This is a genomic window from Streptomyces sp. NPDC002853 (genome assembly GCF_053591915.1).
Genome location: NZ_JBSFUS010000005.1, coordinates 389,861 through 445,029 on the forward strand (window position 1 = coordinate 389,861; position 55,169 = coordinate 445,029).

General features: G+C 72.0%; 54 protein-coding genes (2 of these 54 running past the window's edge). 30 read left to right on the top strand and 24 right to left on the bottom strand.

Annotated elements, in window-relative coordinates:
* The 5 genes in view from ACWD02_RS16370 to ACWD02_RS16390 are tightly spaced (at most 11 nt apart) and all read left to right on the top strand, a layout consistent with a single transcriptional unit that may run on beyond the window.
* Positions 1-719, top strand: the 3' portion of a protein-coding gene (locus ACWD02_RS16370) for an ABC transporter permease (protein ID WP_451210797.1). 235 nt of this gene lie to the left of the window's left edge; only the last 719 of its 954 coding nucleotides appear in the window; its start codon lies off the left edge, out of view; it ends in the stop codon at positions 717-719.
* A complete protein-coding gene (locus tag ACWD02_RS16375) occupies positions 716-1,606 on the top strand; it encodes an ABC transporter permease (RefSeq protein ID WP_451210314.1) in 891 nt (296 codons plus the stop codon). The genes ACWD02_RS16370 and ACWD02_RS16375 overlap by 4 nt, the downstream gene beginning before the upstream one ends.
* Positions 1,603-2,652 carry an ABC transporter ATP-binding protein gene (locus ACWD02_RS16380; protein WP_451210317.1) on the top strand — a complete coding sequence of 350 codons (1,050 nt, stop codon included), beginning with the start codon at positions 1,603-1,605 and terminating at the stop codon, positions 2,650-2,652. The genes ACWD02_RS16375 and ACWD02_RS16380 overlap by 4 nt, the downstream gene beginning before the upstream one ends.
* A complete protein-coding gene (locus tag ACWD02_RS16385; protein ID WP_451210320.1) occupies positions 2,649-3,707 on the top strand; it encodes an ABC transporter ATP-binding protein in 1,059 nt (352 codons plus the stop codon). The genes ACWD02_RS16380 and ACWD02_RS16385 overlap by 4 nt, the downstream gene beginning before the upstream one ends.
* Positions 3,708-3,718: 11 nt before the next feature.
* Positions 3,719-5,575 carry a gamma-glutamyltransferase family protein gene (locus ACWD02_RS16390; protein ID WP_451210323.1) on the top strand — a complete coding sequence of 619 codons (1,857 nt, stop codon included), beginning with the start codon at positions 3,719-3,721 and terminating at the stop codon, positions 5,573-5,575.
* Between the two features lie 80 nt (positions 5,576-5,655).
* Here the strand turns inward: ACWD02_RS16390 and ACWD02_RS16395 are convergent, their stop codons facing one another.
* The 4 genes from ACWD02_RS16395 to ACWD02_RS16410 form a co-directional block, all read right to left on the bottom strand.
* Positions 5,656-5,838 (bottom strand): DUF1272 domain-containing protein, encoded by a 183-nt coding sequence (locus ACWD02_RS16395; RefSeq protein ID WP_451210325.1) that lies wholly within the window; start codon positions 5,836-5,838, stop codon positions 5,656-5,658.
* A 130-nt stretch (positions 5,839-5,968) separates the two neighbouring features.
* Complete coding sequence (locus tag ACWD02_RS16400; RefSeq protein WP_451210328.1) at positions 5,969-7,219, bottom strand: cation:proton antiporter; 1,251 nt, start codon at positions 7,217-7,219, stop codon at positions 5,969-5,971.
* Between the two features lie 4 nt (positions 7,220-7,223).
* Positions 7,224-7,709, bottom strand: a complete 486-nt coding sequence (locus ACWD02_RS16405; protein ID WP_365817790.1) for a cation:proton antiporter regulatory subunit — start codon at positions 7,707-7,709, stop codon at positions 7,224-7,226.
* Positions 7,710-7,817: 108 nt separating this feature from the next.
* A complete protein-coding gene (locus tag ACWD02_RS16410; protein ID WP_451210331.1) occupies positions 7,818-9,359 on the bottom strand; it encodes an ATP-dependent DNA ligase in 1,542 nt (513 codons plus the stop codon).
* A gap of 213 nt (positions 9,360-9,572) precedes the next feature.
* On the opposite strand from ACWD02_RS16410, the gene ACWD02_RS16415 reads away from it, so the two are divergent.
* The gene (locus ACWD02_RS16415) at positions 9,573-9,986 is read left to right on the top strand and encodes an SsgA family sporulation/cell division regulator (protein WP_451210334.1); all 414 of its coding nucleotides are present in this window, start codon (positions 9,573-9,575) and stop codon (positions 9,984-9,986) included.
* 39 nt (positions 9,987-10,025) lie between these two features.
* On the opposite strand, the gene ACWD02_RS16420 is transcribed toward ACWD02_RS16415, so the two are convergent.
* Both ACWD02_RS16420 and ACWD02_RS16425 read right to left on the bottom strand, forming a co-directional pair.
* Entirely contained in the window at positions 10,026-11,213 is a 1,188-nt protein-coding gene (locus ACWD02_RS16420; RefSeq protein ID WP_451210337.1) for a D-alanyl-D-alanine carboxypeptidase family protein, read from the bottom strand.
* Between the two features lie 206 nt (positions 11,214-11,419).
* The gene (locus ACWD02_RS16425) at positions 11,420-12,070 is read right to left on the bottom strand and encodes a TetR/AcrR family transcriptional regulator (RefSeq protein WP_451210338.1); all 651 of its coding nucleotides are present in this window, start codon (positions 12,068-12,070) and stop codon (positions 11,420-11,422) included.
* Positions 12,071-12,214: 144 nt separating this feature from the next.
* Between ACWD02_RS16425 and ACWD02_RS16430 the strand changes: the two genes are divergently transcribed.
* Positions 12,215-12,856, top strand: coding sequence for an SRPBCC family protein (locus tag ACWD02_RS16430; protein ID WP_451210341.1), 642 nt, complete (start codon positions 12,215-12,217; stop codon positions 12,854-12,856).
* A 62-nt stretch (positions 12,857-12,918) separates the two neighbouring features.
* On the opposite strand, the gene ACWD02_RS16435 is transcribed toward ACWD02_RS16430, so the two are convergent.
* Genes ACWD02_RS16435 through ACWD02_RS16445 form a run of 3 tightly spaced genes read right to left on the bottom strand, consistent with a single transcriptional unit; the run spans position 12,919 to position 14,833 of the window.
* Positions 12,919-13,410, bottom strand: a complete 492-nt coding sequence (locus ACWD02_RS16435) for a glutathione peroxidase (RefSeq protein ID WP_451210345.1) — start codon at positions 13,408-13,410, stop codon at positions 12,919-12,921.
* Positions 13,411-13,468: 58 nt separating this feature from the next.
* Positions 13,469-14,032, bottom strand: a complete 564-nt coding sequence (locus tag ACWD02_RS16440; RefSeq protein ID WP_451210347.1) for a hypothetical protein — start codon at positions 14,030-14,032, stop codon at positions 13,469-13,471.
* Between the two features lie 12 nt (positions 14,033-14,044).
* Positions 14,045-14,833 carry an ABC transporter permease gene (locus ACWD02_RS16445; RefSeq protein WP_451210350.1) on the bottom strand — a complete coding sequence of 263 codons (789 nt, stop codon included), beginning with the start codon at positions 14,831-14,833 and terminating at the stop codon, positions 14,045-14,047.
* A 166-nt stretch (positions 14,834-14,999) separates the two neighbouring features.
* Here ACWD02_RS16445 and ACWD02_RS16450 point away from each other — a divergent pair, with 166 nt between their 5' ends.
* The 3 genes from ACWD02_RS16450 to ACWD02_RS16460 all read left to right on the top strand — a co-directional run bounded on the left by ACWD02_RS16450 (position 15,000) and on the right by ACWD02_RS16460 (position 17,552).
* The gene (locus tag ACWD02_RS16450) at positions 15,000-16,085 is read left to right on the top strand and encodes an S-(hydroxymethyl)mycothiol dehydrogenase (RefSeq protein WP_451210352.1); all 1,086 of its coding nucleotides are present in this window, start codon (positions 15,000-15,002) and stop codon (positions 16,083-16,085) included.
* The gene (locus ACWD02_RS16455) at positions 16,085-16,714 is read left to right on the top strand and encodes an MBL fold metallo-hydrolase (protein WP_451210355.1); all 630 of its coding nucleotides are present in this window, start codon (positions 16,085-16,087) and stop codon (positions 16,712-16,714) included. Before ACWD02_RS16450 ends, ACWD02_RS16455 begins: the two co-directional genes overlap by 1 nt.
* Positions 16,715-16,832: 118 nt before the next feature.
* The gene (locus ACWD02_RS16460) at positions 16,833-17,552 is read left to right on the top strand and encodes a DUF2470 domain-containing protein (protein ID WP_451210358.1); all 720 of its coding nucleotides are present in this window, start codon (positions 16,833-16,835) and stop codon (positions 17,550-17,552) included.
* Here the strand turns inward: ACWD02_RS16460 and ACWD02_RS16465 are convergent.
* Positions 17,523-17,813, bottom strand: a complete 291-nt coding sequence (locus ACWD02_RS16465; protein ID WP_451210361.1) for a YkvA family protein — start codon at positions 17,811-17,813, stop codon at positions 17,523-17,525. The genes ACWD02_RS16460 and ACWD02_RS16465 overlap by 30 nt on opposite strands.
* 200 nt (positions 17,814-18,013) lie before the next feature.
* Between ACWD02_RS16465 and ACWD02_RS16470 the strand changes: the two genes are divergently transcribed.
* The gene (locus ACWD02_RS16470) at positions 18,014-19,213 is read left to right on the top strand and encodes an amidohydrolase family protein (protein WP_451210364.1); all 1,200 of its coding nucleotides are present in this window, start codon (positions 18,014-18,016) and stop codon (positions 19,211-19,213) included.
* Positions 19,206-19,817 (top strand): isochorismatase family protein, encoded by a 612-nt coding sequence (locus tag ACWD02_RS16475; protein WP_451210367.1) that lies wholly within the window; start codon positions 19,206-19,208, stop codon positions 19,815-19,817. The genes ACWD02_RS16470 and ACWD02_RS16475 overlap by 8 nt, the downstream gene beginning before the upstream one ends.
* 18 nt (positions 19,818-19,835) lie before the next feature.
* Here the strand turns inward: ACWD02_RS16475 and ACWD02_RS16480 are convergent, their stop codons facing one another.
* From ACWD02_RS16480 to ACWD02_RS16490, 3 genes are all read right to left on the bottom strand, one after another.
* Positions 19,836-20,633: an SDR family NAD(P)-dependent oxidoreductase gene (locus tag ACWD02_RS16480; RefSeq protein WP_451210370.1), complete on the bottom strand. Its 798-nt coding sequence runs from the start codon at positions 20,631-20,633 to the stop codon at positions 19,836-19,838.
* A 17-nt stretch (positions 20,634-20,650) separates the two neighbouring features.
* Positions 20,651-21,325, bottom strand: coding sequence for a TetR/AcrR family transcriptional regulator (locus ACWD02_RS16485; RefSeq protein WP_451210372.1), 675 nt, complete (start codon positions 21,323-21,325; stop codon positions 20,651-20,653).
* 100 nt (positions 21,326-21,425) lie between these two features.
* Positions 21,426-22,619, bottom strand: a complete 1,194-nt coding sequence (locus ACWD02_RS16490; protein ID WP_451210374.1) for a lactonase family protein — start codon at positions 22,617-22,619, stop codon at positions 21,426-21,428.
* A 104-nt stretch (positions 22,620-22,723) separates the two neighbouring features.
* Here ACWD02_RS16490 and ACWD02_RS16495 point away from each other — a divergent pair, with 104 nt between their 5' ends.
* Together ACWD02_RS16495 and ACWD02_RS16500 are read left to right on the top strand one after the other, a co-directional pair.
* Positions 22,724-23,209: a hypothetical protein gene (locus ACWD02_RS16495; RefSeq protein WP_451210377.1), complete on the top strand. Its 486-nt coding sequence runs from the start codon at positions 22,724-22,726 to the stop codon at positions 23,207-23,209.
* Positions 23,210-23,464: 255 nt separating this feature from the next.
* Positions 23,465-23,851: an STAS domain-containing protein gene (locus tag ACWD02_RS16500; protein WP_451210380.1), complete on the top strand. Its 387-nt coding sequence runs from the start codon at positions 23,465-23,467 to the stop codon at positions 23,849-23,851.
* Positions 23,852-23,962: 111 nt separating this feature from the next.
* On the opposite strand, the gene rpmF is transcribed toward ACWD02_RS16500, so the two are convergent.
* Complete coding sequence (gene rpmF / locus ACWD02_RS16505; RefSeq protein WP_451210383.1) at positions 23,963-24,133, bottom strand: 50S ribosomal protein L32; 171 nt, start codon at positions 24,131-24,133, stop codon at positions 23,963-23,965.
* Positions 24,134-24,253: 120 nt separating this feature from the next.
* On the opposite strand from rpmF, the gene ACWD02_RS16510 reads away from it, so the two are divergent.
* The 9 genes from ACWD02_RS16510 to ACWD02_RS16550 all read left to right on the top strand — a co-directional run bounded on the left by ACWD02_RS16510 (position 24,254) and on the right by ACWD02_RS16550 (position 35,339).
* Positions 24,254-25,753, top strand: a complete 1,500-nt coding sequence (locus tag ACWD02_RS16510) for a membrane-associated oxidoreductase (protein ID WP_451210386.1) — start codon at positions 24,254-24,256, stop codon at positions 25,751-25,753.
* A gap of 101 nt (positions 25,754-25,854) precedes the next feature.
* Complete coding sequence (locus ACWD02_RS16515) at positions 25,855-26,949, top strand: substrate-binding domain-containing protein (RefSeq protein WP_451210388.1); 1,095 nt, start codon at positions 25,855-25,857, stop codon at positions 26,947-26,949.
* Between the two features lie 91 nt (positions 26,950-27,040).
* Entirely contained in the window at positions 27,041-28,372 is a 1,332-nt protein-coding gene (locus ACWD02_RS16520; protein ID WP_451210391.1) for an ABC transporter substrate-binding protein, read from the top strand.
* 82 nt (positions 28,373-28,454) lie between these two features.
* Entirely contained in the window at positions 28,455-29,426 is a 972-nt protein-coding gene (locus ACWD02_RS16525; protein ID WP_451210394.1) for a carbohydrate ABC transporter permease, read from the top strand.
* Positions 29,423-30,286 carry a carbohydrate ABC transporter permease gene (locus tag ACWD02_RS16530; RefSeq protein WP_451210397.1) on the top strand — a complete coding sequence of 288 codons (864 nt, stop codon included), beginning with the start codon at positions 29,423-29,425 and terminating at the stop codon, positions 30,284-30,286. Before ACWD02_RS16525 ends, ACWD02_RS16530 begins: the two co-directional genes overlap by 4 nt.
* 100 nt (positions 30,287-30,386) lie before the next feature.
* Complete coding sequence (locus tag ACWD02_RS16535) at positions 30,387-31,367, top strand: hydroxyacid dehydrogenase (protein ID WP_451210800.1); 981 nt, start codon at positions 30,387-30,389, stop codon at positions 31,365-31,367.
* Complete coding sequence (locus ACWD02_RS16540) at positions 31,364-33,262, top strand: DUF2264 domain-containing protein (protein ID WP_451210400.1); 1,899 nt, start codon at positions 31,364-31,366, stop codon at positions 33,260-33,262. The genes ACWD02_RS16535 and ACWD02_RS16540 overlap by 4 nt, the downstream gene beginning before the upstream one ends.
* Before the next feature lie 89 nt (positions 33,263-33,351).
* Positions 33,352-34,140, top strand: a complete 789-nt coding sequence (locus ACWD02_RS16545) for a MerR family transcriptional regulator (RefSeq protein ID WP_451210403.1) — start codon at positions 33,352-33,354, stop codon at positions 34,138-34,140.
* Positions 34,137-35,339, top strand: coding sequence for a glycosyltransferase (locus ACWD02_RS16550; RefSeq protein WP_451210405.1), 1,203 nt, complete (start codon positions 34,137-34,139; stop codon positions 35,337-35,339). Before ACWD02_RS16545 ends, ACWD02_RS16550 begins: the two co-directional genes overlap by 4 nt.
* Here the strand turns inward: ACWD02_RS16550 and ACWD02_RS16555 are convergent.
* Together ACWD02_RS16555 and ACWD02_RS16560 are read right to left on the bottom strand one after the other, a co-directional pair.
* Complete coding sequence (locus ACWD02_RS16555) at positions 35,336-36,988, bottom strand: amidohydrolase (protein ID WP_451210408.1); 1,653 nt, start codon at positions 36,986-36,988, stop codon at positions 35,336-35,338. The genes ACWD02_RS16550 and ACWD02_RS16555 overlap by 4 nt on opposite strands.
* A 62-nt stretch (positions 36,989-37,050) precedes the next feature.
* Positions 37,051-38,514 carry a purine-cytosine permease family protein gene (locus ACWD02_RS16560; RefSeq protein ID WP_451210411.1) on the bottom strand — a complete coding sequence of 488 codons (1,464 nt, stop codon included), beginning with the start codon at positions 38,512-38,514 and terminating at the stop codon, positions 37,051-37,053.
* A gap of 214 nt (positions 38,515-38,728) precedes the next feature.
* Here ACWD02_RS16560 and ACWD02_RS16565 point away from each other — a divergent pair, with 214 nt between their 5' ends.
* Both ACWD02_RS16565 and ACWD02_RS16570 read left to right on the top strand, forming a co-directional pair.
* Positions 38,729-39,298: a TetR/AcrR family transcriptional regulator gene (locus ACWD02_RS16565; RefSeq protein WP_451210803.1), complete on the top strand. Its 570-nt coding sequence runs from the start codon at positions 38,729-38,731 to the stop codon at positions 39,296-39,298.
* 65 nt (positions 39,299-39,363) lie between these two features.
* Positions 39,364-39,645 (top strand): hypothetical protein, encoded by a 282-nt coding sequence (locus ACWD02_RS16570; RefSeq protein ID WP_451210414.1) that lies wholly within the window; start codon positions 39,364-39,366, stop codon positions 39,643-39,645.
* Here the strand turns inward: ACWD02_RS16570 and ACWD02_RS16575 are convergent.
* Positions 39,620-39,889, bottom strand: a complete 270-nt coding sequence (locus ACWD02_RS16575) for a hypothetical protein (protein ID WP_451210417.1) — start codon at positions 39,887-39,889, stop codon at positions 39,620-39,622. The two genes, ACWD02_RS16570 and ACWD02_RS16575, sit on opposite strands and share 26 nt — an antisense overlap.
* A gap of 89 nt (positions 39,890-39,978) precedes the next feature.
* On the bottom strand, positions 39,979-41,463 hold the full coding sequence (locus ACWD02_RS16580) for a cytochrome P450 (RefSeq protein WP_451210419.1): 1,485 nt from the start codon (positions 41,461-41,463) through the stop codon (positions 39,979-39,981).
* A gap of 100 nt (positions 41,464-41,563) precedes the next feature.
* Between ACWD02_RS16580 and ACWD02_RS16585 the strand changes: the two genes are divergently transcribed.
* Complete coding sequence (locus tag ACWD02_RS16585) at positions 41,564-42,175, top strand: TetR/AcrR family transcriptional regulator (RefSeq protein ID WP_451210422.1); 612 nt, start codon at positions 41,564-41,566, stop codon at positions 42,173-42,175.
* A 12-nt stretch (positions 42,176-42,187) separates the two neighbouring features.
* On the opposite strand, the gene ACWD02_RS16590 is transcribed toward ACWD02_RS16585, so the two are convergent.
* The 4 genes from ACWD02_RS16590 to ACWD02_RS16605 form a co-directional block, all read right to left on the bottom strand.
* The gene (locus ACWD02_RS16590) at positions 42,188-42,379 is read right to left on the bottom strand and encodes a DUF5999 family protein (protein ID WP_451210425.1); all 192 of its coding nucleotides are present in this window, start codon (positions 42,377-42,379) and stop codon (positions 42,188-42,190) included.
* Positions 42,380-42,503: 124 nt separating this feature from the next.
* A complete protein-coding gene (locus ACWD02_RS16595; RefSeq protein ID WP_451210428.1) occupies positions 42,504-42,944 on the bottom strand; it encodes a hypothetical protein in 441 nt (146 codons plus the stop codon).
* 13 nt (positions 42,945-42,957) lie between these two features.
* Positions 42,958-43,545, bottom strand: coding sequence for a hypothetical protein (locus ACWD02_RS16600; RefSeq protein ID WP_451210430.1), 588 nt, complete (start codon positions 43,543-43,545; stop codon positions 42,958-42,960).
* Positions 43,546-43,680: 135 nt separating this feature from the next.
* Positions 43,681-44,955, bottom strand: coding sequence for a helix-turn-helix domain-containing protein (locus tag ACWD02_RS16605; protein ID WP_451210432.1), 1,275 nt, complete (start codon positions 44,953-44,955; stop codon positions 43,681-43,683).
* 353 nt (positions 44,956-45,308) lie between these two features.
* Between ACWD02_RS16605 and ACWD02_RS16610 the strand changes: the two genes are divergently transcribed.
* Positions 45,309-46,634, top strand: a complete 1,326-nt coding sequence (locus ACWD02_RS16610; RefSeq protein ID WP_451210435.1) for an AMP-binding protein — start codon at positions 45,309-45,311, stop codon at positions 46,632-46,634.
* Here the strand turns inward: ACWD02_RS16610 and uvrA are convergent.
* Positions 46,605-49,172, bottom strand: coding sequence for an excinuclease ABC subunit UvrA (gene uvrA / locus ACWD02_RS16615; RefSeq protein ID WP_451210437.1), 2,568 nt, complete (start codon positions 49,170-49,172; stop codon positions 46,605-46,607). The two genes, ACWD02_RS16610 and uvrA, sit on opposite strands and share 30 nt — an antisense overlap.
* A 124-nt stretch (positions 49,173-49,296) precedes the next feature.
* Between uvrA and ACWD02_RS16620 the strand changes: the two genes are divergently transcribed.
* A complete protein-coding gene (locus ACWD02_RS16620) occupies positions 49,297-50,070 on the top strand; it encodes a MerR family transcriptional regulator (RefSeq protein WP_451210440.1) in 774 nt (257 codons plus the stop codon).
* Here the strand turns inward: ACWD02_RS16620 and ACWD02_RS16625 are convergent.
* Positions 50,039-51,487, bottom strand: coding sequence for an MFS transporter (locus ACWD02_RS16625; protein ID WP_451210443.1), 1,449 nt, complete (start codon positions 51,485-51,487; stop codon positions 50,039-50,041). The genes ACWD02_RS16620 and ACWD02_RS16625 overlap by 32 nt on opposite strands.
* Positions 51,488-51,757: 270 nt before the next feature.
* On the opposite strand from ACWD02_RS16625, the gene ACWD02_RS16630 reads away from it, so the two are divergent.
* Entirely contained in the window at positions 51,758-53,560 is a 1,803-nt protein-coding gene (locus ACWD02_RS16630; protein ID WP_451210446.1) for a fatty acyl-AMP ligase, read from the top strand.
* On the top strand, positions 53,557-55,169 hold the beginning of the coding sequence (locus tag ACWD02_RS16635; RefSeq protein ID WP_451210448.1) for an acyltransferase domain-containing protein. Its footprint extends 2,461 nt past the window's final position; 1,613 of the gene's 4,074 nt are visible here — the first part of the coding sequence; the start codon lies at positions 53,557-53,559; its stop codon lies beyond the right edge, outside the window. The genes ACWD02_RS16630 and ACWD02_RS16635 overlap by 4 nt, the downstream gene beginning before the upstream one ends.

Consider the following 55,169-nt stretch of genomic DNA (forward strand, 5'->3'; position numbering starts at 1 on the left):
CCTCCTCACGCACCGGCCTCCCCGTCTCCGACGCGATCACCGCGGCCCTGCCCATCACCCTCGAACTGGCGGCGCTCTCCCTGCTGCTGGCGGTCACGGTCGGCATCGGTGCGGGCATCGTCGCCGCCGTGCGACGCGGAAAGCCGGAGGAGTGGCTCGCCAACGCGCTCGCCCTGCTCGGGCTCTCCATCCCCACCTTCTGGCTGGGCATGGTCCTGGTCCTCGGCCTCGCCATCGCCGTGCCGGTCTTCTCGGCCTCCGGATACGTGCCCTTCGGCATCGACCCGCTGGACAATTTGCGCCGCATGGTGCTGCCCGCGATCGTCCTCGGCTCGGGGCTCGCGGCCGTCGTGATGCGCCAGACGCGGGCGGCGATGCTCGACTCGCTCTCCGCCGACTACGTCCGCACCGCGCGGGCCAAGGGCCTGTCCCGGCGCGAGGTCATCGGGGGGCACGCGCTGCGCAACTCCCTGGTCACCGTCGTGACCGTGCTCGGCCTCCAGCTCGGGCACCTCATCTCGGGAGCCGTCGTCACCGAGCAGATCTTCGTCCTGCCCGGCTTCGGCAAGCTCACCATCGACGCCGTCTTCACCCGCGACTACGCGACCCTGCAAGGCGTGGTGCTGTGCACCTCCGCCGCGTACATCTTCATCAACCTGCTGGTCGACGTGGCGTATTCGGTCATCGACCCGCGCATCCGGCTCGGAGGTGCCCGGTGACGACAGCGGTGCTCACACGACTGGGGCAAAAACGTCCGGTCAAAGCGGGCGGCGGCAGCGGCAAGCTGCGCGCCCTGCGCAGGAACCGGCTCGCCATGACCGGCGGCGTCATCGCCGCCGTGTTCGTCCTCGCGGCGCTCTTCGCCCCGCTGGTCGCGCCGTACGACCCCGCGCGCCCCGACTTCGCCAACGCCCTTGCCGCGCCCGGCTGGTCGCACTGGCTCGGCACCGACGACCTCGGCCGCGACCAGCTGTCCCGTGTCGTGTACGGGGCGCGGGCCTCCATGCAGGTGGGCGTGGTCGCGGTGGCGCTCGCGTTCGTCGTCGGGGTGCCGCTCGGCCTGCTCGCGGGCTACTACGGCAAGTTCACCGACAGCGTGGTCTCGCGGCTCACCGACACCATGCTGGCCTTCCCCTTCCTGGTGCTCGCCGTCGGGCTCGCCGCCGTGCTCGGCCCCTCGCTCACCAACGCGACCATCGCCATCGGCATCTCACAGATCCCGGCCGTCATCCGCATCACCCGCGCGGAGACCCTGCGGCTGCGGCACGTCGACTACGTGGCCGCCGCCGTCGCCAACGGAGGCGGCGACGCCACCGTCCTCTTCCGGCACATCCTGCCCAACGCCACCTCGGCGCTGACCGTCCAGGCGACCGTCGGCATCCCCGCCGCGATCATCGGGGAGGCGCTGCTCAGCTTCCTCGGCCTGGGAGTGCAGCCACCCGAGGCGTCGCTCGGCGTGATGCTCTCCGGCGCACAGTCCTTCCTCGCGCCCGCACCGTGGATGGCGGTCTTCCCCGGACTCGCGGTCGTCGCGGCCACCCTGGCGTTCAATCTGCTCGGCGACGGCCTGCGGGACGTCCTGGACCCCCGAGGAGCCACCCGATGAGTCACTCGATGAGTCAGCCGACGACCGAGCCCGTACTGAGCGTGCGCGACCTGTCCGTCTCCTTCCGCTCCGACACCCGCACCGTGCACGCCGTCGACCACCTTTCCTACGACGTCGCCCCGGGCGAAGTGCTCGCGGTGGTCGGTGAGTCGGGATGCGGCAAGTCCGTCACGGCGATGGCCGTGATGGGGCTCCTGCCGCCCACCGCGCACATCGAGGGGTCGATCAGACTCGGCGGCGCCGAGATCGCAGGAGCGAGCGAGAAGGAACTCGGGCGGGTCCGCGGCAAGGACATCGCGATGATCTTCCAGGAGCCGATGACCTCGCTCAACCCGGTCCTGACCATCGGCCGGCAGATAGGCGAGGTGCTCCGCCGCCACCAAGGCCTGTCGAAGAAGGAGGCACGCGCGCGCGGCGTCGACCTCCTCGGCCTGGTGGGCATCCCCGCCCCCGCCCAGCGCGTCGACGAGTATCCGCACCAGCTCAGCGGCGGCATGCGGCAACGCGTCATGATCGCCGTCGCGGTCGCCTGCGACCCGTCCGTCCTGATCGCCGACGAGCCGACCACCGCACTCGACGTCACCGTCCAGGCGGGCATCCTCGAAGTCCTGCAGTCCCTGCGGGAACGGCTCGGCACCGCGATCGTGCTGATCACCCACGACCTGGGCGTGGTGGCCGACACCGCCGACCGCGTCCTGGTCATGTACGCGGGCCGCCCCGTCGAACAGGCCCCGGTGCACGAACTGTTCGCCGAGCCGCGCCACCCGTACACCCGCGGCCTCCTCGGCGCGGTGCTGCGTCCCGGCGGCGAGGGCAAGCGGCGGCTGCCCGAGATCCCCGGCCTCGTGCCGAGCCTCGACGCGCAGCCGGACGCCTGTACCTTCGCCCCGCGCTGCGCGCACGCCGACGACCGGTGCACGACGGGCAGGCCCGGCTTCAAGGCGGTCTCCCGGAACGCCGGTGCCGATGCCGCGCACCGGGCGGCCTGCTGGCACCCGCAGGACGCCGCCGTTGGCACGCCCACCATCCAGGAGGCCGGACAGTGATCCCCCCGCAGACGCGCGAAGACAAGACGGCCCCGGTGCTCGAACTGGTCGACCTGGAGCGGCACTTCGCCTCACCCGGTGGCTTCGTGCGCGCCGCCGACGGCGTCACGCTCACCGTCGGCAAGGGCGAAGTCGTCGGGCTGGTGGGCGAGTCGGGGAGCGGCAAGTCGACCGTGGGGCGCTGTGCCGTACGTCTCGACGAACCCACCGGCGGCACGGTCCGCATCAACGGCACGGACGTCACCCGCCTCTCGCGCCGTGCCCTGCGGCCCCTCCGGAAAGACTTCCACCTCGTCTTCCAGGACCCTTCCTCCTCGCTCGACCCACGCATGACCGTCGGGCAGATCATCACCGAACCCCTGCGCCTGCACGGCATCGCCAAGGGGGACGCGGCACGCGCGCGCGTGGCCGAACTCCTCGGCCAGGTCGGCCTGCGCCCCGAGCACGCCGACCGGCACCCGCACGAACTCTCCGGCGGCCAGCGCCAGCGCATCTCCATCGCCCGCGCGCTCTCCGTCGACCCGGACCTCCTGGTGGCCGACGAACCCACCTCGGCCCTCGACGTCTCCGTGCAGGCCTCGGTCCTCAACCTCCTCGCCGACCTGCAGCGGGACCGCGGCTTCGGCTGCCTGTTCATCACGCACGACCTGGCCGCCGTGGAGTTCCTCGCCGACCGCATCGCGGTTATGTACCTCGGCCAGATCGTCGAACAGGCACCGACCGCCGAACTGTTCGCCGACCCCAAGCACCCTTACACGCAAGCGCTCCTGTCCGCCGCGCCCGTGCCCGACCCGGCGCTCCAGCGCACCCGCGAGCGCATCGTCCTCAGCGGCGAGCTGCCGAGCCCGCTCGCCCCGCCGCCCGGGTGCCGCTTCCACACGCGCTGCCCGCTGGCCGTCGACCGCTGCCGCGTCGAGGTGCCCGAGCTGCGCCTGCTTCCCGGGGACGGCGGGCGCGAGGTCTCCTGCCATTTGGTCGCCGACGACGGCACGGCTCCCGACGCGGCCGCCGCCCCGACCCTCCGTACGATCCCCAGTACCCGCACCGCACGCTAGGAGCAGCACTCGTGTTCACCACTAGGCCGACCCTCCAAGGCACCTTCGGCATGGTGTCCTCCACCCACTGGCTCGCCTCGCAGTCCGCGATGGCCGTCCTGGAGGACGGCGGCAACGCCTACGACGCGGCGGTCGCCGCCGGTTTCGTCCTGCACGTCGTCGAGCCGCACCTCAACGGCCCGGCGGGCGAGGTGCCGATCATCCTGGCCCCCGCCGACGGGGAGGTGCGGGTCCTATGCGGGCAGGGTGTCGCGCCCGCCGGGGCGAGCGTGGACCACTACCGCTCGCTCGGCCTCGAACTGGTGCCGGGCACCGGGCCGCTCGCGGCCGCCGTGCCGGGCGCCTTCGACGCGTGGATGGTGCTCCTGCGCGACCACGGGACCAAGTCCCTGGCCGACGTCCTCACGTACGCCATCGGGTATGCCGAGGACGGCCACGCGCCCGTGGAGCGCGTCGGCGAGACCGTCGAGACGGTGCGTGAACTCTTCGAGACCGAATGGCCGTCGTCGGCCGAGATCTACCTGCCGGGTGGTCGGTCTCCGCGCCCCGGCGAGCTCTTTCGCAACCCGGCGCTCGCGGCGACCTGGCGCCGGGTGATCGCGGAGGCCGGCAACGGCTCGCGCGTCGAGCAGATCGAGGCCGCGCGCACGATCTGGAGCGAGGGGTTCATCGCCGAGGCGCTGATACGGCAGTCCGGCGTCCCCACGATGGACACCAGCGGCTCCCGGCACACCGGAACGCTGACGGCAGCGGATCTCGCCGTATGGGAGGCGACCTACGAGGCCCCGGCGACGTACGACTGGCACGGCTGGACGCTGTGCAAGGCGGGCGGCTGGAGCCAGGGCCCGGCCTTCCTCCAGCAGCTCGCCGTGCTCCCCTCGGCGCTCGCGGACCTGCCCGCCTACGGCTCGGCCGACTACGTCCACCTGCTGATCGAGGGCTGCAAGCTGGCCATGGCCGACCGCGAGGCCTGGTACGGCGACGCGGACGGCGTCGGCACGGTTCCTGTCGGCGACCTGCTGTCCGAGGCGTACAACGAGGAGCGGCGCACGCTCATCGGTGAGAAGGCGTCGCACGACCTGCGCCCCGGCAGCCCCGGCGGGCGCACCCCGCAGATCTCCGCCCACGCGAGTGCCGTGGCCGCGGGCGAGCCCGGCTTCGACGCGCTCGGCCTGCCCGGGGCGGGCGCCGGGGAGCCGACGGTCGCCAAGAGCGGCACGTCACCGGTGCCCGGCGAACCGGCCGTCTCGGCGGACGGCGCCACCCGCGGCGACACCTGCCACCTGGACATCGTCGACCGCTGGGGCAACATGGTCGCGGCCACGCCGAGCGGCGGCTGGCTGCAGTCCAACCCGGTCGTCCCCGAACTGGGCTTCCCGCTCGGCACCCGCCTGCAGATGGCCTGGCTGGAGGAGGGCCTGCCCAACTCCCTGACGCCCGGCCGCCGCCCGCGCACCACCCTGACACCGTCCCTCGCGCTCAAGGACGGCGTACCGGTGATGGCGTTCGGCACGCCCGGCGGGGACCAGCAGGACCAGTGGCAGCTCCACTTCTTCCTGTCGGTGGCGCTGCGCGGCTCAGTGCGGGGAGGACTCGACCTCCAGGGCGCGATCGACGCCCCCAACTGGCACAACGACAGCTTCCCCGGCTCCTTCTACCCGCGCGGGATGCGTCCGGGCAGCGTCACGGTCGAGTCCCGCATGGACGAGGCGGTCATCGAGGAGCTGCGGCGGCGCGGGCACGACGTGACGGTGGGCGAGCCCTGGTCGGAGGGGCGGCTGTGCGCGGTGGCGCGCGACCCGCGGACCGGGGTGCTCTCGGCGGCGGCCAACCCGCGTGGGATGCAGGGGTACGCCGTGGGGCGATGAGACGCCCGACGCGAAAAGGCTCCGGCCGAACTCGGCCGGAGCCTTTCCCAGGGTTGGTCCCCCTCAGCCGTGCGGTGCCGTCAGGCCGATGCGCGAGTGGGGCGGCGCACCAGCTCGCCGCCACAGTTCGGGCAGACATGCCGCATGCCGACGGCGCACGGCTCGCAGAACGTGCACTCGTAGGAGCAGATACGCGCCTGCGCGTCGAGGGGCAGGGCCGCCTTCTCGCAGCGCTCGCAACGGTCCCGCATCTCCAACGCCATCGTTCCTCCTGGACTGGACTCCTCGGAGCCTCATCTTCGGCGGCGGTCCTGGCTAGGGAAGCAGGGTGGACGGCCAATGCTCGACATGATCGGGCCATGGCCGCGCCTTGACGTCCACCCTGCGCCGGAATCAGGAACGGCCGCCCGTGCCCTGTCCGTCGAGCGAGTCCTCCGTGGCCGGGACCGGCTCCCGCTGAGACGGCACGGACACCGTCGCCGTGGCTTTGCGGCTTCGGGAGAAGCGTGCGGCCACCGGCTGCGCGAAGCGTGCGGTCAGCGGGCCGACGATCACCAGGATCAGGACGTACGCCGTGGCCAGCGGGCCGAGCCGGGGCTCGATGCCCGCGGTGACGGCGAGACCCGCGATGACGATGGAGAACTCGCCGCGCGCCACAAGCGCGCCGCCCGCCCGCCACCGTCCCTTGACGGAGATCTTGGCGCGGCGAGCCGCCCAGTACCCCGTGGCGATCTTCGTGCACGCCGTCACGACGGCGAGCACGAGCGCGGGAAGCAGCACCGGCGGGATGCTCGCCGGATCGGTGTGCAGGCCGAAGAAGACGAAGAACACGGCGGCGAACAGGTCCCGCAGCGGCGCCAGGAGACTGTGCGCGCCCTCGGCGACCTCGCCCGACAGCGCGATGCCGACAAGGAAGGCGCCCACGGCGGCGGAGACCTGGAGCTGCTGCGCGATCCCGGCGACCAGGATCGTCAGACCAAGGACGACCAGGAGCAGCTTCTCGGGATCGTCGCTCGACACGAAGCGCGAGATGACGCGGCCGTAGCGCACGGCGAGGAACAGCACCAGACCGGCGGCCCCGAGCGCGATGCCCAGGGTGAGACTGCCCGCGGCCCAGCCGACACCGGCCAACAGGGCGGTGATGATGGGCAGATACACCGCCATCGCCAGGTCTTCGAGGACCAGGATGCTGAGGATGACGGGTGTCTCGCGGTTGCCGAGGCGGCCCAGGTCGTTCAGGACCTTCGCGATGACGCCGGAGGAGGAGATCCACGTGACGCCGGCGAGGACGACGGCGGCCACCGGACCCCAGCCCATCAGGAGCGCGGCGATGGCGCCCGGCACGGCGTTGAGCCCCATGTCGACGAGCCCGGCCGGGTACTGGGTCTTGAGGTTGCTGACCAGGTCGCTCGCGGTGTATTCGAGACCCAGCATGAGCAGCAGCAGGATGACGCCGATCTCGGCGCCGATCGCCACGAACTCCTCACTGGCGCCCAGCGGAAGCAGCCCGCCCTCGCCGAACGCGAGCCCGGCAAGCAGATAGAGGGGGATGGGTGAGAAGCGGAACCGTCCGGCGAATCTGCCGAGAAGGCCGAGCGCGAGAATGATCGCGCCGAATTCGATCAGGAAGACAGCGGAGTGCATCGAATCACTCCCGGCCGAGTATCGCGGCGGCGCTCTCCACACCCTCGCGGGTGCCGATCACGATGAGGGTGTCCCCGCCCGCGAGGCGGAAGTCGGGCGCGGGCGACGGGATCGCCTCGGCCCTGCGCAGCACCGCCACGATGGACGCGCCGGTCTCGGTGCGCATCTGGGTCTCGCCGAGCACCCGCCCGTTCCAGTGCGAGGAGCCGGCCACCTCGATGCGCTCGGCGACCAGACCGAGGTCGGTGGTGTGCAGGAGATTGGGGCTGTGGTGCGAGGGCATCAGCGCGTCGATCAGCGCGTCCGCCTCACCCGAGCTCAGTCGCAGCGAGAGCGCGCACTCGTCGGGGTCGTCGGCACGGTAGGCGCTGAGGGTTCGCGCGCCGTCCCGGTGCGCGACGACCGAGATCTGGCGGTGTTCTCGGGTGGTCAGGTCGTACCGGATGCCGATGCCTGGGAGTGGCGTCTGGCTGAGACGTGAAGCGGACACAGCTCTTCCCCTAGTTGCTGATTGGCTGATGGGCGTCAATACGGCGTTAAGGTCACCCTATAGGCCCGTTCTTTGCCAGAACTTGGTGGTAGAGGTCCCGCTCCGGGTCTAGGGCTGACGTTGTGCCAGTACCGTCTCGACGGAATCGGCTTCCGTAGGCGACTTGTCCTCGCGGTAGCGGACGACGCGGGCGAAGCGGAGCGTGACGCCGGCCGGATAGCGGGTGGACTTCTGCAGCCCGTCGTAGGCGATCTCGACGACGAGCTCCGGCCGTACGGTCACGACGAAGCCGTCGTCGCTGACCGCGATCTCACGCAGCCGCTCGGTCTGCCAGGCGAGCATCACGTCGGTCATGCCCTTGAAGGTCTTCCCGAGCATGGCGAACGTCCCGTCCTCGCGCCGGGCACCCAGGTGCAGGTTGGACAGCTTGCCGGTCCGCCGCCCGTGCCCCCACTCGGCGGCGAGCACGACGAGGTCCAGGGTGTGCACCGGCTTGACCTTCAGCCAGCTCGCACCGCGGCGCCCGGCGATGTACGGGGCGTCGAGGGCCTTGAGCACGACGCCTTCGTGGCCGCGGCGCAGCGTGTCGGCGAAGAACTCCTCCGCGGCACCGATCTCCGCCTCGTCGGCGGGGTCGGCGACGACGGCGCGACGCACCCGCATCGGCTCGGGGACGAGCCGCGCCAGGTGGGTGTGCCGCTCGGCGAACGGCAGGTCGAGCAGATCCCGCCCTTGCGCGTACAGGACGTCGAAGAAGACGGGGGACACGGGCAGCCCCGCGGCGGCGGTGGTGACGTCGAGGCGGGACCCGACCCGCCCGGCGATCTCCTGGAAGGGCCGGGGTCTGCCGTCGCCGTCGAGCGCGATGACCTCGCCGTCGAGAATGAAGGTGTCGCCCGGCAACTCCAGTGCGGCAGCGGTGAGTTCGGGCAGCCGGTCGGTGATGTCGTCCAGGGTGCGGGTGTAGACGCGTACGTCATCTCCGTCCCGGTGCACCTGGACGCGGATTCCGTCCAGCTTCTCCTCGACGGCACACGGCCCGCCCAGCTTGCCGACGCCCTCGGTGACGGACACGGCGCCGTGCGCGAGCATCGGCAGCACGGGTTGCCCGACGCCGAGCCGGAACTCCTCGACCGCGCCGGGCCCCCTCGCGAGGAGGGCTTCGGCGACCGGAGTCACCGCCCCTGCCAGCATCACCGCGCGGCGCACGGCGGCGGGCGGCGCCTCGGTGGCGCGGGCGAGCCCCTCCACGGCGATGGCATCCAGCGCGCCCTGCCGCACTTCGCCGGTCAGCAGTCCGACGAGGAACCGCTGCTCCTCCGCGGTGGCCGCGCCCATCAGCTCCGCCACCAGTCGCTTGCGCTCGGCCTGGGAGCCCTGCCCGGAGACGGCGCCGATGGCGGTCAGGGCCTGGTCAGTGGCCTGCACGGTGAGGCTGGGCTCCACGGCCGCCGCGGGTGCGTCCTTCAGGAGGCTCCACCCGATGCCCAGCCTCCCCTGGGGGAGGCGCCCCGCCAGATAGGGGATGACGATGGGGGCGTCGGCGGGTGTGGCCGAACGGAAGAGATCAGCGAGCAGCGCGATCTTCTGGGACCGGGCGGGAGTGGTGGCCACGGTGGCGGATACGTGTGCGAGGCGGGCTAGGAGCATGCGTTCTCCTTTCCCCGGTCGCCGCCCTTCCTGAAACGCGGTGAAACCAGCCTGTCCGGCGTTCGAGGGTGAACACGGCGGACCTGGCAGGAGTGGCGCAGGTCACACATCTCGGCCCGGTTGTCGCGTAATGAATCACCTCTTCCCGGACTCGAACAGACACGGAAGAACGCAGTGCGAGCAGCGGCAGCTGCGCAGAACAGGAGTCCGATCATGGCCGTCACCCTTGAGCAGCCCGCCCGCGCCCGCCTGATCACCCGCGACGGCCGTGAGCGCGCGCTGCCCGTGACCCTGCGCTATGTGGCTGCCGACCCGCTGGCCGTGCAGATCGTCTTCCCTCCGGAAGCCTCCCTCGACGGCGCGGAAGTCACCTGGATCTTCGCCCGGCAGCTCATGGAGGAGGGGCTTCGGGCACCCGCAGGTGGTGGTGACGTGCACATCTGGCCGTGCGGGCGGGCGCGCACGGTTCTCGAGTTCCACGCGCCGCAGGGTCTTGCCCTGGTGCAGTTCGACAGAGCCGTGCTGCGGCGGTTCCTGCTCCGTACGTACGCCGTCGTGGCGGAGGGACGCGAGACCGAGGGGCTCGGCCTCGAGCAGGATCTCGACCGGTTGCTGGGCGGGGTCTGAGCGGAGGTTGCGCCCCGGGAGCCGCGTGCATGCGTTCGGCTACTGGCGATCTGCCAGGCGGTCCGCTCGCGCCGTGCGCCGCCGCCGGATCCCCAGCGTCGCACCCACCACCAGAGCGGCCGAGCCGGCGGCGAAGAAGAGCATCGTGGTCCACGCCGGGCCGCCCGAGCCGACCGCGTGGGCGGCCGGCTCGGCAGCGGGCGCGGCGCCCTGCGCCGTGCCGCGCTTCTCGCTCTCGGAGACCAGCGAACCCACCGGCCGCACATGGCCTGCCGCCTTGAACCCCCAGTCGAGGAGCGCCCTGGTCTCCTCGTACACCCGGTACCCGCCGCTCGCCTGCGGGTTCATCACCGACACGACGAGGGTGCGGCTGCCGCGCTGCGCCGCGCTGATGAGGGTGTTGCCGGCGTGGCTGGTGTAACCGTTCTTGATGCCGAGCAGGCCGGGATAGCGGCTCACGCCATCAGCCCCGGTGAGCAGCCGGTTGGTGTTCTGGATGGGGTAGGACCAGTTGCCGTGCGGGAACTTGGCGATCGACGTGGAGCAGTACCGGGCGAACTGCGGGTCCGCGAGGCCCGCCCGCCCGAAGACCGCCAGGTCGTACGCCGAGGAGACCTGACCCGCGGCGTCGTACCCGTCGGGCGAGACCACATGGGTGTCGTGCGCGCCCAAGGCGCGGGCCTTCTCGCGCATCTGACGGACGGTCTGCTGCCAGCCGCCGTTGAGCTTGGCCAGCACATGCACGGCGTCGTTGCCGGAGCTGAGGAACACGCCACGCCACAGGTCGGCGACGGTGTAACTGCGCCCCGCCTCCACCCCCACCAGGCTGCTGCCGTCCCCGACCTCGGAGAGCTCGCTCTGGGTGACCCGGTGCCGGGCGACGGCATCGAGGTGGGGCAGGGCCGTCAGGGCGAAGAGCGACTTCAGGGTGGACGCGGGCGGCAGTTGACGGTGCGCGTTGTGGGCGGCGAGCACTTCGCCCGAACGGGCGTCGGCCACCAGCCAGGAGAGCGCGGAGACATCGCTCGGCACGGCCGGGGCCCCGGCGTCGGGCCGCACCTGGACGCCGGGCCGGTCGAGGAGGTTCGAGGAGTACACGGGGCCCGGCTTGGGCGGCGTGGGCTCTTCGCCGGCCGCGGCGACGGGTGTGGACAGGAGGACCAGAGCGGCTGCCGCGAGGGCCGCGGTGCGGACGGATGAGGAGCGCGGGAGGTACCTGATGACCATTCAGTCACCGTACGAGCGCGGTCGGAAGCCCGCAGGTCAGCTTGGTCCTACTGGATGTACGGGGTGGCCGGGGGCAGGGGGATCGGACGCTCGGCGGTGGTGTGCTCGACCCGCGTGGGCCGTACGAAGAAGCCCGAGCCCCAGGGGAGTTGCGCGACCGGTCAGGTCCTGGCCGAGGGCTCGCCGGGGGCGGGCCATCGCCTGGCTCAGGGCTTGGCGAGCAGGTCGTCCAGCTCGGCCGCGAAGAGCTCGGCCGGGTCGAAGCCCATGCCGCTGAAGTGGCCCGAGAGTTCCAGGGACAGGACTCCGTGCATCCGGGTCCAGAAGGACACGGCCCGGTGGAGGGCGGCGGGCGGCGCGGGGTGGCCCTGGGCCCAGTCCCGGTGGTCCCGCAGATGGCTGCCGAACGGTGTCTCGGGGCTGTCCGGCAGGAGCTCCGCGCAGGCGTCGAGCAGGGTTGCCATGATCTCGGACGAGATGCCGGTGATGTCCTCGGGTGCGTGGTAGCCGGGCACGGGGGTGCCGTAGATGAGGAAGTACCGCTGGGGGTGCGCGAGGGCCCAGTCGCGCAGGACGTGCGCGAGGCCGGCCAGGCCGGCGCCGTCGGTGGAGGCCGCGTGCACGGTGTCGGCGAGGCTTCGGTAGGCGTCCCGGATGAGTTCGGTGATCAGTTCGTCGCGGCCGGCGAAGTAGCGGTAGAGCGCGGGGCCGCTCATGCCCATCTGCTTGGCGATGGCATTGAGGGAGAGCGCGGACGCTCCAGCCGTGGCGATCTGCTCCCAGGCGCGTTCCTTGACCTCGGCGCGTACCTGGGTGCGATAGCGCTCGCGCGGAGTGCTCGTCCCGCTCTTCGCCATGGCTCTCCCACCTCTACCCCTGGGCTACAAGCTCAAGATTTCGTTAGAGGTTATCACTCAGCCCGTTGACCGCCTGTTCTCGGTTGCGTTATACCTTCTAACGAACGAACGAGCCTCTAGCTTCCACTTCGCCAGGAGAATGCCATGACCGGATCCCGCAGCTTCGCCGTCCGCGCCGCACTGGTCGCCGTCCCGCTCGCCGTCGCCGGTGTCCTCGGTACGGCAGCGGCCCCCGCCGGAGCCACCCCTCAGCCCGGCCACGGCAAGTCCCTCACCTGCCGGGGAGAGGGCGTCGACCCCGAGGCGCTCGTCCGCCACCGGACCGAGACCGTGATCCACGCGCCGCTGAGCACCGTCTTCAAGCTGCAGACCGACGTGGAGCGCTGGCCGTCGTGGCAGACCCCCGTCACATCGGTGGACCGCCTCGACCACGGCCCCTTGCGCAAGGGCTCGGCATTCCGGTGGACGACCCCGATACCGCCCAACCCGGCGACCCCCGCCACCAGCCTGGACATCACCTCCACCGTCGAACAGCTCAAGCGCAACGCGTGCATCCGCTGGACGGGCCCCGCGATCGGCGAAGGGCTGCGCATCGACGGCGTCCACGTGTGGACCTTCACCAAGGTCAAGGGCGGTGTCCTCGTCCGCACCGAGGAGACCCACACCGGAGAGCAGGTCGAGGCGAACGTCCCCGCCGCGACCGAGATCCTCGGCCAGGGCCTCGAGGCGTGGCTCGGCGCCCTCAAGACCACGGCGGAAGCGCGGGCCGGTCACCACGCCCACTGAACGACGAAGGCGCGGCACACCGGCGACCGCCGGCGTGCCGCGCCCCTTCGGTGCGCGTGACGTTACTTCGGCAGGTTCGCCTCGATCGCGGCGATGACCTCGGGGGCGTCCGGCTCGGTCTGCGGGGCGAACCGGGCCGCCACCTCGCCGTCCGGAGCGATGAGGAACTTCTCGAAGTTCCAGCGGATGTCGCCGGTGTGCCCCTCGGCGTCCGCCGTGTCCACGAGGCGCCCGTACAGCGCGTGCCGGTCGTCGCCGTTCACGTCGACCTTCTCGGTCATCGGGAACGTCACGCCGTACGTGGCCGAACAGAACTCGGCGATCTCCTCGGACGTACCGGGCTCCTGGCCCATGAACTGGTTGCAGGGCACGCCGAGCACCGTGAAGCCACGGCCCGCGTACTTCTCCTGCAGGCGCTCCAGGCCCGCGTACTGCGGGGTGAGCCCACACTTGGAGGCGACATTGACGATCAGGACGGCCTTGCCCTGGTACTGGTCCAGGTTCGCCGGGCCGCCCTGAAGGCTTTCGATCTTTACCGCGTCATAGACAGACATGGTCCGGAGCCTACGCTCCGCCCGCCGCGCGCCCGAGGGGAGACCGGCGCAGGCCCTGCTACGGGCGCGGCTCCGTTCGCTCCGACAACTCGGCGCGCCACTGGCGCGGCCATTCTCCCGAGGGCGGGGGAGCCCCACCGATGCCGAGGTCGCCGCGCGCGCTCTCGTAGAACCGATCGCGTGCGGCGCTGGCGATCTCATGTGCTCGGGCCCAGTCGGTCGACGCGCTGACGCCCTCCCGCACGAGAAGCTCTATGGTCCACACGGCTTCGTGCCACTTCCGGGCCGCCGCGATCGTGGCCGCGTCCCCGACCAGCAGCATCGATTCCCACTCGGCCGCGCGATGGGACTCGGCCTCGGCCAGCTCGGTGAACCCGTGGCTCGGCTCCAGCGGATCGGTCACGTCCGTGTACCCCATGGCCGCACCGATGCGCTGAGCGATCCGCAGCTGCACCTTGAGGGCGTTTCCGTAGCGGATGTACGTCTCGAACCGCTTCTCGTCCCATCGTTCCAGCTTCTGGATCTTCCATCTGCGCCGCTCGGTCAGGCTCTGGGCCGCGTAGGACCCCACGGAGCCCACCACGACACCGATCAGTGCGGGCAGTTGGTCAGCAAGCGACATGGTCCCCCCTCGTCACCCCGAGATTATCGCCGTCCGGTGCAGCCGCCCCCGGGCGACCAGTTCGACCGTCGTGGCCACCGCGATCGTCTGGACCGCCATGAGGGCGATCAGGACGAACAGCTGCACCGCGCCCGCCAGGACCGGTGACGCGCCGCCCAGGAGCATGCCGACGAAGGCTCCGGGCAGGGTGACCAGGCCCACCGTGCGGGTCTGGTCGAGGCCGGGGAGCAGGGCGTCCGAGGCGGCGGGGCGGATCACCTCGAGGCGGGCGTCCCGGTCGAGCATGCCGAGGGCCAGGCCCGCCTCGAACTCGCCCTTGCGGGAGTGGAGTTCGTCCAGGCCGCGGCGACCTCCGAGCACCGTCGCGGTCAGCGCGCCGCCGATCAGGATGCCCGTCACGGGGATCATGGCGATGCCCTTCACCGGCAGCAGACCGGCCAGGGCCAGTGCTGCCACCACCGGGACGACCGGGGCCGCGATCGGCAGCGCCGCCCACCACCAGCTGCCGTTGGAGGTGATGCGGCGCCCCGCCGTGCGCGCGGCGACGGCGAACATCAGGAGCAGGAAGGCGAAGAGCGCCACGATGTGGTGGATCACCCAGCCGATGACCAGGGACACCACGCCGAGCTGCACGGCCGCCCGCACCCCGGCCACCAGGATCTCCCGCGCCCTGCCGTACGTGCCGTCGGGGGAGAGGCGGAAAGCGGCGGCGGCCGCGGCGGCGATGAGCAGCAGGACGAGAAGCACCACGCCGAGCGTCGCGTTGACCGGAAGCAGGGCCTGAGCGGCGAGATCACGCACCCGCCCACCCTAGGGCCCCTCCGGCGGCGCGCCGCGCCGGTGATCGGAACTCGTGTGTCCGGGGTCGTCGCGAACGGGGCCGGTCTGTGAGGATGCGGGAAGAACATGTGCTGCCGGACGAGCAAGTGAGCCGGAAGAAAGACCGGAAGAAAGAAGGGCTGACCTCATGGCGCAGCAGGTACAGGGCGTGATCGCGCGCGCGAAGGGCGAGCCGGTACGGATCGAGACGATCGTCGTGCCGGACCCGGGGCCCGGGGAAGCCGTGGTGCAGGTGCAGGCCTGCGGGGTCTGTCACACCGACCTGCACTACCGCGAGGGCGGCATCAACGACGAGTTCCCCTTCCTTCTCGGCCATGAGGCGGCGGGCGTCGTGGAGTCGGTCGGCGACGGCGTCACGGAGGTCGCGCCCGGCGACTTCGTGATCCTCAACTGGCGTGCGGTGTGCGGCCAGTGCCGCGCATGCCTGCGGGGCCGCCCCCAGTACTGCTTCGACACGCACAACGCCAAGCAGAAGATGACCCTCCTGGACGGCACCGAGCTCTCGCCCGCGCTCGGCATCGGGGCCTTCGCGGAGAAGACCCTCGTCGCCGCGGGGCAGTGCACCAAGGTCGACCCGGCCGCCTCGCCCGCCGCGGCGGGCCTCCTCGGCTGCGGGGTCATGGCCGGTATCGGCGCCGCCATCAACACCGGCAACGTGGGCCGCGGCGACTCGGTCGCCGTCATCGGCTGCGGCGGCGTCGGCAACGCGGCGGTCGTGGGCGCGCGGCTCGCCGGAGCCGCGAAGATCATCGCCGTGGACATCGACGACAAGAAGCTGCAGACCGCGAAGAGCCTCGGCGCCACGCACACCGTCAACTCCCGTTCGGCGGACCCGATCGAGGCGGTCCGCGAGCTGACCGACGGCAATGGAGCCGACGTGGTCATCGAGGCGGTCGGCCGCCCGGAGACGTACGAACAGGCCTTCTACGCACGCGACTTGGCGGGCACGGTCGTCCTGGTCGGCGTGCCGACCCCGGACATGCGCATCGACCTGCCGCTGCTCGATGTCTTCGGGCGCGGCGGCGCGCTCAAGTCGAGCTGGTACGGCGACTGCCTGCCCTCACGCGACTTCCCGATGCTCATCGACCTCTACCGGCAGGGGCGCCTCGACCTGGACGCGTTCGTCACGGAGACGATCGCCCTGGCCGACGTGGAGAAGGCGTTCGAGCGCATGCATCACGGGGACGTCCTGCGTTCGGTGGTGGTCCTCTGATGGCCGCGCGCATCGATCACCTGGTCACCTCGGGCACGTTCTCCCTCGACGGGGGCACCTGGGACGTCGACAACAACGTATGGATCGTGGGGGACGACAGCGAGGTCGTCGTCATCGACGCGGCCCACGACGCGGACGCCATCGCCGCGGCGGTCGGCGAGCGCCGGGTCGTCGCGATCCTGTGCACGCACGCCCACGACGACCACATCGACGCGGCCCCGGCGCTCGCCGCCCGCACCGGCGCGCCGATCCTGCTGCACCCCGCCGACGCGGAGCTGTGGAAGCAGACCCACCCCGACCGCGCCCCCGACGGCGAGCTGTCCGACGGGCAGGAACTCACCGTGGCAGGCGTGCAGTTGAAGGTCCTGCACACCCCGGGCCACTGCCTGGGCGCCGTCAGTCTCCACGCGCCCGCGCTGGGCACGGTCTTCACCGGCGACACGCTCTTCGCGGGCGGCCCCGGAGCCACGGGCCGGTCGTTCAGCGATTTCCCGACGATCGTCGACTCGATCAGGGACCGCCTCCTCACCCTGCCCCCGGAGACGGTGGTGCGGACCGGGCACGGCGACAGCACGACCGTCGGCGCCGAGGCGCCGCACCTGGCGGAGTGGATCGCCCGCGGTCACTGACCGCACCACACGCATCTGTTCGGCCCCGCGCGGTTCGCCGCGCGGGGCCTTTCGCGTACTGGCCCTGCCCCGCGATCTCCGATAAGTTAGGCAAGGCTTACCTAATGGAGGTTGAAGGATGGGTGTCCGTCACGCCAGCACGACCGTGCCCACTGCAGCGGCACGCGCTCGATCACTGCTCACCACCGCCTGGTCCTGCGCGGTGACCACGGAGATCGGCAGGGATGAACTCGTCGGCGCGCACAGCGTCACGCAGGAGGGCATCCTCCTGCTGTCGCCACCCCCGGACAGCGCGCTGGCCACCGCGATGATCTGCGCGCCGCGCGGCGAACCGTCCACGCTCGTCGAGTTCGCCGACGTCGCCCCCGTACCGGTCAGGGACCGGATCCGAGCCCGGCTGTGGCTCTCGGGGTCATTGGTGCCAGACGGGGAGGGGTTCATCTTCGCGCCGACCTGCGCGGTGCTGCACGACTCGGCCGGCGGCCGCGTCGGCATCGACCTCGACGAACTCGCCCTGGCGGCCCCCGACCCGCTGGCCGAGGCGGAGGCGCGGCTGCTCACCCACCTCGCCGACGCGCACGAGGACGCCGTCGAGCAGTTGACCAGGCTCGTGTGCGCGGACAGCCTGCACGGCGTCGTGCGCGTGCGCCCGCTCGCCATCGACCGCTACGCCCTGACGCTGCGCCTGGAGAAGGCCCGCAGCCAGGCGGACGTCCGGCTCGACTTCGACGAGCCCGTCGAAGACCTCTCCCAGGTGACCGAACGCATGCACATCCTGCTCACCAAAGCCCGGCACCTGCGCCGCCCCCTACTGCGCCCCACGCTCCCCGACGCCTGAATTCGCCGATCTCATGGACCGCAGCGCGAGCACGAGCACACCGATGTCGTCCAGAAACACCGGGTCCGGCAGCAGATCGGCCGGCAGGACGAGATAGGCGACCGCCCCCCAGAACACCCACTGGCGCTCGACCGGCAGCCCCGCCGCGCGCAGTGTGCGCCGCGCGCGGACCAGACGTACGAGCAGCGCGATCGCGACCGCGAGTGTCGCGGCCACCAGAATCGCGCCGCCGACAAGGAGGACCGTGACTTCCGTGCTCATCAGACCCTGACCTCCGTCCTGACACTCCCGCGACGTCCTGTGCGGGCACTCGGCCCAGGCTATGGGTACCCGCAGGGCGCCGCGCGAACATCGCGTCCCGCTTTCGCGTGACGGACTCTCCGCCCTCCCGTGAAGGACCATGGAGACTGGCTTCACAGCATCACCGCCAGCTCCTCGAACTCCTTCCCGGAAAGGCAGAGATGAGCCAGATGCGCCAGACGCTGCTCACGGCAGGGCGGGTTCTGACAGGGCCGCGTGGCCAATACGTCACAGACGGCGCCGTACTGACGGAGGGCACCGACATCGTCGCCGCGGGCACCCGGGCCGAGGTCGAGCCCCTGGCCCGCGATGTGCCGCGGCGCTACGCACTGCCCGACGCCACCGTGCTGCCCGGCCTCATCGACGCCCACGTCCACCTGGTCTTCGACGCGAGCAAGGACCCCGTGGCGGTCCTGGACGCGCACAGCGACACCACCCTCATGGCGGCCATGGAGGAGCGGGCGCTGCGGTTCCTGCGCAGCGGCGTCACCACCGTGCGCGATCTGGGTGACCGCGGCCGCCTCACCCTGCGCCTGCGCGAGGAGATCGCCGCGTCACGGGTGCCCGGCCCGCGCATCGTCGCCGCAACGACGCCGCTCACCACCCGAGGCGGCCACTGCTGGTTCCTCGGCGGCGAGGTCGAGGGCGAGAGCGAGATGCGGGCCCTGGTCCGGCGCAACGCCGAGCTCGGCGCGGACGTCATCAAGGTCATGGCCACCGGCGGCGGCCTCACCCAAGGCGGCCCCGCCACCTGGCAGGCGCAGTTCGACGCCCCCGAGCTGCGCGTGATCGTCCGTGAGGCGCACCGGGCGGGACTGCCGGTCGCCGCCCATGGGCACGGCACGGCGGGGATCGTGGCCGCCGTGATGGCGGGCGTCGACACCATCGAGCACTGCACGTGGATGACGCGCAAGGGCCTCGGTCTGCGCGAGGACGTCCTGGACGCCATCGTCGCCAAGGGCATCAGGATCTGCCCCACGATCAGCCCGAACTGGCGGATGCTGCCCATGTTCTTCGGCGCCGAGCGGGCCAAGGCGATGTTCGACCAGGTCCGCACGATGGCGGAGCACGGCGCGCGGCTCATCGCGGGGACGGACGCCGGAGTCCAGCGCGCGGGCTGTGACGGCCTGGCCCAGAGCCTCGGCTTCTACCAGCACGTGGGGATCGAGCCCCACCGCGTCATCGACATGGCGACCACCGAGGCCGCCGACGCCCTGGGCATCGCCGACCACGTCGGACGCCTGGCCGCGGGGTACCGCGCCGACCTGATCGCGGTGCACGGCGATCCGCTCGAGGACGTGGAGGCACTGGGCGACGTACGGCTGATCATGGCCAACGGCAAGATGGTGGACCATGAGTGAGCAACCGGCACATCCCACGCAGCAGAGTCCCACGCGGCCAGCCCCCACGAAGGACGTTCAGGCACTGATCGTCGTCGACCTGCAGACCGCCTTCGTCACCGGCGACGGCGCCGTGCCCGCGGCGGCCCGCGTCCTCGACCGGACGACCGACCTGATCACGCGGGCCCGCGCCGCGGGCGCCCTCGTCGTCCAGCTCCAGAACGACGGAGAGCCCGGAAGCGTCGACGAACCCGGCACCCCCGGCTGGCGGATACACCTCCCGGCGGACACCGACCGGGGCGAGAAGATCCTGCGCAAGACCGTCGACGACGGCTTCGAGGAGACCGGACTCGCCGGCCTGCTCGCCGACGCGGGCGTGCACGACCTCGCCATCTGCGGGGTGCAGTCCGAGATGTGCGTGATGGCGACCGCGCGTACGGCCCTGGAGCTGGACTTCCGTGTCGTCCTGCCGCACGACGCGCACGCGACGTACGACATCCCGGCCGCCGAGGGCATCAGCGACCTGGTCCCGGCGGCGATGGTGTCCCGGGTCGCCGAATGGGCCCTCGGCGACGAGGTCGAGATCGTCGCGAGGGCCCAGGACGTCGGTTTCACCAAGCCGTAGGCGAGGTGGCAGCGGGGATCAGCGGGCGGTGTACGCGCCGTCCACCAGGTGGTAGCTGCCGTGGATGAACGAGGCCCGCTCCGAGAGCAGGAACACGATCAGCTCGGCGACCTCCTCGGAGTGACCGAGGCGGCCCGCCGGGTGCAGGGAGACGAGGGCGTCGTACGCCTCCTTGTCCATGTTCCGCAGGAGCGGCGTCTCGATGAAGCCGGGGCCGACCGCGTTCACGCGGATGCCCTTCGCGGCGTACTCGGCGGCGGCGGTCTTGGTGAGGCCGACGACGCCGTGCTTGGCGGCGACGTAGGCGGGGGAGCCCGCGAAGCCGACGGAGCCGAGGATCGAGGCGACGTTCACGATGGCGCCCGCGCCCGCGGCCTCCAGGACCGGGAGTTCGTAGCGCATCGAGTAGAAGACGCCGTCCAGGTTGGTGCGTACGACGCGGTTGTAGACGTCGATGTCGTACGCGCCGGTCGGCTTGCTCTCCCCGCCGATGCCCGCGTTGTTGACCGCGAGGTCGAGCCCGCCGAACGTGTCCACGGTGAACCGCACGGCGGCCTCGACCGAAGCGGGCTCGGTGACGTCCACGGCCACCGCGGCGGCCTTGACGCCCTCCGCGAGGAGCTGGGCGGCGGCCTTCTCGGCGCCTTCGGCGTCGTGGTCGGCGATGACGACGGTCGCGCCGCCCGCGCCGAGGCGGCGGGCGGTGGCCAGGCCGATGCCGGAAGCGGCGCCCGTGACCAGGGCGGTCCTGCCGGCGAACTCGGTGGCGTAGTCGGTGATGGGGGTGGTCGCTGGAGTGGCGGGGGTGGTGCTCATGGTGCTCTTCGCTTTCCTCATCCGATGTGCGGGGCGGCGAGTGCTGCCTCCCCGGTCAGGACGGCGTAGGCCTGCTCCACATGTGCGGCTAGGTCTGCGTCGTTGTCGTGCCCGCCGCGCGCCCAGCTGCGCAGGGCGGCGGTCAGCACTCCGGCGGCGGCACCGACGACGACGGCCGGGCGCTGGTCCCGGGCGGGGTCGGTGCCGAGCCGGTCGGCGATGATCCGGACGGACTCGTCCTGGGCGTCGACCCGGACGCGTTCGTACGCGGCGAACAGCGCGGGCTCCGTGTCGACGAGCGCGAGCAGCGCCCGCCTCCGGGCCCGGCGGTGCGGGCCGGGGGAGGCCGGGTCGGCGAGCCAGTCCTGCACGGCCGCGCGATAGGCGGCCAGCGGGGGCTCGGCGGCGGGGCGGGTGCGCAGGGCCGCGTTGATGCGGTCGCCGTCGGCGCGGGTGAAGTCGAGCGCCGCCGCCTCCTTGCCGCCGAAGTGGCGGCTGAAGGTGCGGCGCGTGACGTCTGCGCGCTCGGCGACGGCCTCCACGGTGACGGCCGCGAGGCCGTGCTCCAGGATCAGGTCGATGGCCGCGTCGGCGAGCGCCTCCCGGGTCTGCCGGGCCTTGCGCTGCCTGCGGTCCTCGCCGCCCCGGTCCGTGGCCGGGGCTCCTGAGCCGGACTCCGTCGCCTTGTTCATGTCTTCGACTGTACACCTGTGATGTCCCAATGGGACACCTGTCCCGACGGGACTCCACGGGATGCGTGCGAGGCGCGGCTCCCGGCCGGGCGCAGGCGTTCTAGAGCGGCAGTGCGCACACGGCGAGCGGGGCGGCGAACGGAGTGCCGGTCAGCCGCAGCCGGCCGCTCTTTCCCACCTGGAAGACGCTCACGGAGCCCGACTTCTGGTTGGCCGCGAACAGCAGGCGCCCGGACGGCGAGAAGGCGATGTGCCGGGGGAAGTCCCCGCCGACGGGAACCGTGTCGAGCAGCCGCAGCCGGGCGCCGCCCGCTTCGATCGCGTAGCGCGTGAGGCTGTTGTGCCCGCGATTGGCGAGGAAGGCGAAGGTGCCCTCGCGTGTGACGAGCAATTGCGCCGGATAGCTGGTGCCTTCGCCCGTGCCGGTGGACTGCGGACCACCGGGCGTCAGCCGCCCGCTCGCGGGGTCGTACGCGCAGACCACCACGGTGTTGTCGACCTCGTTCGCCAGGTAGGCGAAGCGCCCGGAGGGGTGGAAGGTGAGATGGCGCGGGCCCGCGCCCGGTCGCAGCACGGCGTACGAAACCCGGGTGAGCTTCCCCTTCGTCGTGTCGAGGCGGTAGCTGTGGACGGTGTCGTTGCCCAGGTCGACGGCGAGGACATGCCCGCCGTCCGGACTCGTCACGACCTGGTGGGCGTGCGGCCCTTCCTGTCCGGGCCCGGGAGGCGGGCTGGAGTGGGTGACCACGTCGCTCAACTCACCCAGGGCGCCCGATGGTTGGACCGGGTGGACGGCCACGCTCCCGGAGCCGTAGTTCGCGCTGAGCAGCCAGCGACCGCTCGGGTGCACGGACAGATGGCAGGGCCCGGCGCCACCCGTGTCACGCGCTCCCAGGACCTCGGGACCCGCGGAGGAGAGCGCGACGGCGGTCACGCCACCCTGCTCCCGCTCATTGACGGCGTAGAGGGTTTTGCCCGAGGGGTGGAGGCAGAGGTAGGAGGGGTCGGGTACGCCCGTCAGCGTGCCGGTGGCCGTGATCTCACCCGTCGTCTCGTCGTACTTCGCGAGGCCCAGGCCGTCGCCGCCGTCGGCCTGACTGGTGTAGGTGCCGAGGAACAACTGGCGGTCGCGGCGCGGCGGTCGTACGGGGGAGAGGGAGGACGCGGAGGCGGACGCGGGCGAGGCGACGACAGCGGCGGCAGCGGTGGCGGCGACAGCTCCGATGAACCCGCGCCGTCCCCAGCCGTCCGCCTCGGGCCGACCGCCGGAGTCGGTGTTCACTACTGCCGCCATGTCCGCTCCCAATGTGTCGGTGGTGACGCGTGTGGCAGACAGAGTGATGCCCGCAATCCCCCACGATCAAGAGGGGCAACTTGGGTTGTGTTCCGTGCGGGCCTGTGCTTGAGGCAGTGCTGCCCGACGGGTTCACGCCGTTCTTTCTGCTCGGTCTGATCCTCGGCATGAACCCCGGCAATGCCCCGAGGGCCGACAGCGCGGGGCTCGTTCCGCAGGCCGTCGGCCTTCGCGTCCGCCGCTCGATCAGCGTGATCGTCGACGGAGTCGCCGCCATCCGCCTCGCCCGGTACGGGCTGCTGCCGGCCAGTTTTCTCGACACCGCCGGCAACGTCCTCCGGCTCACCGTCGTCCTGCTGCGCCGCACCCGCTGCGACGGCCTCGCGCTGACGGACGAAACCCCTGGTGGCTCCCACTGGTTCAGCGCCGATGGTGACGTCGCCGGGGCGCTCGCCCACACCACCGGTACCGCCGCTGCCGCCCTCCGCGTCAACACCTTCTACACGCGGCCGATAGTCGGCGCCCTCGACGGCGTGTACCGGGCCCTGCCCGTCGGCATGGTCGTGGCGGCGAGCTCCACGCCTCGCTGACGCGCCGCGCGATCGGTGTCGCGCACAGCGCGTGAAACACGGAGAGTAACTACGGTGAATCGGCCGCGAATATGCGCCGCGGCGTGGCCGGGGATGCCCCTAGGAGGTATGAACTGGCTCTGAGCGGGCAAGATGTAGGTGCCATTCGCGGTGCCGCCCCAGACCCCGGCGGCGTCGGGCGCCGACCTCAGGGTCGCGCCGCTCGCGTTGTCGTTACTCTTCGTATGCGGGGTGTAGGAAATTGGGGGGTGGACCATGGGCACGCCCGACCCGGGATTTGGACTGCACCACCGTGTGGTCGACGAATCGATCGTTCTGACGTTCCGCGGCGAACTGGACGCCTGGGCGGATCAGGAACTCTCGCCGCGCATAGCGGAGTTACTGGACCGGCCGGGCGCTGACGTGGTGGTGGACCTGCGGCAGGTCACGTTTCTGGACGCCGGCGGCCTGCGGCTGCTGGTGCGCATCAAGGGCCGAGCCGTCGCGAAGCGGCGCACTCTGCGCGTGGTTCGCAGCAGCTCGCGCGTCTGGCGGGTGCTGCGCATCACCCGCCTCGACCGCAGCTTCACCGTCCTGGACAGCATGCCCGCCGCCCTGGACGCGCCGGACGACGAAGAGGGAAATCTGGACAGGCCCGCCTAGTTGCAGGCGCGTCTCGCGGGGCTTCTCCGCAACCGCTCTGACCCCCTGCCGGGACGCGATGGCCGCCCCCTCGCCCGGCACGCGGGCGAGGGGACGGCCATCGCGCGGCGGTCAGCCCTCGGGGCGAAGCAGACCGCGCTCGTACGCCTTGGCCAGCCGCTGGGGCACCAGGTAGGCGGAGCCGTCGATGGTGACCGGCACGAGCTGTGGGGTGGTGGCCTTCCACTGGGCGCGGCGGTGACGGGTGTTGCTGCGGGACATCTTCCGCTTGGGTACGGCCATGGTTTCGGGTCCTCTCTCGGCGGTGCGGCACCGAGGCTATATGAAAATGGGTCCCATTTCGAATTAAGCCGAGTCTGTCGTGGTTGACAGGCCGGACGCGGCCGCGTCAGCATCCCGGCGATGGAGATCACCGACTTGACCCCGGCGGAGCGCCGCGTCTGGCAGGCGTTCCCGCTCGGCGAGGGCGTCGACTTCCGCGAAAGCCCCGACGACGACCCCCTGGCCGGTGCCTCCTGGGGGCCCGAACGGACCGTACGCGCCGAGGTGTTGCGCGCGCTGCTGCTCGACGGTCCGACCCGGGGCGGCGAGACAGCCGGCATGAAGCTGGCGGGCGCGCGCATCACCGGGCGGCTCGACCTCAGGTACGGAATGGTCGAGCACCCCGTACGCCTGCGGTCCTGCCACTTCGAGGGCACGCCGAACCTGTACGGGGCCCAGGTCCGCGCCCTGGTTTTGAGCGATTCCGTCCTGCCGGGGCTGAGGGCGGCAACCCTGCGGGTGGAGCTGGTCCTGCGGATCACCTGCTGCCGGATCACGGGCCCGGTACGGCTCGCGGGCGCGCAGATAGCCGGGGCGTTCTTCGCCAACGGCGCGGAACTCGGCACCCCGCACGCCCCCGACGAGCCGCCCGCAGCGGGCCCGGCGGTGGCGGGCGAAGCGGTGCTGCAGCTGAACCACGCGGACATCGGCACCGACGTATGGGCCGTGGGCCTGGTGGCCCACGGTCAGATCCGGCTGAACGGCGCCACCGTGGGAGGCCAGGTCAACCTCGACGACGCCGAGCTGAGCGCCCCCGGTGAAGTCGCCCTGCACGCCGAGACCTTGTCGGTCGGCACCGATCTGCGTGCCGTACGGCTGCGGGCCCACGGCACGCTCAACCTGAGCGGCGCCAGGATTCCGCGGCACATCAACCTCGCCTACGCCCGCCTCTCCCACCCCGGCGGATCGGCCCTGCGCGCCAGCAGCTGCGTCGTCGGCGAACTGTGGCTGCGGGAAGCCGCCCCGATCCAGGGCGCCGTGAACCTGCGCCGCTCCCAGTTCGACCTGCTGCACGTCCCTCCCGAGGTGTGGCCGGGCCAGGTGAAGCTCGACGGCCTCGCGTACCAGAGGCTCACCCCGCACCTGCCCGCCGAGCAGCGGCTTCCGCTCCTGGAGCGCGAGGCGGGCGGCTATCTCCCGCAGGGCTACGAGCAGTTGGCGGCCGCGTACCGCACGGCGGGTGACGAGGCCGCCGCCCGCACCGTGCAGCTGGCCAAGCTCCGCCGCCACCGGCGGACCCTGCCCCCGTACGCCAGGGTCTGGGGGCACCTCCAGGACCTGACGGTGGGCTATGGGTTCCGGCCGATGCGCGCGGCCGGATGGCTGCTCGTCCTGCTGCTCACCGGCGCGCTCGCCTTCGCGCTGCACCATCCGCCCGCCCTGAAGTCGGACGAGGCCCCCGACTTCAATGCCGTCTTCTACACCCTCGACCTGCTCATCCCGATCATCGGCTTCGGCCAGGAGCAGGCGTACGCGCCGGAGGGCTGGTACCAGTGGCTCTCGTATCTCCTTGTCGCGACGGGCTGGGTCCTGGTCACCACGGTCGCGGCAGGCATCACCCGCTCGCTCAGCCGCCAGTGACGAACATCGCCGACCTGGACACAGGAGGGGCGACGATCGATATCCTCCAGCGAAACGCTCAAACGAACACCTGACGGGTACGTCGCGAGGGGGCCGGCAGCATGCGGGAGCCGAGGGATGTCAGGCGGCAGCGGATACTCGCGGTCGTGGAGTCGCGTGGTGAGGCGCGGCTGAGTGATCTCGCCGACGACCTGGAGGTCTCGGTGATCACCGTGCGCCGGGACGTCGAGGACCTGGCCCAGGAGGGCAGGCTGCGGCGCGGGCACGGGGTGGCGCGGTCCATCGGCCCCGTGGAGCGCGGCGTGGCGCCCGCCGAACCCGTGGCGAGCGGCGGCGCCGTGGCGCTGATGGTGCCGGAGCGGCACACCTACCTGTACGAGACGATGCACGGTGCCCGAGGTGTCCTGAGCGAGGCCGGCATCCGGGTCGCCCTGCACATCGCCCCGCAGGTGGAGGGCGCCGAACGGCCGCTGGTCGAGCGGGTGTTGGGCGAAGATGTACGGGGTCTGCTCATCGCCCCGCGCTGGCGCACCGAGGCCGAGGAGGAGGCGGACTACGCCTGGCTTGCGGCTTCGGGCGTGCCCACGGTCCTGATGGAGAGGCGCCCGCGCGCGGGCAGTGCGCTGCACGCCATGGACTCGGTCTGCACCGACCACTGGTACGGCATCCACCTCGCCGTCGACCATCTCGTGGGGCTCGGCCACCGGCGTATCGTCCTGGCCGCGCGCGACGACAGTCCGACGGCCCGTGCCCTGCGTGCGGCCTTCGCCGAGATCGCCGCCGCAAGGAGCGAGGTCGAGGACTGGAGCGTCATGCTGAGCGCCGAGGGCGCGGGACCCGGCCGGGCGCGCGAGCCGCTGGACCTCGCGGCGCGGCTGCGCGAGCGCGGGGCGACGGCTGCCGTGCTGCACGGTGACGTCGACGCGCTGATGCTCGTGCAGCAGCTCATGGACCGCGGGGTGCGGGTGCCGCAGGACTGCTCGGTGGTGGCGTACGACGACGTGGTGGCCGCGCTGGGCAGCACTCCGCTGACCGCCGTGTCACCGCCGAAGCACGAGGTGGGGCGTACGGCGGCCGGGCTTTTGCTGCGCAGGCTCGATGAGTTGGCGGGTCCCGGCGCCGGGCCGGCGCAACGCGTGGAGCTGCTGCCGGAGCTCAAGGTCCGCGGATCCGCCACCGGCATCGGGATCGTTTGACCGCTTCAGTTTCTTTTGATCGGTCTATTGACCGGCACCGTTCACGCGATCAGGATTCCCGTGTCCCGAACAAGAGCCGGGGGAGGCACCCATGCCTGGTCGACCGAGCCGCCGGTCCCTGCTCGCCGTGACGGCCGCAGTTCCCATGGCAGGTGCGCTCAGCGCCTGTTCGGGCAGCACTGGCCGTACATCGAGCAGCAAGGGCGGCACCACACGCGTCACGTTCTGGTCCGCACTGCGCGGAAGCCAGGAAGTGGTCGACGCGTTCAACAAGACCCATGACCGCATCCAGGTCGAGTTCCAGCAGATCCCGTCCGGCGCCATGGGCGGATACGCCAAGCTCAGCAACGCCGCCCGGGCCGGCAACGCCCCGGACGTCGCGACCCTCGAATACCCCCAGGTCCCCGGCTTCGCCATCGACGGCGTCGCCCGGGACATCACCTCGCTCGTCAGCGACCGGCTGCGCGCCAAGCTGCTGCCGCAGGCCCTCGGCCTCACCACCTTCGAGAAGCGGATCTACTCCGTGCCGCTCGACGTGGAACCGATGGTGCTGCACTACCGTTCCGACCTGTTCGACCGGCACGGGCTGCAAGTGCCGCGCACCTGGGAGGAGTTCACCGAAACCGCGCGCGCCGTGCGGGACACGTCACGCGACCGGCGCATCGCGCTCTTCCCCACCGACGGTGGGACCCAGTTCGCCGCCTGGGCGTGGCAGGCGGGCGCCCAGTGGTTCGACACCCGTGAGGGCGCCTGGAACGTCTCCCTCACGGACCGCCCCACCCGCGAGGTCGCGGCGTACTGGCAACGCCTCATCGACGAGGAACTGCTCTTCGTCAACGCCTCCGAGAGCAGGCACTACGACTCACAGCTCGCGGAAGGCCTGGTCCTTGCCCGGCTCAGCGGTGCCTGGGACGCGGGCGCGCAGATGAACGCGAGACCGGGCCAGAAGGGCCGATGGGCCATAGCCCCGCTTCCGCAGTGGGACCCCGAGAACCCGGTCGTCGGCACCCACGGCGGCTCCACGTTCGCCGTCACCAAGGACTCCCGGCACCCCGAGGCCGCCATGGAGTTCATCGAATGGCAGGTCTCGCACCCCGACGCCCTGCGCGCCCGGCTCTCCAGCGGCACCAGCAGCCAGTACCCGGCCGTCCCCGACCTGGTCTCCGTGGGCCGCAAGGCCTTCGACCGCTCCTACTACTCGGGCCAGGACATCTACCGCCTCTTCGAGGAGCAGGCCGAGACGATCCGCGACGGCTGGGTCTGGGGGCCGCGGATGACCGCGACCCAGAAGGTGATGCAGGACGGTTTCGCCCGTGCGGGCGGCGGCAAGGGCTCCCTGCTCGACGCCGTGCGCGCGGCGCACGACGGCACCATGCCGGACCTCAGGGCCCTCGGCCTCGCCACCACCGAGCACAGCACATGACCGGCCCGAACGCCCCGGCGCGCGAGCGGCCCACGTACCCCTTCGAGCACCAGAGCACCAGCAGAGAGGCAGGTGACCCCCGATGACCACGACCGCGCCCCCGGCCCGCGCCACGCGCACCCCCGATGCCCCGGCCCCCGCCCGCAGCGCCCGCAGACGAGCGCGACGCCGTGAACACCTGGCGTGCGGCGTCCTGATGACCCCCTTCCTTATCCTGCTGGTGGCCGTCTTCCTGATACCCGTGGGCACCGCGGTCTGGCTGAGCTTTTTCAGCGACGACCAGCCGGGACTCGGCTTCGGCCCGGAACGCACGGTCTTCGTGGGCCTGCGCAGCTACACGGCCGTCCTCACCGACCCGACCTTCCTCGGCAGCCTCGGCCTGGTCGCCCTCTACTGCCTGCTCTACATCCCGCTGATGGTGGCCGGCGCCCTCGGCCTGGCCCTGCTGCTCGACTCGGGCGTCGTACGGCTGCGGGCCTGGGCCCAGTTGGGGCTCTTCCTGCCGCACGCGGTACCGGGCATCATCGCGGCCCTCATCTGGCTCTACCTCTACACGCCCGGTCTCAGCCCGGTCGTCGACGTGCTCTCCAAGGGCGACATCCACATCGACTTCCTCGGCGTGAACACCGTGCTCCCGTCGATCGTGAACATCGCCCTGTGGAGCAACCTCGGCTACAACATGGTCATCTTCTACGCCGCACTGCAGGCCGTGCCCCGCGAAGTCATCGAGGCGGCCGTGGTCGACGGAGCGGGACCGGTACGCACCGCACTGCAGGTCAAGGCGCCCCTGGTGCGCTCCTCGATCGTCATGGTCGCGATGTTCACCCTGATCTGGGCGATGCAGCTGTTCACCGAACCGATGCTGCTCAGCCAGTCGTCGCCGATGATCAACTCGCGCTTCTCGCCCAGCATGTACATCTACGACGCGGCCTTCACCCGCAACAACTACGGCCTGGCAGCCGCTGCTTCGGTGATCCTCCTCCTGTGCACGGTCGCCCTTTCCTACGGCGTCACCCGCTGGACCAACCGCTCCCAGAAGGAGGCCGCACGATGAGCGCCGACACCCTCAGCGCGCACCGCCCCCGCCTCCTGGGCCGCACCGTCGTGAACACCGTGGTCGGCATCGCGGTGCTCTACACGCTGCTGCCCGTCCTGTGGCTGGTGCTCGCCGCGTCCAAGAACCGGGACGCGCTGTTCAGCAGCAACTTCTTCTCGCTCACCGACTTCTCCTTCGTGCAGAACCTGCGTGACCTCTTCGCGATGGACGGCGGGCTCTACGGCCGCTGGTACACCAACAGCCTCCTCTACGCCGTCCTGGGCGCCGCGATCAGCGCGCTGGTGAGCGTGGCCTGCGGCTACGCCTTCGACAAGTACCGCTTCGCGCACAAGGAGAAGCTCTTCGGCCTCGTGCTCGCCGCGGTCATGGTGCCGCAGACGGTGCTCGCGCTGCCGCTCTACCTGATGGCCTCGGCCACGGGTGTGGTCGACACCTTCTGGGCGGTGTTCATCCCGGTCCTGTTCAACCCGTTCGGCGTCTATCTGGGGCGGATCTTCAGCCAGGGATACGTGCCCGACGAGGTGCTCGAAGCGGCCCGGGTGGACGGCGCGGGGGAGCTCACCACGTATGTGCGGGTCTCCCTGCGGATGCTGGGCCCCGGTCTGGTCACGGTGTTCCTCTTCCAGCTCACCGCCATCTGGAACAACTTCTTCCTGCCGATGGTGATGCTCTCGGACGAGAGGCTTTACCCGGTCAGCCTCGGCCTCTACACCTGGAACAGTTCGGCCACCGTCTCGCCCGAGTACTACCCCGTGGTGATCATTGGTTCGCTCCTCGCGGTGCTGCCGCTGATCCTCGCCTTCGTTCTGCTGCAACGCTTCTGGAAGTCGGGTCTGACCGCGGGCTCGGTCAAGTGAGACACGTGGACGTGGTCGAGTGAGCCATGTGATCCACGTGCGCCATGTGAAAGGGAAACTGTTGAAGAACGGCAGCCACCGTCCGCGTACCGCGCTGGCCATGGCCCCGGACGCGGCGAAGGCCGTGCTCGGCCCCGACGCCCTGGCGGCACTCGGCCGCGTCTGCGATCTGGTGCCGGACACCGTCCTGGACGACTTCACGACGGAACGGGCACGCGCCGTGCTGCGAGACGTGGAGGTCCTGGTCACCGGCTGGGGCTGCCCGCCGCTGGACGCCGCCGCGCTCGCGGCGGCGCCCCGGCTGCGGGCCGTCGTCCACACCGCGGGGTCGGTACGCGGCCACATCACACCGGAGTGCTGGGAGCGCGGCATCGAGGTGTCATCGGCGGCCGCGGCCAACGCGCTGCCCGTCGCCGAGTACACCGTCGCCATGATCCTGCTCAGCGGCAAGCGCGTCATGGAGCGGGCGCGGGAGTTCAAGGCCACCCGGCGCCGCGACGAATGGCTCGGTCTGTCGCGCGGCGTGGGCAACTACCGCCGTACGGTCGGCGTACTCTCCGCCTCGATGATCGGCCGCCGCGTCATCGAACTCCTCCGCCCCTACGACCTCCAGGTGCTGCTGCACGACCCGTACGTGACCGACGAGGAAGCCCTGGCGCTCGGTGTACGGCCCGTCGGCATCCGGGAGTTGTTCGCGAGCAGCGATGTCGTCAGCGTGCACACCCCGCTGCTTCCCGCCACCCGCGGCCTGGTCGGCCGTGACCTGATCACCGCGATGCGCCACGAGGCGGTGCTCATCAACACGGCCCGCGGCGCCGTCCTGGACCAGGCCGCCCTCACCGAAGCCGCGCTGGCCGGCCGAGTCCGCGCCGTCCTGGACGTCACGGACCCCGAAGTCCTGCCACACGACCACCCGTTGTGGGAGTGCGACAACGTCATGATCACCCCGCACCTCGCGGGTTCCCAGGGCAACGAGTGGGAGCGCCTCGCCGATCTCGCCGTGGCCGAGGTCGGCCGGTGGGCCGCGGGCGACGGTCTCGCCCATGCCGTACGACGCGAAAGGCTGGCCTACCTCGCATGAGCACCCCCGGACTGCGACACATCGAACTACCCGATGACAACCGGGAGTTGAGCCCTCACACCGGCTACACCCGCGCGCACTGGGAGGCGGCCGCCGACGGTCTCCTGGGCGCCGCCTGGAAGTGGGCGACCCCTCGCGGAGCCCTGCTCGACCTGCCGGGACGGCCCTCCGCGTCCGGCGTACGATCGGACGGCCTGGAAGGCTACGCCCGCACTTTCCTCGCTGCCGCGTTCCGCGTGGCGGGCGCCGAGGGCAAGGACCCGCACGGCTGGCTCGACCGGTACGCGGACGGACTCGCGGCGGGCACCCGCACCCCCGGCCGCGACGACGCCGAGTCGTGGCCGGCGATCCTCGACCACCATGTCCAGGGCCAGCCGATGGTGGAGTCCGCGTCCGTGGCCCTCGGCCTGCGGCTGACCCGCCCCTGGCTGTGGGACCGGCTCGACACCGACGTACAGGACCGGACGGAACAGTGGCTGCGCGGCGCGATACGTCATGTCCCCGCGCCCAACAACTGGTACCTCTTCCCCTACACCGTGGCCGGATTCCTGGAGTCGGTGGGCCGCGGCGACGCGGAGACGGCCAGGGTGCGCAGGCGGGCGCTCGGGCTCCTGGAGAGCTGGTATCGCGGCCAGGGCTGGTACGCCGACGGCGACGGCCGGGCCTTCGACCACTACAACGGCTGGGCCCTGCACCTCTACCCGACCCTGGACGCCCAACTGGCGGCCGATGTAATCGAGTCGGAGCGGCACGGCGCCCGCCTGCGCGAGCACCTGGAGAGCTTCGGACTCCTCTTCGGCGCCGACGGCGCACCCATCCACTTCGGCCGGTCCCTGACCTACCGCTTCGCCGCGGGCGCGTCCGTGGCCCTCGGCGCGCTCACCGGCCACACGCCCTTGAGCCCCGGCACCTCGCGCCGGCTCCTCAGCGGATCACTGCGCTACTTCCTGGACCGCGGCTCCGTCGGCGCCGACGGACTGCTCAGCCTCGGCTGGCACGGCCCGCACGACGCGAGCCTCCAGAGCTACTCCGGCCCCGCCTCACCGTACTGGGCGTCCAAGGCGTTCGTCGGCCTCCTGGCACCGGCCGGCCATCCTCTGTGGACCGCCACCGAGGAACCGGCCCCCAGCGAGAGCCGCGACACCGTCCACGCGCTGCCCGCGCCGGGCCTGCTCGTGCAGAGCACCCGAGCCGACGGGATCGTGCGGCTGCACAACCACGGCAGCGACCACGCGCGCCCGCACGAGGCCGAGATCGCCGCCCACGAGGACCCGCTCTACGCCCGCCAGGCGTACTCCACGCGCACCGGCCCCACGGCGCGTGGCAACATCCCGGACAACCATGTCGCGGTGGAGGTGGCGGGAGTACGCAGCGCCCGCACCCGCATCCATCCGCTCGGCGCAGGACAGGGCGACGGCTGGGGCTGGGCGGCGTCCCGGCACACCCCCGCCTTCGGGAGCGGCGCGCCCATGGTGCCGGGGCTGCGCGTAGAGAGCGTCACGGTGGCCAAGGGGAGGCACGAGCTGCGCGTGCACCGCGTCGTCGGCGCACCGCACGGCGCGCGCCTCACCCACACGGGCTGGGCGACAGGCCCTGAGGAGGCCCTGCTCTCGGCGCTCCACCCCCTGCACGGCTGGACCGGCCAGGATGAACGACGCGCACCCCAGGGCACGGCCTTCACCCGGTGGGCCCGCCTGCCGCGCCTCACGGCCGAAGCGGAGGGCACGGCCGTCTACGCGGCACTGGCCACACTCACCGCGGAGCCGGAGCCCACACCCTTGACGGACGCGGCCACGCTGGTGAGCACGACGGATGACACGGTCGAGGTGCGCTGGACGAACGACGGCTCCACGACCCGCATCGCCTTCGAGCCGCTGTCCGTGGAGCACGGCTGATCGCCGGGCACCGCTGATCGTCGCACCCGGCCGGCTTGACCCTCACCTTGCGTCAGGCCGCAGGCTGTACGCGACGAAAGGCGAGGTCCATGAGTTACACCGTGGGGCAGGTCTCCGGGTTCGCGGGTGTCACCGTCCGTACGCTGCATCACTACGACCGGTCCGGGCTGCTCGTGCCAAGCGAGCGCAGCCCGGGCGGGTACCGCCTGTACGGCGAGGCCGACCTGGCCCGCCTGCAGCAGATTCTCTTCTACCGCGAACTCGGCTTCGCCCGGGGAGAGATCGCCCAGATCCTCGCGGACCCACAGTCCGATGCGCTCGATCTGCTGCGGGCCCGGCACAAGGCGTTGGTGGAGCAGATGGGCAAGTTGAGCCGTCTGGTGGAGGTCGCCGAGCGGGCCATGGAGGTGCAGCAGACCGGCGTGCGGCTCAACCCGCAGGAGCGGTTCGAGGTGTTCGGCGAGATCACCTTCGACCTGAGCTACGCCACCGAGGCCGCCCTCAAGTGGGAGAACACTCCCGGCCACCAGGAGGCGATGAGCAGCGCCGCCTCGCACTCCAAGGAGGACTGGGCCCGGATCACGGGTGAGGCGGCGGCCTGGCGGACCGCACTCGTCAAGGCGTTCGACGAGGGCGAGCCCGCCGAGGGGAAGCGCGCAACGGCCTTGGCCGAGGAACACCGCCAGCACCTCGTCCGCTGGTTCACGCCCTGCCCGCCTGCCATGCACCTGCGGGTCGCCGCCGACTTCGCCGATGACCCCCGCGCCTTCGCCCTCGTCGTCCCGGCTTCCGAGCAGCGGCCGGGCCTCGCCGCGTACCTGCACGCGGCGGTGCGGGCCAACGCGGAACAGAGTGCGAGCGAGGGGGGAGACCGATGAGGATCCTGATGGCAGCTGCCGGGTCGTACGGGGATGTCGCCCCGTACACCGGCCTCGGTGCCCGGTTGCGGGAGGCCGGGCACGTCGTTGCCCTTGCCACGCAGGAGTCCTTCGCGCCGCTCGTGCGGGGGGCCGGGCTCGACTTTCGTCCGCTGCCCGCCGATACAGGCGCCGGCGGTGGTGGACATCGGCAGCTGATGCGCACCGCCGCCGCGTTCGTGCGGAAGCTGGGGGCCGGGCTCGTCGAGGCTGCGGAGCCGGGCGCCGACGTGCTGCTGCTCTCGACGACCACGGCGCCCCTGGGCTGGCAGCTGGCCGAGGCCATGGACCTTCCGTCCATCGGTGTCTACCTGCAACCCACGTACCCCACAAGGGAGTTCGCGCCCGTGATGGGTGGTGGCAGGTCGCTCGGCGGTTTCGGCAACCGGGCGCTAGGCCGTTTCTCCTTGCGGATGGCCGACCGTGTCTACGCCGAAGCGGTCGCGGACCTGCGGGTGCGCCTCTCGCTGCCGCGCGCCACACCGGGTGCCGTCCGGCGGCGCCAGGAAGAGGCCCGGTGGCCGGTCCTGCACGGTTTCAGCACCGCCGTGGTGTCCCGGCCCGCGGATTGGCGCGACGGTCTCGACGTCGTCGGCAACTGGTGGCCGCACCATGACCCGGGTATCCCGCTGCCCGCCCTCTTCGAGCACTTCCTGCGGGCCGGGCCGCCGCCCGTGTTCATCGGGTTCGGGAGCATGGCCGCGGATGACGGCGCGTGGCTCGGCGAGCTGGCGGTCTCCGCGCTGCGCCGGGCCGGGCTGCGCGGCGTCCTTCAGGAGGGGCGGGCGGGGCTGATGGCGCACGGCGACGACATCCTGACCGTCGGCGAGGTGCCGCACGCGTCCCTGTTCCCGCGGATGGCTGCCGTGGTCCATCACGCGGGCGCCGGCACCACGGCGGCGGGGCTGCGGGCCGGGGTGCCCTCGATCCCCGTGCCCGTCATGGCGGACCAGCCCTTCTGGGCGGCGCGGCTCGCCGGTCTCGGCGCGGGCACCGCGCCGGTCCCGTTCAAGGAACTGACGGTGGAGCGCCTCGCCGAGCGGATCGGGCGTGCGGTGGGTGAGCCCACGTACAAGGAAGCCGCCGGTGCCGTTGCCCGCCGGATGGGGGCGGAGGACGGCGCCGGGCAGGTCCTCAAGGCCGTCGAGGCGCTCGGCTAGGCCCGCATCACCTCCCCGCCCACCACCACGACCTCGGCCTTCGTCCCGGGAATGTCCTCGGGACGGACGCGGAGTATGTCCCGGGACAGGACGACGAAGTCCGCCAGCTTGCCCACCGTCAGCGAACCCCGCTCCTGCTCGAGGAAGTTGGCGTACGCGGAACCCATCGTGTAGCCGTGCACGGCGGTCTGCACGTCGAGGGTCTCGTCCGGCTGCCAGGCCTCACCACCGCCGAGGGGGCGTCGGGTGAGCGCGGTGTAGATGCCCGCCATGGGGTCCATCTCGGCGACGTTCCAGTCGCTGGAGAGCGCGAGGACCGCCCCCGCCTCGTGCAGGCTCCGCATCGGCCAGGCCTTGTGCCACCGGTCGGCGCCGATGTTCTCGGCCCAGTCCTGGCCGGGCCCCGCGATCTCGGGGGCGCAGTGGCGCGGCTGCATGCAGGCCACGACGCCGAGTTCGGCGAAGCGCGGGGTGTCGGCGGGGTCGAGGCACTCGACGTGCACGACCTGGTGGCGGGCGTCGCGCGGACCGTTGAGGGAGCGGGCGTGCTCGACGGCGTCGAGGACCGTGCGGATGCCGCGGTCACCGGTGGCGTGCACGAAGCACTGGAAGCCGCGGGCGTCCAGCTTCGCGAGCAGCTCGGCGAACTCGTCCGCGGGGTAGAACGTGTCGCCCCGGTGCTTGCCGCACCCGGAGTAGGGCTCAAGGAGCGCGGCCGTGCGCGGCTCGACGACGTCGTCGATGTAGAGCTTGAGCGGGCCGACCCGCAGCCGGTCGTCCGTGAACCGGCGTGCGGCGTCCGCGAAGTCGTCGAGATCCGCGTCGGACGTGCCGCGCGGATGGAAGAGCGCCGCGACGACGCGTGAGCGCAGCCGCCCCTCCGTGCGGGCGCGGGTGAACAGCTCCAGGTCGTCCAGGGAGTTCTGCGGCTCGACGACCGTGGTGATGCCGTAGCCGATCGCGTCGTCCAGGCTCTTGGCCAGGCGCCCGTACTGCCGGTCGGGCGAGGCCCACGGCAGGCCGAGCTCGCGCAGCGCCCGGTGCCCGTCGCGGGAGAGGCCCCTGATCGCGAAGTCCTTGACGAAACCGGTGGGTTCGCCCGTCCGCGGGTCGGTCTCGGCGCGGCCGAACGGCAGCGACGTACGGTGACGGTCGACGCCCAGCCGGCGCAGAGCGGCCGTGTTGAGCCAGGCGGTGTGGACGTCGTAGCTCAGGACGAAGGCCGGGGTGTCGCCGGTCACGGGGTCGAGATCGGCGGCGCCCGGCATGCGGCCGCCGGGGATGGCGGAATAGTCGAACGCCTCGGCCTCGATCCACTCGGCGTCAGGATTCTCGGTGCGCCAGGCGCGGATGCGGTCGTGGATCTCGTCGAGGGTGCGGGCACCGGCGAGCTGTACGCAGGCGTCGTCGGAGCCGAGGCGCACATGGTTGTGGGCGTCGATGAAACCGGGCAGGACCAGGCGCCCGGCGCCGTCGACGACCCGTGTGCCCGCGCCGGTCCAGGCGTCCGCCTCCGCGTCGGGTCCGAGCCAGGCGATGCGCCCGTCAACAACGGCGAGAGCCTCGGCCGAGGGGAGGTCGGGGTCGACGGTGTGGATGCGGGCGTTGCGCAGGACGAGATCCGCGGGCCTTGGGGTGGTGCTGGTCATGAGGGGTGAACTCCTGGTGCGGAACGGTTGGTTCGGGTTGTACGGGAGGGGTCGAGGGCGCTTCAGGCCGAGACCGGCAGGGACGCGGGGACGCTGCGGCCGGCCAGTGCCCAGTACGTGAGCCCGGCGACGGCCGAGCCGAGCAGGGTGAGGTCACCGCCGCCGAGCGGCGCGACCAGCGGCCCTGTCCACAGTTCCGAGTCGCAGGTCAGCGCGGCGAAGGCCATGCCGGCGACCAGGGCGGCCATCCCGGCGGGGTGGAATCCGGCCCGGTACCAGTAGGTGCCCTCGCGGCCGGTGGTGTGCAGGGCCCCGGTGTCGTACCGGCAGCGCCGCAGCAGCATGTCGGCGAGGAACACTCCGCCCCAGGGTGCGAACACGATGATCAGGAGCGAGAGGAAGCTGAGCAGCGACTCGGTGAAGTCGGTGAGGAACAGCGCGCCGAGCGAGCCGAGCCCCGTCACGACGACGCTGATGACGATGGCCTTGGCGCGGCTCCACGGGATGCCGAGGACCTGCAGGTTGAGGCTGGAGGAGTAGAGCGTGAGGATCGAGTTGGTGACCGAGCCGCCGAGGACGAGCAGCAGGAAGACCGGCTGGAACCAGCCCGGAAGCAGCCTCTCCACCCCCGCGACCGCGTCCGTCATGTCCGCCTGCGTGGCGGCCGCGGCGCCCGCGACACCGAGCGCCACGGAGGAGACCAGACCGCCGAGCGCGCCGGCGACGGTGATCGACCGCAGTGAGGTGTCCCGGGGCAGGTAGCGGGTGTAGTCGGCGGGCATCGGCAGATACGAGAACGGCCCCGCGAGCATCACCACGAACGCGAGCGTCCAGCCGGAGAAGCCCGCGCCACCGCCCGCCGCGGCACCGAACTCGGCGTCGGGCAGCACGAACACGAGCAGCACCCCGAAGCCGGCCGCCAGGACGTACGCCATCCAGCGCTCGGTGAGCTGCACGGTGGCATGACCCCACATGGCCACGGCGAAGGTCATCGTCAGGGTCACCGCGAGGGCGAGCGCCCGCGCCGCGTCACCGCCTGCCCAGCCGAGGTCGGCGAAGAGGGCTTCGAGTGCCAGCGTGCCGACCACGGTGTTCACGATGGTGTAGCCGATGGAGACCACCCAGTTGAGCAGCCCGGCGGGAAGGTTCCCGAGGACGCCGAAGGCGGCGCGGGAGATGACGAGGGTCGCGGTGCCGGTGCGGATGCCGCTGAGTCCGGCCGCGCTGATGGCGAAGAAGGAGAGCCCGCCGATCACGACCACGGCGGTGGCCTGCCAGAAGCTGAGGCCGAAGCTGACGGCGAGGGTGCCGTTGATGACGTAGGTGAAGGTCAGGTTGGAGCCGAACCAGAGCCAGAAGAGGTCCTTGGCGCTGCCGTGTCTGTCCTCGTCCGGGATCGGGTCGATGCCGTGGGTCTCGACCCGGAACACCTCGTCGCTGGTGACGCCGGTGCCGATCCCGGTGGGGGTCGTTCCGGTGGTTGTCCCGGTGCTCGTTCCGGGGGAAACCGGGGCCTCTTGCGTCATGCGGGCACCTCACTCTCCGGCACCCAGACTTTGAATGCCGTTCTAAGACCTAGAACGGCATTCAAAATGCGCCACGGTGCACGGAGCCGTCAAGACCCTGCGGGAAATCGGCCGCGGGCGGCGGGGATAGGGTCGGCGGGTGGAGCAGGACGCGGGGACCGGAACGGGAGCAGGCGTGGCACGACGGCGGGACGGGCAGATCGCCCGGGACCGGATGCTGGAGGAGGCGATGACGGCGATCGCCGAGGACGGCCTCGCCGCGCTCACCATGTCCGCGCTCGCCGAGCGTCTGGGCACCAGCGGCGGCCACATCCTGTACTACTTCGGCAGCAAGGACCGCCTGCTCCTCGAGGCGCTGACGTGGAGCGAGGCCGCGCTGAGCGAGGAGCGCCGGGTGCTGCTCGCGGGCCGTGCGGCCCCCGCCCGCAAGCTCGACCGGTTCCTGCGGATGTATCTGCCCAAGGGGCCGCGTGACCCCCGTTGGATGCTGTGGATCGAGCTGTGGGCGCGCGCCGGGGCGAACGAACCGCTGCGCACGGCCCAGGACGACCTGGACCGCGGCTGGCAGGCGGATCTGGAGACCCTGCTCACCCAGGCCGCGGCCAAGGACGCCTTCGCGGTGGACGACGCCGCCGGGCGGGCAGGTGAACTGCTCGCCCTTCTCGACGGCCTGAGCACCCGTGTCGTCCTCGGGCAACGCGGCGCGGACCGCAGGGTGGCCCTCGCCTCGGCGCGCTCGGCGGCCGAGCGGCTCGTGGGGCGCCCCGAGGCGAGCGGTCCGTAGCCCGAGCGGCCGAACGCGCAGGGCGTGATGGTCATGAGGGAGCCGGAGCGTGGAAGCCTCCCCACATGACCGAAAGCGCATACCTCTACATGGCGAACCCTCGGATCACGGTCCTTGGCGTCAACCCCGGCCGGCCGCCTTTTCGCATCGTCGAGCTCGACGGCGAGGTGGTCGGTGAGGCCAGGGAACTTGTCGACGTCCTGGAGGTGGCCGCTCAGGCGGGTCACGTCGTGCACGACGTGGACGACCCGGATCAGGTGCGCTGGGTGGGCGGCGACAAGTTCACCTGGAAACCGAAGGAATCGACGGAGCCCGGGGAGCCTAGGGAATCGATGAAGCCGAACTAGCCGAAGCGGGGCGAGCCAGGGGAGCGGGGCGGTCGGGCTCCAAGTCGTAGATCCTGTTCAGGAGCTCGGCCTCGTTGCCCGTCAGGCCCGCTCGGCGCAGCGCCTCGTCCGCCTCCGCCATGGGCCCGGCGAGCAGCGAGGCCGCCGCTGCCGGTGAGGGGCCGGACAAGGCGGCCCGTGCGGTGTGCAGCAGCCGCAAGCAGGCCTGGGCGGCGGCCAGTTCCGGGGTCGGCGTGCTGGTCATGTCGAGAGCTCCTCTGCGCGGGGTCACAAGGGCCGATGGCTCGCACCGGTGGACCCTCCACTCTTGCGCACGGGTCTGACAATCGGGCTCTAGGCGGTCGCGGCGCGGCGGGTGAGCCGCAGCGTGAGGCCCTCCGGCATGAGCGTGAGGCGCTCGACGACCCGCAGGCGGTAGGCGGGGTCGGCGTGCAGGTCGTAGCGGCGCAGGAGAAGGCCGAGCACCAACGTTGCCTCGTGCAGCGCGAACTGACGGCCGATGCAGGCCCGCGCGCCCGTGCCGAACGGTTTGAAGACGTGGGCGGGCCGTGCCCGTACCGCCGAAGGGGCGAACCGGTCGGGGTCGAACTCCTCGGGCCGCTCGCCCCACGCCGCCGGGTCACGGTGCAGCAGTGTGGCGAGGACGAGCGCCCATGCCCCCTCGCGCATCGGGTGCACTCCGCCGAGCGTCGTGTCCTGGAGGGCCTGGCGCGAGAAGCCCGGCGCGGTCGGCCACAGCCGCAGCGACTCGTCGAGGACGCGCCGCAGGTAGCGGAGCTTGGCGACCTGCTCGTACGCGGGCTCCTCCGCGTCACCCCAGACCTCGTCGACCTCGGCCTGGGCGCGGGCCAGGACTTGGGGTGAGCGCGAGAGGTAGTGCAGGGCGAACGACAGCGCGCCCGATGTCGTCTCGTGCCCCGCGACGAGGAAGGTGATGACCTGGCGGCGGATGTTCTCGGCGGAGAGCCGCTCACCGGTCTCGGGGTGCGCGACCTCCAGCATCCGGTCGAGCAGGTCGCCGTCGCCGGGGCCCGAAGCGGCGCGGCGGGCCGCGACCACGTCGTCGACGGTGCGGTTGAGGTAGGCCATGTCGGCGGCGTTGCGCCGGGTGGCGCCGCGCAGCAGCAGCGGGGCGAGCGCGGGCGGCACGACGTTGCGGCGCTGGGCGTGGGAAAGAGTGCCGACCATCGCCGACACGAAGGGGTGCGGCCGGGACCGCTCGAAGGAACCGAAGTCGTGCCCGAAGCCGGTGCGCGAGATCGTCTCCAGGGTCAGCTTGGTCATGTCGCCGGGCACGTCCACCGACCTGCCGGACTCCTCGCGCGCGTCCCAGCGGGCGGTCAGCTGCCGGGCGACGTCCAGCATCAGCGGGTGGTAGCCGGCCATCGCGTCGCGGCTGAAGCCCGGCGCGAGTATGTCGTGCGCCAGCTGCCAGTTGGGCTCGTGGTTGTACGCCGTGAACAGGCCGTCACCGGCCACCGGCCGCAGATTGGCGACGCCGAGGCCCACATGTTTGGCGAACCTCGACTCGTCGGCCAGTTCGGCCGCGAGCCCGGCGCCCCAGACGAAGACGATCTCCTTGCCGAACGCCTTGCGGCGGAAGATGGGCCCGAGGCCGCTGCCGATGCGCATCGAATCCTGCACCGGCGTCCGGACATGGGCACCCAGGACGTCGCCGACCAGGGGCAGGCGGCGCGGCGGATGCGGTATGAGGTCGAGCCGCGGCCATCCGAGCTCGGCGCTGCGGAACCCCTTGGGGGGAGTTCCGGCACCCTTCCCCGCCTGCGATGTCTGCGACATCTGCGCCATGTGTGCCATCTCCCTTGAGCCGCAGACCCGTTGAGCCTGTTGTACGCGGATTCAATAAGGGTCATCAGTCTGGTGCCGCTGTTGAATCCACGTCAAGTAAGGTGCTCCCATGGCCGCGAACCCGCAGGAGCGCACGCGCCGCAGACTCAGCTCCGAGGAGCGCAGGGAGCAGCTCCTCTCGGCAGGGGCGCGGCTCTTCGCCCAGAATCCGTACGACGACGTCTGGGTCGAGCGGGTGGCGGAGATCGCCGGTGTGTCACGTGGCCTGCTGTACCACTATTTCCCCACCAAGAGCGATTTCTTCGCCGCCGTGGTGCAGCGCGAGAGCAGGCGCATGCTGCGCCTGACCGCGGCCGTGCCCGGAGTGCCCGTCCGCGATCAGATCGGTACGGGCCTCGACACCTTCCTCGCGTACGTCGAGTCGCACGCCGAAGGCTTCCGTGCCTTCCACCGGGCGGAGGAGACGGGTGACGCCACGGTCCGCAGGATCTACCGCGAAGGTCTGGCGGCCCACGAGGACCAGATCCTCCAGGCCCTCGCCGCGGACCCCGAGACGGCGTCCACCCCGCACGACCTGCCCACCCTGCGCCTGGCCGTACGCGGCTGGCTCTCCTTCATGGTCACGGTCTGCCTGGAGTGGCTGGAGGAGCCGGAACTGCTGCCTCGCGCACAGGTACGGGACCTGTGCGCGAGGGCGCTGCTGGGTGCGATCGCGCCCTGAGGGTGATTGGGGTCAGGCCGCCGTCGCCAGGGGCCTCGCAGCGGCCACCAAGCGTCCGTCGGGGAGCAGTTCACCGGTGTCGTCGAAGACGATCGTGCCGTTGCACAGCAGGCTCCAGCCCTGTTCGGGGTGGGCGGAGAGGATCCTGGCCGCGAGGTGGTCGGGGCTGTCGGCGGACGGGCACTGGGGCTGGTGGGCGCACATGGTGTACCTCCGGGTGGGGGTCGCGAACCTTGTGCGCGGCCCGGTCTCTTCTCGGTCTTTCCTGCTATGGGTCAAGACTCCGTGAGGTGCCTCAACTCATCGCTCGGAGACGCTACTTGTGTGCTCAGGTGGGGATGAAACCTGCCCGGAAGTGCGTCAGGAGTGTGGTACGTGCCGACGTGTCCGTCAGGCGGCCCGCGGCCCAGAGGAAGAAATCGTCCGCCTCCGCGTCCATCCAGTCGTGGGCCGGGTCGAAGGGGCCGGGGTCCGGTGCGGGGTAGCGGAGGTCGAGGGCCGTGCCCCGCGTGTCCTCGACCGTGAAGCGGCGTCCGGCGTCCGGGCCCGTGGACTGCCGGACGGTCACCGCGTCGCAGTCCCAGCGGCGCCGGCCGAACTGGAGCCAGAGGGTCGCCGCCTCGTCAAAGGGGTCCGCGTACAGCGCCGCCGTCCCTGCCCCGCCCGCGTGCACGAAGCCGTGACAGCGGCCGGACGCGGGGGACAGGAGCCCCGTGCGGGGATCGAGGGCCCACGTCCTGCCGTGGTGGTCGTAGTCCTTGAGCAGCATGGACGTCAGGTGCTCACGAGCGCGGCGGAATGCCGAGTTCCCGGTCGACGGCGGCGCTGGTGCGGGTCGCCGCCCCGATGACCGCGGCCCAGCTGCCGTACTTGGCGAACTGCTGGCCGGCGGTCGGGCCCAGGGGATTGCCGTACTTCTTCATGTTCCGCTGCTCCAGTGCCTCCACCGCCTCGGGGGTCATCCCGGCGCGGGTGATGTCCTTGGCCTCGTTGCGCATGTCGACGAGGACGCGTGCGATCTCCTCGTCGGAGCGGCCTTCCTCGTGCATACGGTCCGCCACGCGCTCCATGGTGTCCAGGAGCTGGTGGTAGCGCAGCCGCACCTCACGTGCCCGCTCCCGCTCCTCCGGGCTCATCTGCCGGATCAGGCAGACCGCCGGGTCCTTGCTGGTGCACGGCTCCTCGGGCGCGGTGTGCGGGGCCTGCACGCTGGTGGCGTAGGGGGCGTACCGCACCAGGGCGTCCGCGTGGGCGTGGGCCGGGGCGAGCAGGGTGCCGCTGAGGGTGGTGAGGAGGGGGAGGAGGAAGAGGACGACGAGGCGGGGGAGGAAACGCGGGGGGACGGGTACGGCCATGGGGTGGGCGCGCACGTAAGAACGCTCCTTCGCCTGGGAGTTGGGGCGAAGGGGACATTACGGTGCGATAACGGCTGCGAGTGGGCTCCCTCGCGGCGCGTCCGGGTGACGTACGAGGTGGCACTCGCGCCGGGCGGGGCACGCGCCGGTTCAGCGCGCCGCGCTCCCCTCGCCTGTGGCCGGCCGCAGGCTCAACGCGTGCAGTGCCAGCTGCATCTCGAACTGGGCGGCCGGATCATGCAGCCGGTCGCCGAACACCTCGTCCAGCTGCCGCAGGCGGTACCGGACCGTCTGCGGGTGCACGGCGAGGCGGGTGGCGACCTCGCTCGCGTTGTGCCCGCACCGCAGCCAGCACAGCAGGGTCTCGGCGAGGCGCTCGCGCTGCGGTGAGCGCACCTCCTCCAGGGGCCGCAGATGCCGCTGCGCGAGCGCGTCGATCAGCGCCTCGTCGTGGAAGAGCAGCAGCGTCGCCAGGTGGTCGGCGCAGTGCAGCAGGCCCGCGCGGGGCAGGATGCCGCGCCGCGAGAGGTCGAGGGCACCCAGCGCCCAGCGCAGCGAGCGCGCTCCCTCGTGCAGCGCGACCGTGGGACCGATCACCGCACGCAGGCCCTGTAGCGCGGCGGCTATCGAACGGGCCCGCCCCGGCCCTTCCGGATCGGGCACCACGATGCGGCCGGGCTGCTCGGAGAAGCGCGCGAGGAACTCCGGGGGCACGATGGGGCTGACGGTCTCCGGGGCCAGGGTGTGGTCGATGACCACCACCGCCACCTCGCGCGGAATGGGCCACTGGGCGGCCTGCGCGAGATCGGCGATGGCTTCCGCCGACGCGGGAGGATCCGCGGTCAGCAGGTCGATGAGGCGGGCCCGGCGCTGCTGCAGTTCCCCCGCGGCGTGCAGCCTGGCCTCCGTGTAGCCCGCGGTCGTCGCCGCGGCCATCTCGTCCAGGTGCAGGAAGAGGGCCTCGCCGAAGGCGGCGAGCACGTGCCGCGGCAGCAGGTCGGCGTCGACCAGGGCGTTGACCCGGCGCCAGGTGACGCGCGCGCCGAGGCGCAGCGCGGACTGGAAGGAGTCGAGACTGCGGCCCTCGTCCGCCTCGCCCCTGCCGATGTTCTGATAGGTGGCCTTCACCGAGACCCAGTCGGTGTCCGGGTGGGCCATCCGGGCGAGGAACCCCTCAAGGGCCTGCTCCACGCCCCGGTTCACGACGTGCATGTACGTGTCGTCCGTCGGGCGTGCGTACTCCGGTATCTCCGTGCGTATGGCCCGCACCACCTCCGACGTGATGTCGTCGAGGAACGGCCGCACGTGGTCGTGGAGCCCCGAGGGGAAGGCCCTGAACGCGGCGTACGACTCCTCCGCCGGGGTGCCCGCGGATGCGGGGGCGCCGGCCTGGGGTATGCCGGCGGGCAGCGTCGAACCGTTCACCGTGGGGTGCTCCCTCTGCGCGCGGGGGACAAAGGTCTGGTGAAGAAACCGCCGCGGGTCCGTGGCGGTCCGTCGAGGACGGACACACATGATGCTGCCCCCTGTCACCCCCGTGACAAGAGGCAGCGCGTGCGAACTAGCTCACTTAGGCGGGCAGTTGCCGGACTCCGCCCGGCCCGCGAACCGGTCACCGAGCCACTTGACCGTGTCGTCCTCCGCCAGTTGGCCGGTTGTCAGGTGCTCGCCCGGATAGACCCTTCGGGCGCAGATAGTCAGCGGAGCCACAGGCCGCCGGACCGGAACTGTGCGCCGGGGACAAGTGGCGGCACGCCCTCCTGCGCGACGATCAGGGCATGACCGAGCCACAGGTGACGGCCCAGGACGCACAGCCGTGGCTGCGCTTCTACGCCGCCGGGGTACCGCACCGCCTGCGGGTCCCCGATGTCACGCTGCCCGAGCTGCTCGACGCCGCGGCCCGGCGCCACGGCGGCCGGTCCGGCTTGCGGGGGCTGCACCGTGCCGTGGGTGAATGTGCCGACACGCTGCGGGCGCTGGGCGTCCGGCACGGCGACCGGGTGGCGCTGGTGCTGCCCAACTGCCCGTGGTTCGCCGTGGCGTGGCATGCGGTGCTGCGGCTCGGGGCGGTCGTGGTGGCGATCGACCCGGCGGCGTCCCGGGAGGTGCTCAGGCATCAACTGGGCGACTCGGGAGCGGTGCTGGTCGTCGCCGGCGCGACGGCGGGGGAGCGGCTCGACGCCGCCCGCGGCGACACGTTCGTACGGGATGTCATCACCGTCCCGATCGACGGGGAGTGGCCGGGGCGGGGCCGCGTACGCAAGCCGTCCCGGCCGCAGGCGGGGGGTGGGGGGCCGCGGCCCGGCGATCTCGCCGTCCTCGCCTACGTCGCCGCCGGCGGGCCCGCGGCGATGCTCACGCACGCCAACCTCGTCGCCGCCGGCCACCAGCTGGTGGTGTGGCTCCCGCAGTTGCGCGACGGACGGGAGACCGCCCTGGCCGTCACGCCTCTCTGGCGTCCGCACGGACTGCTGTTCGGCCTGATCGCCCCGCTGCTCACCGGGGCGCGTACCGTCCTCCTGCCGGATCCCGGCCCAGAGGCGCTCCTGCGTACGGCGCGCCGCCGGAAAGTGACCCTCCTGGCGGCCGAACCCGCCGACTGCCGAGGTCTTCTCCGCCGTCCGGTCCACGAGTTGGAGGCCCTCGCCACGGTGCGGACCTGGCTGACCGGGACGCTGGACGCCGGGACCGCCGACCGCGTCCGGTGCTCGGTCGACGCGGTACTCGTGGAGGGCTACGGCATCCCGGAGGCCGCGGGCGCCGTCCTCGCCAACCCGCGCGGGGCCAACGCCCGCCCCGGCACCTCCGGCCTGCCCCTGCCCGGTACGGAGGTCCGCATCGGCCAGGAGGGCGCCCCCGGCGCGGAGCTGCCCCCGGGGCAGGCCGGTGAGTTCCTGGTCCGGGGGCCGCAGGTATGCGCGGGTTACTGGGGCGACCCGGCGGAGAGTGCGCGGCGGCTGTTGCCGGGCGGGTGGCTGCGTACGGGCGACATCGCGGTGCTGGGCCCGGACGGCTATGTGACCGTCATCGGCGGCCCGGGTGCCGGGGACTTCTGGGACGCCCCGGCCCCCGCGTCACACCTCCAGGAATGGCCCCGTCCGTGAACCGCTCGCCCGCGCGATCTCCTTCGGTGCCCCCTCGGCCACGATCTCGCCGCCCGCCTCACCGCCGTCCGGGCCCATGTCGATGACCCAGTCGGCGGCGCGGATGACGTCCAGGTTGTGCTCGATGGTGATGACGGTGTTGCCCGTGTCGACGAGGCGTTGCAGGACGCCGAGCAGACGTGCGGTGTCGGCGGCGTGCAGGCCCGTCGTGGGCTCGTCCAGTAGGTAGAGGGTGCGGCCCGTGGCGCGTCGCCCCAACTCCTTGGCGAGCTTGACGCGTTGGGCCTCACCTCCGGAGAGGGTGGTCGCGGGCTGGCCGAGCCGGAGGTAGCCGAGACCGACGTCGGACAGCCGCTGGAGCCGCGTCGCCGCCCCCGGCACGGCCTCGAAGACCGTGAGTGCTTCGTCGACGGTCATGTCCAGGACCTGAGCGATGTCGTGGCCGCCGTACCGCGCGGCGAGCACGTCGGGCTTGAAGCGACGCCCGTGGCAGGCGGGGCAGCGCACCTCGACGTCGGGCAGGAAGTGCATCTGCACCGTCAGCACACCCGCCCCCGTGCACCGCTCGCAGCGGCCTCCCGCGACGTTGAAGGAGAAGTGCCCGGCGGTGAGGCCCCGTTGACGGGAGCCGTCGCTCCCCGCGAACGCCTCGCGGATCGGTGTGAACGCGTCCGAGTACGTCGCCGCGTTCGACCGCGGCACCCGGCTGATCGCCTGCTGGTCGATGGTCACGACCTTGTCGACGTGCTGCCAGCCCTCGATCCCGTCGTGGACGCCGGGGGTGTCGCTCGCGCCGTGGAATCGCTGCCGTGCGGCACGCCCCAGGATGTCGAGCACCAGCGACGACTTGCCCGAGCCCGAGGGGCCGCTCACGGCGACGAGCCGCCCGAGCGGGAACCGCGCGGTGACGTTCTTGAGGTTGTGCGCCCGCGCCCCGCGGACGACGAGCCCGGCACCGGACGCGGGCGTCCTGAGCGCGGGAGGCGGCATCGTCAGGCGCCCGGAGAGATGGTCACCGGTGACCGAACCGGTGGCTGCCGCCACCTCGGCGGGCGTACCGGCGGCCACGATGTGCCCGCCGGCGCGGCCCGCGCCGGGCCCGACGTCGACGACGTGGTCGGCCGCGCGCAGCACATCGAGGTCGTGCTCGATGACCAGGACCGTGTTGCCCAGGTCCCGCAGGCGGCGCAGGACGTCGACCAGGCGGGCGGTGTCCGCGGGATGCAGCCCGATGGTCGGCTCGTCCAGGACGTACAGGACTCCGGTCAGGCCCGAGCCGAGCAGCGCGGACAGGCGCAGGCGCTGGGTCTCGCCCGCCGAGAGGCTGGGTGTGGCGCGCTCCAGGGTCAGATAGCCGACGCCGACGTCGACGAGGCGGCGCACGCGTTCTTGCAGGTCGTCCACGATCGGCTCGGTGACGTGCCAGGCCTCGCTGTCCGTCACGTGATCGCGCAGACCGGCGATCCACCCGGCGAGCTCGTCGAGCGGCAGGCGCGAGGCGTCGACGATGGTCAGCCCGGCGACCGTGACCCGTCGGCTCTCCGGGCGCAGGCGGGTGCCGTCGCAGTCCGGGCAGACGTCGTTGACGAGGAACTTCTCCGTCTTCTCGCGGTAGGCGGCGTCATCGATGCGCTCGGCGTACCGGCGCAGCACGTTCGTGACCACGCCCTCGAAGCGGCCGCGGCCGACCGTCGCCGGTGGTGCGGTGTCCGGGAAATGGCGGCGGAACCGATCGCTGTCCACACCGTGGATCAGCAGGTCCCTTTGCATGTCGGTCAGTTCACGCACCGGAGTCGCGGTGTCGAAGGTGAAGCCGTAGTGCTCACCGGCGGCGCGCAGGATCGTGACGCTGCGCTCGGTCAGCGCGGGCAGCCGGCCCAGCACGGCGCCCCCGGCGACACTCAGGTCCTCGTCGACCAGGCGGCGCACATCGGCCTGGAAGACGGTGCCGATGCCGGTGCAGGTGGCACAGGCACCGGCGGGTTTGTTGAAGGAGAACGTGCCCATCACCATGCCCGGCACGGCCGCCCCGCAGTGCGGGCAGGGGAGCGCGGGCGGACCGCCGTCGGGCGAGACGTCGGCGCCGGGTTCCGTCCCGGACGGTTCGTCGTCCCAGAGCTCGTCACCGCTCACGTGGTAGGCGGGCGGGACGTCCTGACCGCACGCCGGGCACGGGCGGTGGCCGATGCGCGCCCACAGCAGACGCAGATACGTGAAGACCTCGGTGACCGTGCCGACCGTCGACCGGGGGCTGCGGTTGGTCAGATGCTGGTCGACGCTGATCGACGGAGACAGACCGGTGATCGAGTCGACCGAGGGCTTGCCGGTGAAGGTGGTGACCAGGCCGAGCGACTCCAGGTACTGCCGCTGGCCCTCCCGGTGCAGGGTGTCGAAGGCGAGCGTGGACTTGCCGGAGCCGGAGAGACCGGTCAGCACGACGAGCTGGTTCTTGGGGATCGTGAGCGAGACGTTCTTGAGGTTGTGCAGGCGTGCGCCCTTGACGCGGATCGCATCGGCATGGGCAGTGCTGGCATCCATGCCTTCAAGTGTTCCATTGAAGTCCTTCTTGAGACTTTTGCGTGAGGGAGGCTCATAAACCCGTGCATCGGCTCGGATAACCTTCAACTCCGAGGTGCCGGCGCAAGTCTGGAAAGGACCCTTCATGAGTCGAGCGGAGACGCCTCTGCGCCCCGTCGATCTGGCGCGTGCCGCCGGTGTCTCGACCCAGCAGATCCGCAACTACGCCGACGCGGGCATCCTCCCGCCCACGCCACGCACCCCCACCGGATACCGCAGGTTCGACACACGCCACCGCGACGCCCTGCTCACCTACCGCGCGCTCGTGCCCGGGTACGGCCTCGACACCGCCCAGGCGGTCATGCGGGCCGTCCACGCGGGAGACCTCCCACGGGCGCTGGACCTCGTCGACGCCGCTCACGCCGACCTGCACCAACAGCGCCTCTCCCTCCGGGCCGCGGGTGAGGCGTTGGAAGCCGTCGCGAAGGAGACGCCGCAGGACCCCGCGCCGTCCGCGACGCCACCGCACCTGCGCATCGGCGAGGTGGCCGCCCGCCTCGGTGTGCGCACCTCCGCGCTGCGGGTGTGGGAGTCGGCAGGTCTGCTGAGACCCCGGCGCGAACCGGTCACCCACTACCGCTGGTTCAGCCCCGTCGACGTACGCGACGCCCGCATCGTCAGCATCCTGCGACAGGGCCATTACCCCCTGCCGCAGATCCACGCCGTGCTGGACGGATTGCGCGAGACGGGCAGCCCCGACGCACTCCGGGCGGCCATCGCGCAACGCCTCGCGGGCGTCGCCACGCGCTCCACCGCCATGCTGGCGGCATCGGGCCTCCTGCATCAGTACGTCACCGACCATCGGCACCTGGCTGCCGGTCAGCCCCTCACCGACGCACCGGACGGCGGCCCCGCTTGACACCGGAAGGTGCCCCCGGCCGCCGGTGGCGGGCGGGCCGCCGCAGGGTGACCGCGGTGACGACGGCCCCCAACAGGACGCAGAGGGCCGCCAGTTGAAGCCCGGTGTCATAGCCGTCGAGGAAGGCGCTGCGCGGGTCGGCGCCGTCCTGCAGCGCCGTGCGTTCCGTCCGGGTCAGGACCACGCCGACCAGGACGACCCCGAAGACCCCGGAGATCTCACGGGCCGCGCTCACCAGGCCCGAAGCCATGCCGGTGCGCGTCGCGGGGACATCGGCGACGGAACGTACTGTCAGCGGAGTCGTCAGGGCGGACCCCGCGCCGATCAGGAGCAGCCCCGGCTGCAGATCCCAGTACTGCGCGTACAGCCCCGTCCCCGAGACCCACACGAGGCCGCCCGCGACCAGGACGAGTCCGCCGGCGATCGACCAGTGCGCCCCCACCGCCTTCGCCGCGCGCTCGGCGAACGGCGTCGTCACGAGCAGCGCGCCCGCCAGCGGCAGGAAGGCGAGCCCCGCCTTGGTGGGGGAGAAGCCGAGCACACGCTGGAGGTAGAGCGCGGTGAAGAAGAACACGCCGTTGACGCCGATGCCCCACAGCACCTGAGCGGCGGCGCCCCCGCTGAGCGAGCGGCTGCGCAGCAGACGCAGATCCACCAGGGGCAGGAACGTACGCGACTCGACGACGAGGAACGCGACCCCGGTGGCCGCCGAAAGCCACAGACAGAGCGGCACAGGCGGCGTGCTGAAGCTGTGCTCCCCGCCTTTGACCAGGCCGTACGTGAGGAGGAAGAGCGAGGTCGTGGACAGTGCGACGCCCGGCAGGTCGAGGAGCGGCAGCAGGCCGCGGCGCACGCGCGTGACGGTCCGGGGCACGGCGGGCACCAGCAGCAGGGCGAGGACACCGAAGGGGACGTTGAGCAGGAACACCCAGCTCCAGTCCCACCGTTCGGTGACGAAGCCGCCCACCACCGGCCCGAGCGCGAGCGCGACGGCGAGCGCCGCCGTCCACAGACCGACCGCCATGGCGCGCCTGCGGGCGGGCAGATCCGCGGCGACCACCGCGAGCGAGGCCGGGATGACGAGCGCCGCGCCCACACCCTGCACGGTGCGCGCCGCGATGAGCGTCCCGCCGCTGTCCGCGAGGGCGGCCGCCAGTGAGGCCACGGTGAACACGACGATCCCCGCCGCGAGGACCACCCGGCGGCCGAGCAGATCCGTGAGCCTGCCACCGGCCGGCAGGAGCGAGCCGAAGCTCAGGACGTAGCTGGTGGCCACCCACTCCAGGTCAGTGACGCTCAGACCGAGGTCACGCTGCACGGTGGGCAGCGCGACATTGATGACGGTGTTGTCGAGCGTCGTGATGAAACCCGCGAGGGCGAGCATCGCCAGCAGAGCGGTCAGCCTGCCACGGCCCACGTGCGGCTCCCCTCGGTCGCGATGCCGTTCCGCTGCGGGATTCTCCGGGCCCGTGACGGCCGTCGCTGCTGCCCGCGACGCCGAATCGGGTGCGGCGCCTTGTCAGTGAAGTGACAGAGGTTGTCAGACGATCTGTCAGCAGCCCGTCTTACTCATGGGTCACATCCGGGCGGAACCTGGTGCACCGCTCGTCCCGGTCCCTCACGACGCTCGTCCCGGTCCCCGCGAGGTCCGCCCCCCCCGGCCCCGCGCCGTCCAGTTGGAGCCGCCATGCCCACCACGCAGACCCTCCAGCCGCCCGAAGGCCCGCTGCTGATCGACCACTTGGCGCACTGGGCCGCCGCTCGGCCGCACCAACGTGCCTTCACCTACGTGGAGTTCCCCGAACCGTCGTCCCCCGGCCTGCACCACACCCTCGGCTGGCAGGGGCTCGACGTGCGGGCCCGCGCGATCGCCGGGCGGGTCGCGGCGATCGCGGGCCCCGGCGAGCGGGCGGCCCTGCTGCTTCCGCAGGGACTCGACTACGCGGCGGCGTTCCTCGGCTGCCTCTACGCCGGGGTGATCGCGGTTCCGCTGTTCGGCCCCGAACTGCCGGGACACGCAGGCAGGTTGGCGGCCGTCCTCGCCGACTGCGAGCCCGCCTGCGTGCTGGCCGACGCTGCGACGGCTCCCGGGGTCGAGCGGTTCATGGCCGGGCAAGGTCTGCCGCCGGTCCCCGTGCTCCTGGTGGACCGGCCGGGAGAGACGGCTGGGGCCGCCCTGCCCGAGCGGATCGAACCGGACGACATCGCCTACCTCCAGTACACCTCGGGCTCCACACGCAGCCCGGCGGGCGTCGTGATCAGCCACGCCAACGTGGTGGCCAACGCCCGCCAGGCCATCGACGCCTTCGCGGCCCACGCGGCGGGCAACACGACGGTCGGCTGGCTGCCGCTCTTCCACGACATGGGCCTCGTCCTGAGCGTGGCCGCACCCGTCGTCGGTGGTTTCCCCTCGGTCCTCATGGACCCGGTCGCCTTCTTGGAGCACCCGGTGCGCTGGCTGCGGCTGCTCGCCGCGTATCCCGGGACGATCAGCGCGGCGCCCAACTTCGCGTACGACTACTGCGCGAGCAGGGTCGACCGGGACGAGGCCGCCGAGCTGCGCCTCGACCGGGTCAAGGTCCTCATCAACGGCAGCGAACCCGTGCGCCCGGGCACCATCGACCGCTTCCGTGACGCGTTCGCCGACGCGGGACTCGCGCCGGCGGCGCACTGCCCGGCGTACGGCCTCGCCGAGGCCACCGTGTTCGTGACCACCGACACGTTCGACGCGCCGCCCACCGTCGTGGCATGCGATCCGCTCGCCCTGTCCGAAGGACGCCTGGACATGCGTGAGCCGACGGACCCGGACACGACGCACCTGGTCGCCTGTGGCACCCCGGCAGGGCAGGAGCTGCGCATCGCCGACCCGGCGACCGGGGCCGCACTGCGGCCGGGCGAGGTCGGCGAGATCATGCTGCGCGGCCCCAACATCGGCCTCAGCTACTGGAAGCGCAACGGTCTCTCGGAGGAGGTCTTCGGCTTCCGCCCACCCGGCGCCACCGGCGAGGAGGGCAAGGACAGCGAGGCGGGATGGCTGCGCACGGGCGATCTCGGCGCGCTCCACGACGGGCGGCTCTACGTCACCGGCCGGCTCAAGGACCTGATCATCGTGGACGGCCGCAACCACTACCCGCAGGACATCGAGGAGACCGTGCAGTCGTCCGTCGACCTCGTGCGCAGGGACCGGCTCGCGGCGTTCTGCGCCCCCTGGACGGGCACCGAGACCGATGTCCTGGTCGTCGTCGCCGAGCACCGGCGCGGCGCCGAACCCACGGAACAAGAGGTGCTCGCCGCGCTGCGCACCGCCACGGCCGCCGTCTCGGCCCGGCACGGACTGCGCCTCGCCGAACTCCTCCTCATCCCGCCGGGCTCACTGCCGAGGACGAGCAGCGGCAAGGTCGCCAGAGCCGCCGCCCGCAAGCGCCATCTGCTCGGCGACTTCGGCGCCTTCGGCGAGGGCGGCAGGAGCGGCGGGGAGGACACGCGATGAAGGAGGAGGGCCAGGCGGAGATCCGGGCCGCGATCGTCGAGAGCCTGAGCACCTGGTACGGCCTCGCGGCCGAGGAGATCGCGGACGACCGCCCGCTGGCGGAGCTGGGCCTCACCTCGCGCGACGCGGTCGTCCTGACGGCACGGCTCAGCGACCTGGCCGGCACCCGGCTGCCCGCGACGCTGCTCTGGGAGGCGTCGACGATCGGGGCGCTCACCGAGCGGGTGGCGCGCGGCGAACCGGAGCACGGAGGTGCGCCGTCGGAGCAGGCGGGCGCGGGTGCCTCGCCCGCGCGGGGTGACACGCCTGTGGCGGTCATCGGCGTCGGCTGCCGGCTGCCCGGCGCGGTCACCTCGCCCGCCGCCTTCTGGCGGCTTCTGAGCGAGGGCCGCGACGCCGTGGGTACGGTCGGCGACGACCGGTGGGCGTCCTTCGTCCGGGCGGGCAAGAGCTTGCCGGACGACCTCAGCCGGCACGGCGGCTTCCTCGGGGACGGCAGCATCGAGGGCGTGGCGGGCTTCGACGCCGAGTTCTTCGGCATCGGCGCGGACGAGGCCACCGCCATGGACCCCCAGCAGCGCATGCTCCTGGAGGTCACCCGCGAGGCCGTCGACCACGCGGCACTGCCCGTGCCGTCCCTCGCGGGCACCCGTACCGGGGTCTTCGTGGGCATCAGCGGCAACGAGTACGCCCATCTCACCACCGTGGACCCGGAGTCGGTCGGCGCCTGGACCCCGCCGGGCGCGGCCCTGAGCGTGGCCGCCAACCGCCTCTCCTACCTCCTCGACCTGCGCGGCCCGAGCATGGCCGTCGACACGGCGTGCTCCTCCTCGCTCGTCGCCGTGCACCACGCGGTACGCAGCCTTGGCGCGGGGGAGAGCGACATGGCGCTCGCCGCCGGAGTGAACCTGCTGCTCTCCCCTTCGGTGACGCTCGGCTTCCAGCGCGCGGGGGCGCTGGCCGCGGACGGGCGGTGCAAGGCGTTCGACGCGGCGGCCGACGGCATGGTGCGCGGCGAGGGCTGCGGAGTCGTCGTCCTCAAGCGCCTCGCGGACGCCGAACGCGACGGGGACCGCGTCCTCGCGGTCATCGAGTCCACCGCGGTCAACTCGGACGGCCGCTCCAACGGACTCACGGCCCCCAATGCCGATGCGCAGCGCACGCTCCTTGAGCAGTGCCACGCCGCTTCGCCCGCCTCGGTGGACTACGTCGAGGCACACGGCACCGGCACGGCTCTGGGCGACCCGATCGAGGCATCCGCGCTTTCGGCCGCGCTCGGCGCGGGGCGGGGGCGGGCCGCCGACCAGCCGCTGCTCATCGGCTCGGTGAAGACGAACATCGGTCATCTGGAGGCGGCGGCGGGCATCGCCGGGTTCATCAAGACGGTGCTCGCCCTGCACCACGACGAGATACCGCCCCACCTGCACTTCACCGCCCCGGGCCCGCACGCCGACCTCGACGCGCTCGGCCTGCGCGTCGTCACCGGGCCCGAACCGTGGCCCCGCTACTCGGGCACCGCACGCGCGGGCGTCTCGGCGTTCGGCTTCGGCGGCACGAACGCGCATGTCGTCCTCGCCGAACACCGTGTGCCGCGCGCCCCACGTACGGT

Excerpts from the sequence above, each read along its gene's own strand:
- ACWD02_RS16570 (WP_451210414.1), top strand. The coding sequence starts at position 39,364 with ATGACCGAAAGCGCATACCTCTACATGGCGAACCCTCGGATCACGGTC.
- ACWD02_RS16395 (WP_451210325.1), bottom strand. The coding sequence starts at position 5,838 with ATGGCGTTGGAGATGCGGGACCGTTGCGAGCGCTGCGAGAAGGCGGCC.
- ACWD02_RS16550 (WP_451210405.1), top strand. The coding sequence starts at position 34,137 with ATGAGGATCCTGATGGCAGCTGCCGGGTCGTACGGGGATGTCGCCCCG.
- ACWD02_RS16420 (WP_451210337.1), bottom strand. The coding sequence starts at position 11,213 with ATGGTCATCAGGTACCTCCCGCGCTCCTCATCCGTCCGCACCGCGGCC.
- ACWD02_RS16560 (WP_451210411.1), bottom strand. The coding sequence starts at position 38,514 with ATGACGCAAGAGGCCCCGGTTTCCCCCGGAACGAGCACCGGGACAACC.
- ACWD02_RS16530 (WP_451210397.1), top strand. The coding sequence starts at position 29,423 with ATGAGCGCCGACACCCTCAGCGCGCACCGCCCCCGCCTCCTGGGCCGC.
- ACWD02_RS16610 (WP_451210435.1), top strand. The coding sequence starts at position 45,309 with ATGACCGAGCCACAGGTGACGGCCCAGGACGCACAGCCGTGGCTGCGC.
- ACWD02_RS16540 (WP_451210400.1), top strand. The coding sequence starts at position 31,364 with ATGAGCACCCCCGGACTGCGACACATCGAACTACCCGATGACAACCGG.
- ACWD02_RS16565 (WP_451210803.1), top strand. The coding sequence starts at position 38,729 with ATGCTGGAGGAGGCGATGACGGCGATCGCCGAGGACGGCCTCGCCGCG.
- ACWD02_RS16510 (WP_451210386.1), top strand. The coding sequence starts at position 24,254 with ATGGAGATCACCGACTTGACCCCGGCGGAGCGCCGCGTCTGGCAGGCG.
- ACWD02_RS16455 (WP_451210355.1), top strand. The coding sequence starts at position 16,085 with ATGGCCGCGCGCATCGATCACCTGGTCACCTCGGGCACGTTCTCCCTC.
- ACWD02_RS16515 (WP_451210388.1), top strand. The coding sequence starts at position 25,855 with ATGCGGGAGCCGAGGGATGTCAGGCGGCAGCGGATACTCGCGGTCGTG.
- ACWD02_RS16525 (WP_451210394.1), top strand. The coding sequence starts at position 28,455 with ATGACCACGACCGCGCCCCCGGCCCGCGCCACGCGCACCCCCGATGCC.
- ACWD02_RS16475 (WP_451210367.1), top strand. The coding sequence starts at position 19,206 with ATGAGTGAGCAACCGGCACATCCCACGCAGCAGAGTCCCACGCGGCCA.
- ACWD02_RS16575 (WP_451210417.1), bottom strand. The coding sequence starts at position 39,889 with ATGACCAGCACGCCGACCCCGGAACTGGCCGCCGCCCAGGCCTGCTTG.
- ACWD02_RS16380 (WP_451210317.1), top strand. The coding sequence starts at position 1,603 with ATGAGTCACTCGATGAGTCAGCCGACGACCGAGCCCGTACTGAGCGTG.
- rpmF (WP_451210383.1), bottom strand. The coding sequence starts at position 24,133 with ATGGCCGTACCCAAGCGGAAGATGTCCCGCAGCAACACCCGTCACCGC.
- ACWD02_RS16500 (WP_451210380.1), top strand. The coding sequence starts at position 23,465 with ATGGGCACGCCCGACCCGGGATTTGGACTGCACCACCGTGTGGTCGAC.
- ACWD02_RS16460 (WP_451210358.1), top strand. The coding sequence starts at position 16,833 with ATGGGTGTCCGTCACGCCAGCACGACCGTGCCCACTGCAGCGGCACGC.
- ACWD02_RS16480 (WP_451210370.1), bottom strand. The coding sequence starts at position 20,633 with ATGAGCACCACCCCCGCCACTCCAGCGACCACCCCCATCACCGACTAC.
- ACWD02_RS16450 (WP_451210352.1), top strand. The coding sequence starts at position 15,000 with ATGGCGCAGCAGGTACAGGGCGTGATCGCGCGCGCGAAGGGCGAGCCG.
- ACWD02_RS16465 (WP_451210361.1), bottom strand. The coding sequence starts at position 17,813 with ATGAGCACGGAAGTCACGGTCCTCCTTGTCGGCGGCGCGATTCTGGTG.
- ACWD02_RS16535 (WP_451210800.1), top strand. The coding sequence starts at position 30,387 with ATGGCCCCGGACGCGGCGAAGGCCGTGCTCGGCCCCGACGCCCTGGCG.
- ACWD02_RS16485 (WP_451210372.1), bottom strand. The coding sequence starts at position 21,325 with ATGAACAAGGCGACGGAGTCCGGCTCAGGAGCCCCGGCCACGGACCGG.
- ACWD02_RS16410 (WP_451210331.1), bottom strand. The coding sequence starts at position 9,359 with ATGCTCCTAGCCCGCCTCGCACACGTATCCGCCACCGTGGCCACCACT.
- uvrA (WP_451210437.1), bottom strand. The coding sequence starts at position 49,172 with ATGGATGCCAGCACTGCCCATGCCGATGCGATCCGCGTCAAGGGCGCA.
- ACWD02_RS16430 (WP_451210341.1), top strand. The coding sequence starts at position 12,215 with ATGACCGGATCCCGCAGCTTCGCCGTCCGCGCCGCACTGGTCGCCGTC.
- ACWD02_RS16630 (WP_451210446.1), top strand. The coding sequence starts at position 51,758 with ATGCCCACCACGCAGACCCTCCAGCCGCCCGAAGGCCCGCTGCTGATC.
- ACWD02_RS16585 (WP_451210422.1), top strand. The coding sequence starts at position 41,564 with ATGGCCGCGAACCCGCAGGAGCGCACGCGCCGCAGACTCAGCTCCGAG.
- ACWD02_RS16595 (WP_451210428.1), bottom strand. The coding sequence starts at position 42,944 with ATGCTGCTCAAGGACTACGACCACCACGGCAGGACGTGGGCCCTCGAT.
- ACWD02_RS16620 (WP_451210440.1), top strand. The coding sequence starts at position 49,297 with ATGAGTCGAGCGGAGACGCCTCTGCGCCCCGTCGATCTGGCGCGTGCC.
- ACWD02_RS16425 (WP_451210338.1), bottom strand. The coding sequence starts at position 12,070 with ATGGCGAAGAGCGGGACGAGCACTCCGCGCGAGCGCTATCGCACCCAG.
- ACWD02_RS16435 (WP_451210345.1), bottom strand. The coding sequence starts at position 13,410 with ATGTCTGTCTATGACGCGGTAAAGATCGAAAGCCTTCAGGGCGGCCCG.
- ACWD02_RS16440 (WP_451210347.1), bottom strand. The coding sequence starts at position 14,032 with ATGTCGCTTGCTGACCAACTGCCCGCACTGATCGGTGTCGTGGTGGGC.
- ACWD02_RS16580 (WP_451210419.1), bottom strand. The coding sequence starts at position 41,463 with ATGGCACACATGGCGCAGATGTCGCAGACATCGCAGGCGGGGAAGGGT.
- ACWD02_RS16545 (WP_451210403.1), top strand. The coding sequence starts at position 33,352 with ATGAGTTACACCGTGGGGCAGGTCTCCGGGTTCGCGGGTGTCACCGTC.
- ACWD02_RS16415 (WP_451210334.1), top strand. The coding sequence starts at position 9,573 with ATGGCCGTCACCCTTGAGCAGCCCGCCCGCGCCCGCCTGATCACCCGC.
- ACWD02_RS16490 (WP_451210374.1), bottom strand. The coding sequence starts at position 22,619 with ATGGCGGCAGTAGTGAACACCGACTCCGGCGGTCGGCCCGAGGCGGAC.
- ACWD02_RS16590 (WP_451210425.1), bottom strand. The coding sequence starts at position 42,379 with ATGTGCGCCCACCAGCCCCAGTGCCCGTCCGCCGACAGCCCCGACCAC.
- ACWD02_RS16400 (WP_451210328.1), bottom strand. The coding sequence starts at position 7,219 with ATGCACTCCGCTGTCTTCCTGATCGAATTCGGCGCGATCATTCTCGCG.
- ACWD02_RS16520 (WP_451210391.1), top strand. The coding sequence starts at position 27,041 with ATGCCTGGTCGACCGAGCCGCCGGTCCCTGCTCGCCGTGACGGCCGCA.
- ACWD02_RS16470 (WP_451210364.1), top strand. The coding sequence starts at position 18,014 with ATGAGCCAGATGCGCCAGACGCTGCTCACGGCAGGGCGGGTTCTGACA.
- ACWD02_RS16555 (WP_451210408.1), bottom strand. The coding sequence starts at position 36,988 with ATGACCAGCACCACCCCAAGGCCCGCGGATCTCGTCCTGCGCAACGCC.